The organism is Sphingomonas sp. P3_C6, from assembly GCF_056402595.1.
In genome coordinates this window covers 390,367-445,350 of the sequence record NZ_JBFUHB010000001.1, presented here as the reverse complement: position 1 = coordinate 445,350, position 54,984 = coordinate 390,367, and the positions used below count along the sequence as shown (strand labels likewise).

Here is a 54,984-nt window from a genome sequence, read left to right as displayed (position 1 = left end):
TTGGCATCCGCCTTGATCATGTCACGCACCGCAAGGGCGGCCCGTGCCGGATTGTCCCGGGTGAAACCACGGACCATGCCGATCCGGTCGTCATAATTGCGGGCGCCTTCGAGTGCGTCGATGCTGACCGGGCCGGTTACGTAGCCGCCCTCGCCCTCACCCGAGACCGCGCCGCCGGGAGCGCTGCCATAGTCGCGACCGAGCGCCAGGCGCGGCGCCGCATCCTCGCGCTTCTTCAGCATTGCCTTGGCGAGCGGACGGACGCCGAGGAGAAGCACCAGCAGCGCGATGACGATCGCGGTGACGTTGCGGGCGACGACGGGCAGCCAGCCGGCCTCATACCAGGGCTGCTTGTCGTCGAACTCGGCCGCGCCGGCGAACTTGCGACTGATGACGGTGACCTGATCGTTGCGGCCCTGATTATAGCCGACCGCGGTCTGTACAAGCTGCGTGATCTGCTGGATCTCGAGCTGGCTGCGCGGCTTGCCGGTTTCCGGATCGCGCAGCAGCACGGCGACGGAGAGCCGCTTGATCGCGCCGGGGGCAGCCCGGGTGACCGAGACTTCCTTACCGAGATCATAGGCGCGGCTATACTGGTCGCTCTGCTTCATGGCGTCGGCCACTGCGCCGACCACCGCGCCTGCCGCGGAGGGCGCGCCGGGCGCGGCCGGAGTCGCACCGGGCGTCGGTGTCGGGGCGGGCTGGGGCGCGGTCAGCGTCGATGCCGCCGGCGGGGTGTTGGACAGCGCGCCGGGGATGCCACCGGGCTGGGCGCCGGCGCCGTCCTTCTGGTTGCCGACCCAATTGCCCTGCTCGGCGCGCAGCGCGCCCTGCTTGTCATAGCTTTCGCGGGTCGCCTGGGTCTCGTCGAGATCGACATCGGCCTGCACCTCGACGGTGAAATTGCCGGCGCCGATCAGCGGGGTAAGCAGCTGCACCACCTGGGCGCGGTTCTTTTCCTCGATCCGGCGCTGGAAGGCGATGCGTTCGTCGCTGGCGATGCCGAGCGCGCTCTTGTCGGAGCCCTTGGTGAGCAGACCGCCCATCTGGTCGACGATCGTCACGCCCTCGGGCTTCATGCCCGGGACCGACGAGGCGACGAGATTGACGATGGAGCTGACCTGCGCGTCGCCGAGCGAGCGGCCGGGCTGGAGCTTGACGATGACCGAAGCCGACGGCGCCGCATTGTCGCGGACGAAGACGGACGCCTCCGGCGTGGCGAGATGCACACGGGCCTCGGCCACCGCGTCGATCTCCTGGATCGAACGGGCGAGTTCGGTCTCGCGCGCCTGGCGGAGGCGTTCGCCTTCGACCGCGCGGCTGACGCCCATCGGCAGATTGTCGAGGATCTGGTAGCCACCGGGCGCGCCCTTGGGCAGGCCCTGCCCGGCGAGCAGGATGCGGGCGCGGGAATAATCGTCCTCGTTGACCGTGAGGGCACCAGTGCCCTCGTCGATCCGCGCGGTGATCTTGGCCTGTTCGAGCGCCTGGGTGACCGATCCCTTGTCGATGTCGCTGAGCCCCGAGAACAGGGTCTTCTGGGTCGGCGTGGACAGCATGACCCAGGCGAGCGCGGCGGCGGCGATCAGGCCGACCATCAGCACCATCGGCAGGCTGCGGCGCACCGCCGGCTGGCCGAGCAGATCCTGGATCTGCCGCAGCGGATTGGCGAAGCGTTCCGGCAGGGCGGACGCGGGCGACGGGGTGAGGGCGTTGCTCATGGGTTAGACCGGCATGCTCATGATGTCCTTGTAGGCGGACAGGAGTTTGTTGCGGACTTGCAGGGTCGCCTCGAAGCCGACCGAGGCCTGCTGGCGCGCCAGCATCACCTTGGCGATGTCGATATTTTCACCGCGCTCGTACGCGGCGGAAAGCTCGCCGGCCTTGTTCTGGCCTTCGTTGACGCTCTTCAGCGCCTCTTCCATCGTCGCCGTGAAGCTGGTCGGCTGCGAGGAGCCGACGCCCTGGGTCGAGGACGCGTCCGCCGCCGCGTTGGCACGCGACAGGGCCTGGTTGCGTTCGAGGATCTGCGCGCGAAGCTGCATGACCCGGTCGACGCCCATCGCGCCGCCGACACCACCGACGCCGCTCATGCCGAGACCGCCTGGTTAGGGGCACGGGTGATGTCGTCACCCTGCTCGCGAGCCTTGGCGAGGCGATAGCGCAGCGTGCGCTCCGAGATGCCGAGCCGCCGCGCCGTCTCGATCCGGCTGCCGCCACAAGCGGCGAGCGTCTCGCGGATCGCGGCGAACTCGCTCATCTGGACGATGTTGCCCAGAGTCGCCGGCTGTGTCGCCGGCTGATCGTTGGCCGCCTGCATCCCGGCAGGAGTCGCGGACGGCCGATCGAACACGATATGCTGGGCCTGGATGGTGTCGCCCGCCGCGAACAGCAGCGCGCGCTGGATGACGTTTTCGAGCTCGCGGACATTGCCGGGCCAGTCATGCCCCATCAGCGCCTCGACCGCCGAGGCATCGGGCCAGGGAATGGTCGAGCGGTTGCCCGCATGGCGCAGGATCATGGTCGCGGCGAGCGCGGGAATGTCCTGGCGGCGCTCGGCGAGCGGCTTGGTGGTCAGCGGGAAGACCGAGAGGCGGTAATAGAGGTCGGCGCGGAACCGGCCGGCGGCAACTTCTGCCTGCAGGTCGCGGTTGGCGCAGGCGATGATGCGGACGTCGACCGACACGGGCGTCGAGGCGCCGATCGGCACGACCTCGCGCTCCTGCAGCACGCGGAGCAGCTTGGCCTGGAGCTGGATCGGCATCTCGGCGATCTCGTCGAGCAGCAGGGTGCCGCCATGCGCCGCGCGAAAAAAGCCTTCGCCGCCCGAGGATGCGCCGGTGAAGGCGCCCTTCTGGTGGCCGAACAGCAGCGCCTCGAGCATCGATTCGGGCAGGGCTGCGCAGTTGATCGCGATGAACGGGCCGTCGCGGCGCGCGGAATTGAGGTGGATCGAGCGGGCCAGCACTTCCTTCCCGGTGCCGGTCGGGCCGTTGATCAGCACGGTGATGTCTGCGGCGGCGACACGCTCGGCCAGGGCATAGAGCGCGAGGCTCTCGGGATCGGCGGCGGTCGGCGTCTCCTGCTCCGCCACGAGCGCGCGGACAAAGCCGTTGCCGACCTGCGCGTCCTCGGAACCGAAGGCGATACGGGCCGGGTTGCCGTCCCGCGCCGGGGTGACGTAGCGACCCTCATCGCCAACGATCACGGTGCGGGCCGGTGCGGGCGGCGTCTCGCCATCGGCCACCAGATAGATGTCGCCCGGCTGCGGGCGGCCATCCTCGAACGACCTGATGGTGAAGCCCTGTGCGCGCAGCGAAGACACAAGCGTGTACTTCTGGCGCGACAAAGCCGCGGATGGAACGATGGCTCGCATTTGAAATTCCCCCTTACCCCGGGGTCTGAATGCCCCCGGAATGGTAAACGACCCGTTAAGCATATTGCCGGGCGGCAAATTATTTCCGGGCCTGCTGCCGCCCCTGCGCACTTCCGATGATACCCGCGCGCGAGGAACGCCCGGAAACGGCGATCGATGAGTCATAAACCCTAAAGCTGCCGGCAAGGCTGCCGTTACCTCCTTGTGACGGCTCGGCCCTCCGCTTGGGGGCGGCGGGGATCGTCGGATCAGAGTGGAGATCGGACAAATGACTGTTATCGGAACCAACGTTGCCGCGCTGCGCGCGACCAACGCATCGAACGCGGCGTCGAAGGCGCTGCAGACCAGCATCGAGCGCCTGTCGACCGGCAAGCGCATCAACAGCGCGAAGGACGACGCGGCAGGCTCCGCCATCGCCGCCTCGCTGACGTCGCAGATCAAGGGCCAGACCCAGGCGATCCGCAATGCCAATGACGGCATCTCGCTCGCCCAGACCGCCGACGGCGCGCTGAGCGAAGTCACCAACATCCTGCAGCGCGTCCGCGAGCTGTCGGTCCAGTCCGCTTCGGGCACCTATGGCGACGACGACCGCAAGAACCTGCAGACCGAAGTCACCGAGCTTCAGTCGCAGCTGACCGACATCACGTCGAAGGCCAACTTCAACGGCGTGACGCTGTTCGGCGCGTCGGACACGAGCGTGTCGATCCAGACCGGCTCCGGCTCGGCCGACAAGGTCAGCCTGAAGATCACCGGCCTCGACCTGTCGTCCGTGACCAGCGCGAACATCTCCACCTCGACTGGTGCGACCAACGCACTGGGCACGCTCGACACCGCGCTGAAGGCCGTCAACACGACCCGCGCATCGATTGGCGCCGGCCAGGCGCGCCTGGAATCGGTCGTCAACAACCTGACGAGCAACGTCGCCAACCTGACCGACGCCCGCAGCCGCATCGAAGACGTCGACTTCTCGACCGAAACGACCAACCTCGCCAAGGCCCAGATCCTGAGCCAGGCATCCACCGCGCTGCTCGCCCAGGCGAACCAGACCCAGCAGGGCGTCCTCTCCCTGCTCCGTTAAAACCGAGAACGGCCCTGGCACCGCCCCCCAATAGGGTGTCGGGGCCGACCGGGCTCTTCCCCGCAAGGGCAAGAGCAACCAGGAGCCCCGGCGGTCGCAAGACCGCCGGGGTTTTTGATTCGCGGCAGTGTCGGGCCGATCGGTGCAGGCCGGGAGCCCGCCCGTTGGGTCGCACTCTCCTTTTCGGAGACCACCCCTCCCCGTTCGGGCTGAGCTCGTCGAAGCCCCGCCCTTCTCTTCGTCGGCAACCACCGTCGACGAGCTCGAAGCGAGCGTATGAAAAGAGAATGTTCGCGCAGAAGGCGCAGAGGCACGGGACTTTGGGGCCCGGTGTCAAGTCCGGGACCCAGACGAAAAAAGGCCGTCTCGTTCCCGCTGGATCAGCGAGAAACGAGACGACCATCAAATGTCGCCTATTGGGGCAAGCCCCTCCACCATGTGCTGAAGAAGCACATGGTCCCCCTCCCCGTTCCGGCGAGGAGCCAGCGTATCACCCCCGACGCATCAGCGCCTTTTTCAGCCGGTCGTGCGCCGATTTCTTGATCTGGCAGATGCGCGCGGCACCGACGCCGAGGACCAGCCCGATCTCCTCGAGATTCAGTTCCTCGACATAATAGAGCTGGATCACCTGCGCCTCGCGTTCCGGCAGCGCGGTGATCGCGCCGATCAGCGCCTCGCGCAGATCGGCCTCGGCGAGTCGCTCGAACGCGTCGGGTTCGTCGCTGGCGAACCAGGGCTTGTCGTCCGAATAGACGTCGTCGATCGCCTCGAAACGCACCGGCTCGGCCGTCGCATATTCCATCCGCAGCTTTTCCACGGTGACGCAGAGCTTCTCGGCAAGGGCTGCCTCGGACGGGGCATGGCCCAGTTCCGTGGTGAGCGCCGCGACGGCATTGTTATAGGCGCGCCGCCGGCGCATCGCGCCCCGGGTCAGCGTCGCCTGGCGGCGCAGGGCGTCGATCATCGATCCGCGCACGCGGGTGACGAGATAGTGCTCGAACGTCACCTGGCCGCGATCCTCGAAGGTCGATGCCGCCTCGACCAGGGCGACCAGGCCGATCTGGATCAGGTCCTCGACCTCGATCGCGCTGCTCATGCCGCCGTGAATGTGCCAGGCGAGCCGGCGGACCAGCGGCATATGCTTCCTGGCGAGCATCGTCATGTCCGGCGCCGGCGCGGTACGGCCATAGACCAGGGGCATCACGTCGGAGAATGCGGCGGCGTGCGGCTGCGCGGTCATGCCGGCAACGCTCCGGGCGCGCCGATCACGGCGACGACCTCGACTGATTTGTCCTCGGGTACTTCGAAGAAGCTCATGACTGGTGTATCCGGCAAGATGGTACGGACGAGTTTACGGATGGCGACGCGGATCGCCGGCTGGACGACCAGCGCGAAGGGCTTGGCGTCATCGACCAGGGGTTGGGCGGCGCGCTGAAGCGCGTCGACGATACGGCGCCCGAGATCGGGCTCGATGGTGTGGCGGCGCGACGGGTCCGACCGGACGGCCTGGCCGAGCAGCCCTTCGAGTTGGCCCTCCAGCGTCATCACGCGCAACGGCTCGCGCACGCCGCACAGCTTCTGGATGATCAGGCCACCAAGTTCGGGCCGGATCATCTCGATGATCTCGTCGGCGTCGAGCGTGCGCTGCGCGGCAACCGCGATGGCGGCGGCGATGCGGCGGAATTCCTTCAGCGGCACATTTTCCGCCAGCAGCCCGCGCAGCACCTGGGTGAGCGTGGTCAGCGGCAACGGGCTCGGCGACAGCGACGCGACGAGATTGGCCGCGCGGTCCTTCAGGCCGTCGAGCAGGCTCTGCACGTCGTCCGGGCCGAGCAGCTCGCTGGCATGCGCGCCGAGCTGATGGTTGAGATGGGTCGCGACCACGGTGCCAGGATCGACGACAAGATAGCCGGCGCCGGTCGCCGCATCGGCATCGCCGGCGGCGATCCATACGGCGTCCAGCCCGAAGGTCGGATCCTTCGCCTTCTTGCCCTGAAGCTGGCCATAAGCCTGGCCGGTATCGAGCGCGAGCATCTCGTCGGGCGAAACGCTGTCCTCGCCGACCGTGACGCCACCGACGACGATGCGATAGGTGAAAGGCGGCAGGTTGATGTCGTCGCGCACCCGCACCTGCGGCACGACGAAGCCGAGTTCCTTCGACAGCTGGCGGCGCACGCCGGTGATGCGGGCCATCAACGGGCTGCCGCGGCGCTCGTCGACCAGCGGCACCAGGCCATAGCCGATGTCGAGATTGACCTGCATGCCGTCGGTGACTTCGTCCCAGCCGATCTTCGACTGGTCGACCGGCTCGACCGTGACGGCCTCGATCGGGGCCGGGCGATTGGCGATCTGGCGCAGCTTCCAGGCGGCGAAGCCGGCGGCGGCGGCGGCGGGCAGGATCACCAGATGGGGCATGCCCGGCATCAGGCCGAGCAGCGCGAGAATGATCGCGACCGGGGTCCAGGTGCGGGCCGAGCCGAACTGGCTGCCGATCTGGCCGGCGAGATCCATGCTGGAGGTGACGCGGGTGACGATCGCGGCGGCCGCGATCGACAGCATCAGCGACGGGATCTGCGCGACCAGCGCGTCGCCGATCGCGAGCAGCACATAGTTGTGCGCGGCGTCGGCGATCGTCATGCCGTGGCTGACGGGCCCGAGGATCAGGCCGCCGATGATGTTGGCGGCAAGGATCAGCAGTCCGGCGACGGCGTCGCCCTTCACGAACTTGGACGAACCGTCCATCGACCCGTAGAAATCGGCTTCGGTCGACACCTCGATCCGGCGCGCCTTGGCTTCGTCGGGCGTGATCAGGCCGGCGTTGAGATCGGCGTCGATCGCCATCTGCTTGCCGGGCAGGGCGTCCAGGGTGAAGCGGGCCGAGACTTCGGACACGCGGCCGGCGCCCTTGGTCACCACGATCATGTTGATGATGACCAGGATGGCGAAGACGAACAGGCCGACGACATAGTCGCCGCCGATCAGGAAGGTGCCGAACGCCTCGATGACATGGCCGGCGGCGCTCTCGCCTTCATGGCCGTGCACCAGCACGACCCGGGTGGAGGCGACGTTGAGGCTGAGGCGGAACAGGGTGGCGAACAGCAGGACGGTCGGGAAGGCGGAGAAGTCGAGCGGCTTCTGCGCGTTCAGCGACACCATCAGCACGGCGAGGCTGATCGTGATGTTCATGATGAAGAACAGGTCGAGCAGCGCGGGCGGGATCGGCACGACCATCAGCACGACCAGCAGCAGGATCGCGACCGGCAGCGCCGAGGACCGGATCAGCGGCGCCACGCCGCCACGCTTGAGGGCAACGGCCATGGTCTCAGCCCCCCAGCGTCGCGAGCATCATATACGCCAGCCGGGCCGTATCGGGCGTCGGTCGCATCAGAGTGGCAGTCTGCACGCGGGCTGATCCTCCATTGATCTGGTCGAGCGTGGCCTGCGCCCAGACGGCGGCCTCGCTGGTGCTGCTCTCGCCATTGCCGGGAATGACGGTCGCGCCGGACTCGCCGAGGCGGGTCGAGGCGAGCTGGACCGCGGCATTCGCCGTGCTCCCGGCCGCCCCGGCATCGAGCTTGGCGGCGAACCGGTCATAGATCTGCGAAAGCGTGCGCGGCTGGCCGTTCGACGCGTAGAAGACGTTGCGATTGGCGCGGGCCGCGGCGGGGAACATGGCCGCACCGCTGCGGTTGGGATTGTCCTGCATCGCGCCGAGGAACGAGCGGGCGCCGCCCAGGCCGAGGAAGTGCGCCATATAAAGGTCGGTGCCGGTGGCATCGCGGCCAAGCGCGCTTTCGATCGCGTCCTTGTTGTCCGACGCGTGCTCGGCCGCCATCAGCGACGCGGTCTGCGGATCGTTGCGCAGCGCCAGGATCGCGCGGCGCATGCCCGGATCGGTCACCGTCATGCGGCCCGAGCTGGTGGTGGAGATGCTGTCTGCGGCCCAGCCGAGACCATGTTCGGTGCCGTGCTGCTTCATCACGCGAAGCCAGCTCTGCTCGATGAACTGGTACAGGCCCGATGCGCTCGACGTGCCGGCGCGCGCATCGGCGCGCATGCCGCTTTCGAGCTGCGCCTGACCCATCAGGTAATGGAAATCGATACCGGTCTTCTGGCTCGCCAGCGCGATCGCCGACTGCACCGTGCCGGTCGCTCTATTCCCAGTAAGAGTGGTAATCGGATTGAAGGTCATCGATCCCTGGCTGCGTTACCCATAGTCGGGTCCACAGCAGCAAGGAGCGTGCCATTTATCGCAGATCAGCGCTCGTCATCAGCATTCCGTCGTACTTCCTTGTTCCCCGGCGAAGGCCGGGGCCCAGTTGGGGGACGATCGTGACACGGTATTGCGCGCCGTTTATCCGCCTTTCCAACCGGGGCCCCGGCCTTCGCCGCGGAGCGGAAGAAAGCTAGGCGTAGGCCTTCAGCCCCATGCCCGGCCGGTAACCGGCACCGGCATCGCCGGTCAGACTTTGCAGGCGGCGGCGAACATTTGCCGCCATCAGGTTCACATAGATGCGGCAGGTCTCGTTCAGGCGGTTCGCCTCCTCGGCCAGCTCGCGCAACTCGGGACCGGTCGGGCCGGTGCCCATCTCCGCAATCGCGTTGATGCCACCCAGCTTGGCCTGGGTCGCCCGTTCGAGCGCATCGACATCGTTCGCCTTCAGCGCCGCGATCTCGGCGTGGAGCGATTCGATCACGCCGATCAGCGCGTCGCGCCTGGCGTCATTTGCCGTCATGCGGAGTCCATTCGAGCTTGAGCGCGATCAGCCGGTCGGCGATCTTCGCGGAATTGATCGGAAAGGTGCCATTGCGGATCGCGGCACGGATACGGGACACCCGTTCGTGATCGACCGGCGGCGCCTGCTCGCCGAAACCGAACGCGATGGCGGACAGCTTCAGCTGCTCCGCGGCAGTCCCCTGGGGGGCACCCGCGACCTTGGCGGCCGGCGCGTTGCGCGCGACCGGCGCGACCTGGCGATCGCGCCCCGACACCGGCTTTGAACTGATCGAATCCACCACGCCTGCACCTTTGGGGTTACGCTGACAGGAGGAGTAACGACGGTTTGGGCAGCAACTTAAGGGATTATTCGGTCCAGCCCGGCAGGGTGGCACGACCGGATTCGATCGCGACCGCCTGGACAGGCGCCTTGGCGGTATCGACCTTCACCAGGAAGCGCGCACCGGGCGCCGCATCGGCCATGGCGATGCCCTCGCGGGTGATCGAGAAACCAGGCGAACCGGCCGCGATCGTCACGGGATCGCCGCGCTTGATCACCGCCGCCACCTTGATCGGGGCGACGGCTACCGGCGCCGCGGTGCGCGGGGCGGCCGCGGGCATGATGGCGGTGCGAACGGGCACGTAGATCCGCCATTCCGGTCCGGTACAGGCAACCACCACCGCATCCTGGCCGGCAGTACGCCACGACATGGAAACCATGGGGCAAGCGGCAAGCTTCAGCCGGGCATCGACGGCGCTGCGGGCGCCGCCCGCGTCGCCGATCGCCCTGCCGGTGAAGGCGGCGACGGCGCGATCGATCGCTACCGTGTCCTGAAAGGGACCGGCGGCAAGGGCGGGACCGGCCATCAGGGCCAGCGGCACGAACAGGCAGGCCAAAGGCGAGCGGGGCATCTTCTTCTCCTCGATGCGGCAAAGGTGCGTTGCCGTGCGGCAGATCATTGCCGCTCTCCGGCAAAGCCGATGGTGACGATCACGGTGCGATGGGTACGGCCCGGATTCTCGGGCGCGTTGACGATGGTCATCCGGCCGGCCGGCACGACATGGGCGGCGGCAAGCGCGGCGGCGACGGCACGGGCGCGGTCGGCGGCAAGCACCGCCCCGCTGCCGGTGGCGGGATCGACGTCGCTGGCCGAGCCATCGACGCTGCCGCTGATCTTCAGGGTGACGCGCGGATCGCGCACCGCCTCGCGCGCCCAGGCGATCAGGCCGGCGGGGGCCGAAGGCAGCGCCGCCGAGCCGGGCGCGAAGTTCATCATCGCCGCGGCGGCGACCGGAATCGGATCGGTCGCGACGGCCGGCGGCGTCGCCGAGACGCCGAAACCTTCACGGATGCCGCGGGCGAGCGCCTTGCGATCGAGATGCTGGCTCGACTGGATCAGCACGAAGAAGCCGACCAGCAGCAACGCCAGATCGGCGAGCGTGATCAGCCAGACCGGCCTGCCGGGTAGCGTCTCGGGGAATTCGTCGGTCATGCCAGGTCGGCCACCGGCACCCGCACGCCGAGCGGCGACGCGGTGGCAGCACGCGGCTGTTCGCGGGCGGCGAGCGCGATCAGCGGCGCTTCGAGCCGCAGGCGCTCCATCGCTTCCTCACGGGCGGCACGGCGCAGGCGCACGGCGACGGGCGCCGCGATCAGATTGGCGAGCAGCGCCCCATAGAGGGTGGCGAGCAGGGCGACCGCCATCGATCCGCCGATCGCCGCCGGATCGTCCATCTTCACGAACATGCCGACCAGGCCGATCAGCGTACCGACCATGCCCATGGCGGGCGCGACCTCGGCCATGCCCGACCAGGCATCGGCGGCGGCGACATGGCGGTCGATCCGGGCGCGGCGGTGGTGCCTGACCAGCGCCTCCACCTCGGATACCGGCCGGCCATCGACGATCGCGGCGATCGCGGCGGCGACATCGGGATCGGCGATCACCGAGCGGTCGAGCGCAATCACGCCGTGCCGCCTGGCGATCCGGCCGAGCGCCGCGATCTGGTCGACCAGGGGGGCGGCGTCGAACCGCCGCCGGCCAAGCGTGCGGAGCGCCGAGACGGCCCGCGCCAGATCGCGCATCGGCGTGCGCAGCACGACGGCGAGCAGGGAGCCCCCGCCGACGATCGCGATCGCGAGCGGGTCGAGAAAGGGGCCCATCAGCTGGGCGATATCGGGTGCTGTCGTCATCGCCCTCCTGCGTTGCAAGGGGTGGGCCAAATGACCCGTGCGGCTGGGCACCTCCCGAGACCGGCAGGCTGAGCGGCAGAAGGCCGGCAAGATTGCCGCCCGACCGGCAAGGCCTTGCCGTTTCATCTGCCGCAAGGAGGGGAAAGGGCATTGTCACCCCCTGCCGATCGAAATTGGCACGGCCTTTGCTGAGTTCCCTCGCGCAATCTTGCGCAGGAGAAGGCCAATGGCCAGCGACATGCTTTTCGGGATCCACGGTGCGGCGCTACAGGTGCGTTCGCAGCGTATGGGCCTGCTTGCATCGAACATCGCCAATGCGTCGACCCCCGGCTTCAAGGCCAAGGACATCGATTTCGGCACCGCGCTGTCGGCGATGGAACAGTCGACCGCGAACGGCGGCAACAGCATCGAAAGCGCGGTGCGCTACCGCGTGCCGAGCCAGGCATCGCTGGACGGCAACACGGTCGAGCTGTCGACCGAGCAGACCGCCTTTGCCGAGAACGCCGTCCAGTACCAGACGACCCTGTCTTTCCTGAACGGGCGGATCGGCCAGATCACCCGCGCGCTGAAGGGCGAATAAGATGGCGGACAACGGCCTCAACATCTTCCAGGTCGCCGGGCGCGCCATGTCGGCGCAGCTGATCCGGATGAACACGACCGCATCGAACCTGGCCAATGCCGGGGCGATCTCGGGCAGCGTGGATACCGCCTATCGCACGATCAAGCCGGTGTTCCGCACCGAATATGACAAGGCGACGGGCCTGGCGACGGTCAATGTCGAGCAGATCGTGACCGCCGGCGGCGATCCGACCAAGCTGTATGATCCCTCGCATCCGATGGCCGACAAGGACGGCAACGTCTTCGTCAGCGCCGTCGATGAGACCCGCGAGCTGGTCGACATGATGGAGACCGCCCGCAGCTACCAGAACAATGTGGAGGTGATGCAGACCGCGAAGTCGCTGATCCTCGATACCCTCAAGCTTGGACGCTGATCATGAGCACCGCTTTCGACACCACGCTCAACAATCTGGGCATCAACCGCACCACCAACAGCGCGCCGGTCAAGTCGTCCGGATCGACCTCGCTCGGTCAGGCCGATTTCCTGAAGCTGATGACGGCGCAATTGAAGAACCAGGATCCGTTCTCGCCCGTCGACAACACCCAGATGGTTGCGCAGATGGCGCAATTCTCGTCGCTTGCCGGCATCACCGACATGAACTCGACGCTGAAGGCGATCTCCGACAAGCTCGGGGCGACCAGCGCCAGCGATGCGATGGCCTATGTCGGCCGCACCGTGCTGACCGAAGGCAATGTCGCCTATGGCCGCACCTCGGGCGGGATCGCCGGCGCGGTCGAGCTCGATGCCGCCGCGACCGACGTCAACGTCACGATCGAGGACGCCAGCGGCCAGGTGCTGACCACCCGGCATCTCGGCGCGCAGCCCAAGGGTACGGTCAATTACGACTGGGACGGCAAGACCGACGGCGGCGCCGACGCTGGCCCCGGCCCGTTCAAGGTGACCGTCTCCGCCGCCAGTGGCGGCACGACCGTGGCCAGCCGCGGCCTCGTCTGGTCGCCGGTCGCCGCCGTCTCGATGCCCGGCTCGGGCTCGCCCGTGCTCACGCTTCCCGGCCTCGGCCAGGTTCCCATTTCCGCCGTTCGCCAGATCGGCTGATCCCAATACCCCTGCTGGAGTAGCTTAGCATGTCCTTCTATACGTCCCTCAGCGGCCTTCAGGCGGCCCAGACCGAGATGTCGACCATCTCGCACAACCTCGCCAATGTCGGGACCAACGGCTTCAAGAAGAGCCGCACCGACTTCGCCGACGTGATCGCGTCGAGCATCACGTCCGATCCCGCCAAGGTGGTCGGTTCCGGCACGGTCGTGAAGGGCAACCGCCAGATCTTCACCGAGGGCAATCTGAAGACCACCGGGTCGTCGCTGGACATCGCCATTTCCGGCGACGGCTTCTTCACGGTCAAGACCAACGGCATCAACGCCTCGACCGCCTACACCCGCAACGGCAGCTTCTCGGTCGATCCGAACAGCCATAACGTCGTCGATGAACAGGGTAGCGCGCTGCAGGTCTATCCGGTCGATGCGGAAGGCAATGTCACCGCGACCGGCCAGGACGGCCTGGTCAACCTGACCCTGCCCGAAACCAGCGGCACGCCGGTCGCGACCTCCAGGGTCGGGCTCGACGTCAACCTGTCGGCCAATGCGGTCAAGCCGGGCACTGCGTTCGATCGCACCAACGCCGCGTCGTACAACAACTCGACCGCGACGACGATCTACGACGCGAGCGGCAACGCGATGACGCTGACCAACTATTATGTCCGCAACGACGCCGCGAGCGCCGGCGGGGCGAACAGCTGGTCGGTCTATTCCTATGTCGGCAACCAGCAGCTGAGCGTCAACGGATCGGCCAACCCGGTCACCGTGACCTTCAACGCAGCCGGCACGATGACGTCACCGACGGCACCGATCAGCTATGATGCCTTCACCTCCTCGGCCGGTACCTCGGCGCAGTCGCTGTCCTTCGACCTGGCCGGCACCACCCAGGCGCCGAGCGCCTTCTCGGTCCAGGCGCGCAGCCAGGACGGCAAGTCGGTCGGGCAGCTCGCCGGCGTGACGGTCGACGAATCGGGCATCGTCAGCGCGAATTTCTCGAACGGCGACACCAAGCCGCTGGGCAAGGTGGCGCTCGCCAACTTCGCCAATCCGGCCGGCATGCGCCAGGTGGGCAACAGCTACTGGTCGGCCAGCGGCATCTCCGGCACCGCCACTTTGGGCAGCGCCAACGACAATGGCTATGGCTCGCTGATGTCGGGCACGGTCGAGGGATCGAACGTCGATATCACCGAGGAGCTCGTCTCCCTGATCGCGGCGCAGCGGAACTTCCAGGCGAACGCCAAGGCGCTCGATACCGCGGGCCAGATCTCCGAAACCATCTTCAACATGCGCAGCTGATCAAGAACGGCGACGGGAAAAGCTGAATGGACAAGCTGGTCTATACCGCGGCAACAGGCCTCAAGGCGCACATGGCGTCGCAGGCCGCGATCGCGAACAACATGGCGAACGCCTCCACGATCGGCTTTCGTGCCGACCGGGTGGTGTTCAGCCGGCTGAACGTGTCGGGCTCGGAGTTCGACACACGCTCGCCGGCGTCGGAAGAGGTGGTCGATGCCGATCGCCGTCCCGGCGCGATCATGTCGACCGGCCGCCCGCTCGACGTGGCCGTCACCGGCGACGCCTGGCTGACCGTCCAGGCGCCCGACGGAACTGAAGCCTATACCCGCAGGGGTGATCTCCAGATCGCTCCGACGGGCGTGCTGGAAACCGGCGACGGTTTCCCGGTGATGGGGTCGGGGGGTCCCATCACCGTGCCGCCCGCCGAGTCGGTCAGGATCTCGGCGGACGGCTCCATTTCGATCGTCCCCATCGGTGGCGACGCAAGCAACCCGCAGGTGCTCGACAAGCTCAAGCTCGTCAGCGCCAAGGGGTCGAACACGGTCAAGGGCCTCGACAACCTGCTCCATGTGCGCGGCGGCGGCGTGCTGCCCGAGGACATGGAAGCGCAGGTCCAGTCGGGCGCGCTCGAAGGATCGAACGTCAACATGACCCAGGCGCTGGTCGACATGATCGAGAACCAGCGCAGCTACGAGGTCCAGGCCAATCTGATGAAGTCGGCCAAGGACATGGACGAGAGCGCCGCATCGCTGATGCGGATGCCTTCATAAGGACGACAGGATATGACCAGCGCAGCAATGCACATCGCGCGGACCGGGCTCGACGCCCAGGACATGCGCATGCGGGTGATCTCGAACAACCTCGCGAACGTGAACACCACGGGCTACAAGCGCGACCGGGCCGCGTTCGAAACGCTTGCCTATCAGACGGTCACCGCGCCCGGCGCGCCGAGCACGTCCGAGACCAAATATGCGGTCGGCCTCAACCTCGGCACCGGCGTTCGCATCCAGGGCACTGCCCGGATCGACACCCAGGGCGCGATGCAGACGACGGGCAACGCGCTCGACCTCGCGCTCGATGGCGACGGCTATTTCCAGGTCCAGATGCCGGGGGGCACGCTGGGCTATACCCGCGCAGGCAATTTCACGCGTTCGCCGGAAGGGCTGCTGGTTACCTCCGAAGGCTATCAGGTGATGCCCGGCATCACCGTGCCGCAGGGGGCGACCGCGATCACCGTCGGCACCGACGGTACCGTCTCGGCGACCGTGCCGGGCCAGAACGAATCGAGCGAGCTCGGCCAGATCCAGATCGCGAGCTTCGCCAACTCGGCCGGCCTGCTCGGCAAGGGCGACAATTACCTCGTCGAGACCTCGGCCTCGGGTGCTGCGAATCTCGGCGTCGCCGGCCTCGAGGGGCGCGGCAATATCCGCCAGGGCATGCTCGAAGCGTCCAACGTCAACGTCGTCGAGGAGCTCGTCGACATGATCGAAACGCAGCGTGCCTACGAGGTAAATTCAAAAATGATCTCGGCGACCGACGACATGTTGAAATATGTTAACCAAAATATCTGATGGTTAATTTCATGAAACCGTCAGCCACCCTGATCGCCCTGTCCGCCGTTGCGTCAGTCACCGTCGCGCTTGCGTCGACGCCTGCCGATGCGCGCCTGTTCGGCAAGAAGCAGCCGCCGGTGGATTTCTCCGCCGCGCTGCCGCAGCCGGTGGCACCGGCCCCGGCCAACGGGTCCATCTTCCAGGTCAGCGACGGTTATGCCGCGCTGCACGAGGGATCGCGCGCGCGCCGCATTGGCGACCCGCTGACCATCCTGCTGGTCGAGCGCACCGTCGCTTCCAAATCGGCGAGCTCCAAGCTCGACAGCGGTGGCGGCCTGAGCATCACCCCGCCGACCACCGGCGCCCTGGCGCTGTTCAAGGGCACGGATGCGAGCGCGAGCACCACGCGCAACTTCAGCGGCACCGGTGCGACCGACCAGTCCAACACCCTGTCGGGCGAAGTCAGCGTGACGGTTTCCGCCGTGTATCCCAACGGCACCATGCTGGTGCAGGGCCAGAAGCGCGTGACGCTCAACCGCGGCGACGAGTTCGTCCAGATCAAGGGCCTGATCCGGGTCGCCGACATCGACGCCAACAATCGCGTTCCCTCCACCCGCGTGGCGGATGCGCAGATCGCCTACACCGGCAAGGGCGATGTCGCCCGCGCCAGCCGCCAGGGCTGGCTCGGTCGCTTCTTCTCCGTCGTGAGCCCGTTCTGATGAAAGCGCCCGCCATGTTCCGCTTCGTAGCCCTTTGTTGCGCTGCGCTGGGCCGCCGCACCAGCCCGCTCCCCCACCCGGCCTCCCATCGAGGATACCGTGTGGGAGGCCGGGTGGGGGAGCGGGCTGGTGCGGCTCTTCTCGCGGTGGCTGCGATCTTCCTCGCAGCCACTCCGGCAAATGCCGACAGGGTCAAGGACCTTGGCGGCTTTCAGGGCATCCGCTCGAACCAGCTCACGGGCTATGGCGTCGTGGTCGGCCTGCCCGGCACCGGTGACGACAATCTCGAATATACCATCCAGTCGATGAAGGCGGTCGCGTCGCGCTTCGGCCTTCAGCTGCCGCCCAACGCGAACCCGGGCATGAAGAACGCAGCGGTGGTGATGATCACCGCCGACCTGCCCGCCTTCGCCAAGCCGGGGCAGAAGCTCGACATCACCGTCGCCTCGATGGGCAAGGCAAAGTCGCTCCGCGGTGGCGCGTTGATCCTGTCGCCCCTTCTGGGTGCCGACGGCCAGATCTATGCGATGGCCCAGGGTAACCTGGCCGTCGGGGGCCTTGGCGCCGAGGGCAAGGATGGCTCGCAGATCGTCGTCAACATTCCCTCTGCCGGCCGCATCCCCGAAGGGGCCACGGTCGAACGCGCGGTCCAGACCGGTTTCGAGACCTCGCCGATGCTGACCTACAATCTCACCCGCGCCGATTTCACCACCGCGCAGAATGTCGCCGCTGCGATCAATACGCGGCTCGGCGCCGGTTCGGCCCAGGCGATCGACGCCGTCTCGGTCTCGGTTCGTGCGCCAATCGGCGCCGACGTCCGCTCGACCCTGATGAGCGAGATCGAGAATCTCGACGTCGTCTCGGCCGAGCCGTCCGCCAAGGTGATCGTCAACGCCCGCACCGGCACCGTCGTGATCAATTCCGCGGTGCGCGTCGGCCCGGCCGCGGTCAGCCATGGCAAGCTCACCGTGCGGATCGACGAGCAGCAGCATGTCAGCCAGCCCCAGCCGTTCAGCCAGGGCCAGACCGCCGTCGAGCAGAAGAGCGGCGTCGCGGTCGAGGAGGAGCATCGCCCGATGTTCCTGCTCGAACCCGGCCCGAAGCTCGCCGATGTGGTCAAGGCAGTGAACGCGATCGGCGCGTCGCCGGCCGATCTGGTCGCGATCCTGGAGGCGCTGAAGGAAGCCGGCGCGCTGAAAGCGGAGCTGATCGTCCTGTGACCGACATCCCCGCCCTTCCCGCCGCGCGCCCGACCACCGGCATCGGGGTCGACACGAGCCGCCTGTCCTCGCGCGCCAACCTCGAAAAGGCCGGCAAGCAGTTCGAGTCGGTCTTTGCCGGCATGATGCTGAAGTCGATGCGCCAGGCGCACCTCGCCGAAGAACTCTTTTCTTCCAAGGGGTTGGACACGTTCCGCGAGATGCAGGACCAGCAGGTCGCCCAGTCGATGGCCGATCACGCCCCGCTCGGCATCGGCAAGGCCATGACCGATTTCCTCGCCAAGTCGCAGGCCAATCTCCAGCCGGAAAACACGGCCCCGTCTTCGGATAAGACGCCGTGAGCGATCTCCTCGCCACCGGCGCCAGCGGGGTACGCGCCTATCAGAGCGCGCTGACCACCGTCTCGGAGAACATCGCCAATGCCGGCACCGCCGGCTATGCGCGCCGCAGCGTCAGCCTCAAGGAAGTCAATGCCGGCGCCAGCATCAATTCGACCAGCCGGGTCGCATCGGGCATGGGCGTGGTGGTCGACGGCATCGTCCGCTCGGCCGACGCCTTCCGCGCCGCCGATGTCCGCTCGTCGAGCGCCGACCTGGCGCGGAGCGAGACCGGCATCAACTGGCTCGACCAGATCCAGGGCGCGCTGACCGGCAACAAGCTCGGCGACCGGCTGACCAGCTTCTTCACCTCGGCCCAGGCGATCGCCGCCGATCCGACCGCCAGCGCGCCGCGTTCGGTGTTCCTCGAAGCCGGCACCTCGGCCGCGAACGCCTTTGCCGCGACCGGCAAGGCGCTCGACCAGGTTGCCGCCAATCTCGACGGCACGGCCGAGAATGCCGTGTCGACGCTGACCAGCCTCGCCACCGCCCTCGCCAAGGTCAATGACGGCCTTGGCCGGGTCGCGTCCGGCAGTACCAATTCCGCGCAGTTGCTCGACCAGCGCGACCAGCTGCTCGAACAGATGAGCGCGATCAGCGACGTCTCGGTCTCGATCGACGTCGCCGGCCGCGCTGCCGTCCGCCTGGGCGGCGCGACCGGGCCGACGCTCGTTTCCGGCAGCGACGCCGGCACCGTCACTTATCTCCGCAACGATGCAGGCAGCGTGTCCTTCGCCGTTCACCGCGATGGTGAGATTTCCACGGCCGTTCCGTCGGGCGGGGCGCTCGCCGGCATCGTCGACGGTACCCAGCGGATCGCCGCCGCGCGCGAGCAGCTGAACGGCATCGCGAGCAGCTTCGTCGATGGCGTCAACGCAGTACAGGCACAGGGCCGTGATCTGGACGGCAACCCTGGCGCGCCGCTGTTCGAAACCGGCAACTCACCGTCCGACATCAAGCTCGCCCTCACCGACCCGCGCGGCGTCGCCGCCGCGGCGGTTGGCGGCGGCGTGCGCGACAACAACAATCTTAAGGCCCTGTCCGCGCTGCGCAGCTCCGGCGGGTTCGAAGCCAAGACCACCGGCCTCATTTCCGACAATGCCGCAGCCCTTTCGTCGCGCCAGCAGGTCGCCGAGGCGCAGAGCGCGATTCGCGATGGCGCGGTGGCTGCGCGCGACGCGGTGTCGGGCGTCAATCTGGACGGCGAGGCGGTCGACCTGATGCGCTTCCAGCAAGCCTATCAGGCGTCGAGCCGCGTGATCCAGGTCGCGCGCGAAACGCTCCAGTCCATCCTCGATATTCGTTGAGCAGCACCATGCAGATCAGCACCGCACAACTTTACGACCGCTCGGCAAGCATCATGCAGAAGCTCAGCCAGAAGGCCGACAAGCTGCAGATCCAGGTCTCGTCCGAAACGCGTCTGCTCGCGCCGTCGGACGACGTCGTCGCGTATCAGCGGCTCGCTACGCTCAAGCAGGGCAAGGCCGACGACCTCGCCACCAAAGGCAATCTCGGGCTTGCCCAGTCGTTACTCCAGCAGACCGATTCGACTCTGACTTCCGTCGAGAACAGCCTGCAACACGCCGCCGAGCTGGCGCTACAGGCGGGCAACGGCACGCTGACCGATTCCGCCCGTGCCACCATCTCGACTCAGCTCAAGGGCGTGCTCGACGATCTGGTCAAACTCGCCAACACCAAGGACGCGCGTGGCCAGCCTTTGTTCGGCGCGGCAACCGGCGATACCGCCGTTACGGTCGGCGCCAATGGCGCGGTCGGCTTCACCGGCACCGGCACGCCGCCTGCCATCCCGCTCGGCGACGACCAGTCGATCATCGCGACCGACACCGCCGCGCGCGTGTTCGGCGGCGTTCAGACCGCAAACGGCACGACTGACGCCTTTGCCATCATCTCGAAGCTCGCCGCCGCGATCGACGCGGGCAGGAACGTGTCGAGCGCAGCTGCCGAGGCGACCGATGGCATCAACGCTTCCCTGACTCAGGTCGGCTCCGTGCGCGGTTCGGTCGGTGCGCGCGCCGCCCGGCTCGATCTGGTCGCCGACCAGATGACCGACACCGCCGCCAATCGCGAAATCGACCGTTCCGCGCTTGAAGATACCAATGTCACCGAGACGCTCACCGAGCTCCAGAAGACCATGACGATCCTGTCGGCGACCCAGGCGAGCTTCACCAAGCTCAGCCAGCTGTCGCTGTTCGATTATCTGCGATGATCCTGGGCCAGTTAGTAACCGGTTAGCTACGAAGTCCGGTTAACCATGAATGATCGCGGCCGTTGCCAGAGACGGCAGCGACGAAGAAGGGGAATACGAAGTCCATGTTTCCGGTGATCGGTCTCGTCGTCCTGCTCGTCATGATCTTTGGCGGCTTCGCGATCACCGGGGGTGCACTCGGCCCGGTGATGGAAGCGATTCCGCACGAGATGCTGATCATCGGCGGCGCCGCCGCAGGCGCGCTGATCATCGGCAATTCGGGCAAGGAGCTGAAGGCGCTCGGCGGCAGCTTCGCCAAGATCTTCAAGGGCCCGAAATACAAGAAGCAGGATTATCTCGACACGATCTTCCTCGTGTCGAAGCTGATGAAAATGCTGCGCACCGAGGGGCCGATCGCGCTCGAGCCGCATGTCGAGGATCCCAAATCCTCCGCGCTGTTCGCCGAATATCCACGCCTGCTCGCCGACCACACGCTGATCAACCTGATCGCCGACACGCTGCGCCTCGTCGTCGTCTCGTCGGGGACGCTCGACGTGCATGCGGTGGAGGACGTGATGGACAACATGATCAAGACCCATCACCACGAAGTCGAAGGCCCGCACACGACGCTGTCGAGCCTGGCCGACGCCCTGCCCGCACTCGGCATCGTTGCCGCCGTGCTCGGCGTGGTGAAGACCATGGGCTCGATCGACAAGCCGCCCGCGATCCTGGGCGCGATGATCGGTTCGGCGCTGGTCGGCACCTTCATGGGCGTGCTGCTCGCGTACGGCATCGTCAGCCCGCTTGCGAGCCGGCTGAAGCAGGTCATCGACGCCGATGCCGCGATCTATCATGTGGTGAAGCAGATCATCATCGCCTCGCTCCATGGCCATCCGCAGCCGCTGGTGATCGAAGCGGCACGCTCCGGCATCGCGCATTCGAACCAGCCCGGTTTCGCCGAGGTGTTCGACGGCCTGCGTGGAAGATAAGCCATGGCAGCGCGTGCTCCGCACGGCAGCAACCAGCCGCCGAAGATTATTTACAAGAAGATCTATGTCGAAGGGCATGGCGGCCATCATGGCGGCGCCTGGAAGGTCGCCTATGCCGATTTCGTGACGGCGATGATGGCGTTCTTCCTGCTGATGTGGCTGCTCGGCGCGACCAACGAGAAGCAGCGCAAGGCACTGGCCGATTATTTCGCACCCACCCTCGTCCAGATGAAGCAGAACAGCGCCGGCTCCAACGGCATGTTCGGCGGCTCGTCGATCACCGACAAGGATAATTATCCGCACAAGGCGTCGCAGACCGGCACCAGATCGATGACCATCCCGGTCGAGGCGATCGGCGGCGAACAGGTCGGTACCGGGCAGAAGGGCACACTGAAGAACAAGGCAATGCTCGCCGCCGAGGATCGGCAGAATTTCGAGAAGATGCGCCGCCAGGTGAGTTTCGCCATGTCGAAGAACGCGAAACTGTCCAGGCTGGCGTCCCATGTCCGGTTCGTGCGCACCCAGAACGGCCTGCGCGTCGACCTGATCGACGATGCCGATTATTCGATGTTCGGGCTGGGCACGACTCAGCTAGATCCAGAAGCGTCGAAGCTGATCGGACTGATCGCCGAATCGATCAAGGACATGGCCAACCCGATCATGATCCGCGGCCATACCGACAGCCTCGGCTATGGCGACCCGCTGGCGATGAACAACTGGATGCTGTCGAGCGGCCGGGCCGAGGCAACGCGTCGCCGGTTGGCGAATGGCGGCATTCCCGAGGCTCGCTTCAATCGGATCGAGGGCGTCGCCGACCGCGAACCGATGATCGAGAACAGTCCGACCGACCCACGCAACCGCCGCGTGGCGATCACCCTGCTCTACCGCGCGGCCTCGTTCGGCGAATGACCACCGCCGCACCCAGGCCGGTGCGGCTGGCGATCCTGGCGATCCTGGCGGTCCTTTTCCTGTACGGGCTTTTCTCGGCGCCCGGCGTGATCGGACGTTGGGGTTTTTCGATCGCGGGCATCGGCATACTTCTGCTGTGGACCGCCGTGGCGAGCCTGGGGCTGCCGTTGCTGCGCGCGCGGCCGACGCGCCGGCACCTGGCGATGCTCGCTATCGTGGCGGTCGCGCTGCGCCTCGCCTTTGCCCTGCTTTCTATCCATCGCGGATCTGGCGGCGATCCCAATGCCTATCTGCTACTGGCCAAGGGCCTGCTGATCCGCGACGAATACGGCATCTACGATCATTTTTTCGGCGGTTACTGGCGCGCTTTGTTCCCGCCCTTTTATTCCTTCCTGCTGGCGGGATGGGGCTCGCTCGCCGGCTTCTCGACTGCGTCGGTGTTATTGCTCGGCACGGTGATCGATCTCGGCGCGGCGTCGCTGATCCTGCAGCTTGGCCGGCGGCTTGGCAGTCCGGGCGCCGGCCGCGCCGCCGCCTGGCTCTACATCGTCTGGCCCTCCGTGCTGTTCTCGGCCCCCCTCGCCCAGAAAGAAGGGCTTTGCGCGTTCCTCATCCTCGCGCTGGCGCTTGCCTGGCTCAACCGCGGTCACCGTGCCTGGCGCGATGCGATCAAGATCGGCGTGCCGGCGGCCCTGCTTGCCCTCACCCAGCCCGGCCAGGCACCGCTTGCCGCACTGTTCGGTATCTGCCTGATCGGCCAGGCGGGTTTCTGGCCGATCCTGCTGGCCGGCCTGCGCGCCGCTGCCGTCGCGGTGCTGGTGATGCTGCCCTGGTGGATACGCAACTGGCTGATCTTCAGTGTCTTCATGCCGCTGACTAGTGCCGGCGGGGCGAGCCTTTGGATCGGCAACAACCCGGATGCGACCGGCAACTGGCTGGCCCCGCCCGAGCATCTGCGCGGCCTGCCGGAAGTCGTCTACAGCGAGCGCATCAGCGCGATCGCCATCGACTGGATCAAGGCCAATCCGGGCGCCTTTGTCCGACTGACCGTCACCAAGTTTCTCCGCGCCTGCGGCGTCGGCGCGTTCGGCATCAACCGGCTGATGGCGATGCAGCCGCCGATCCCGGCGGCGATGGCGGCGGCGCTGGTGCCGTTCTCGCATCTTGCCCATGTCGCACTGCTCGGCAGCAGCGCGGTGGCAGCGCGGCTGCGGCGCATGCCCGGCACCGGCACCTTGCTGCTGCTGATCGCCGCGTGCTTCGCCCAGCTCATGCTGTTCGGCGTCTGGTTCGAGTTCAGCGAACGCCACCGGGAGTTCGTCACCCCGTTCCTGTTGCTGCTCGTCTGCGGAATGATCGCGCCGCGGTTGGAAAGCACGGAGCCGCGCCCTAGTTAGGGCCGGTGAGCAAATCCGCCGTTACCGCCCGACTCGCCAACGGCGTCTGCTCGATCCGGGCTGAGGACTGGAATGCGTGCTCCGGCACGACGAACCCCTTCGTGACTCACGATTTCCTGTCGATCCTCGAAGAATCGCAAAGCGCCGTCGCCGAGACGGGCTGGCAACCGATCCCGATCGTCATCGATGGGCCCGATGGCAAACCCGCTGCGATCGCGCCGGCCTATGGCAAGAGCCACAGCCAGGGCGAATATGTCTTCGATCACGCCTGGGCCGATGCATGGGTACGGGCCGGCGGACGCTACTATCCGAAGCTGCAGGTCGCGGTGCCCTTCACGCCCGCACCCGGCCCACGCCTGTTGCTGCGCGACGATAGCCTCGCGCCCGCGCTGATCGCCTCGATCGAGGCAGTGACCGACCAGCATCAGCTCTCCTCGGCGCACGCCACCTTCGTCACGGCGGAGCAATTGCCGCTGTTCGAGGCGGCAGGCTGGCTGATCCGCGCCGGCACCCAGTTCCACTGGCATAATCAGGCCTATGCCGGGTTCGACGATTTCCTGGGGGCCCTGGCCAGCCGCAAGCGCAAGGCGATCCGCAAGGAGCGCGCGGGCGCGGTCGAGGGGCTGACCATCCGCCATGTGACCGGCAGCGCCATCACCGAGGCTGATTGGGATGCCTTCTGGGTCTTCTACCAGGACACGGGATCGCGCAAATGGGGCCGGCCCTATCTGACCCGCGCCTTTTTCTCGCTGCTCGGCGAGCGCATGGCCGACAAGGTGCTGCTGATCCTGGCCGAACGGAACGGCCGGCCGATCGCAGGGGCGCTCAACCTGATTGGCGCCGACACGCTGTACGGCCGCTATTGGGGTTGCACGGAGGAAGTGCCCTTCCTCCATTTCGAACTCTGCTATTACCAGGCGATCGACGCCGCGATCGAGCGTGGGCTGAAGACGGTCGAGGCGGGTGCGCAGGGCGAACACAAGCTCGCGCGCGGCTATGTGCCAGAGCCGACCTGGTCGGCCCATTATATCCCCGATGCCGGCTTCAGGAGGGCGATCGAACACTTTCTTGAACAGGAGCGGCAGGCAGTGGCGTCGGACCGGGAATGGCTGGGGGAGATGACGCCGTTCCGCCGGGGCCCCTGAGCCGTTCAAGCGCCTGACGGCGCGCGCGGATTTCCAGTGCGCGAATCTCTTCCGGGAACAGCGGCACCGGTGGCGGCGTGATGCTGTGGTCGATGCGGAACAGCACGCTCGACCCGTCGCGCCAGACCTCGACCAGCCCGACATTATATTTGGGATCATAGGCCGGCGGCTGGATCAGCCACACATAATCGAACGCGTTGCGCGGGAAGCGCGCCAGCGACAGCGAGATGCTCCGCCACCATTCGCCCCGGCAATATTTCGCGGTGACGATCTGCGACGCGTCATGCGCGAAGTTGCGCGCAGGCGCGTAGCGCGTCGTCAGCAACTGCGCGCCGGCCATCGACCATTGGTCGTTGGTATAGGCGAGTCGGCGCACCAGCCCGATCGCGGGCAGATGCTCCAGCCGGGTCATGAACCAGGGCGGGCGGCAGGCCGAACCGACGAAGCTGACGACCTTCGCACCGATCGGCAGATGGTCCAGCGCCTTCAGCTCGCGCTCATAGGCCTGGTCATATTGCCAGAAGCTCACCGTGGTGGCGCCGATGCGGACGAGGAAAAAGGCTAGCCCGAGCAACGCGACCGCGGCCGCATGCCGGATCGGCACGCCCGGGCGCGGCCTGAGCGCGATCACCGCGATGCCGATCACGAAGGGCGCAAGCCGCATATCGGCATAGGCGGATCCGAACACGATCCGCGGCAGGAGGATGAACACCGCCAGCAGGAAGAGCGCCGACAAACCCAGATTGCGGGAATATTGGATCGTCGGATCGCGAAAGCCCCTGAACAGGATCAGGTAGAGGATCGCCGCCGACGCGATGTCGAACAGCTGCCAGCGATCCTTCAGGACCATGGTGAACCACATGGCCTTGGCGCGCCAGTTGAACCAGTCGCTGGTCTCTCCCCCGACATGATGGCCGCTGCGCCAGATCACCATCAGCACCATCGGCAAAGCCAGCGGGACGCAGCCGAGCCCGGCGCGCACCCAGGCGTTGAACCAACGATGGCCGGCATCGTGCTGGCGCACCATCTCGGCCGAGAAGGCGAGCACGCCGAGCACACCCCAGCCGAAGGTGTGGCAGACCCAGAGCGCGCAGGAGAGCGGCACGAACAGGATCGCGCGCAGCCTGAACCTGCCGAGCCGGCCGAGCCTCAGCCACAGGGCGAACAGGTTGAACGCCAGCGCCATCGACAGCGCGAAGTTCACGAAGCCGAAATGGAAAGGATAGCTATAGGCGATCGGCAGCGCGAACAGCGCGGTCGCGGGGATCCGGCCATGTACCTCGCGCGCGATCCACAGGAACCCCGTCACCGTCAGCGCCGGGATGGTCATGACGATCAGCTTCACCGCCATTTCCAGCCCGACGAGCTTGGCGAGCGGGATGATCAGGATATCGATCCCGAGATTGCCGATCAGCTGCCAGCTGAAATTATACCATTCGGCCAGCCAGGGCGCCTGGTGCATGTCGAGTTGGACACGATAGCGCCCGAGATGCCCGGGCAGGTCTACCAGCGGCGGAATTTCGGGCTTGAGCAGCGGAATGATGGCGACAAATGCCGCCAGCGCCACGAACCAGCGCGTCTGCCACCAGTGCAGCCTTTCGATATCCCCCTGCATGGGTGGGCCTTACCGCGATGAACCCCGCGTAAACAAGCCGGGTTCGACACGGTACAGCGCAAGACCGGCAGGAGCGGCCTCGACGGGATCGAGCCAAGCCGGATGCCGTCCGGCACGAAGCTGGTTCACCATTTGCCGCCCACCGGCCGCGTCGTTGCCCAGTTCGCTGAAACTGTCGGGGCAGAGCGCGACATAGCCGAGCTGCCATCGCCGGGCGACCCCAGCCGCATCCTCGGACGTGCCGAGGAAGAAATGATAAACGGCGAGATTGCCGGCATTGTTGCGGTGATAGGGCGCGCCGACCACGTCGAGCCGGGTCGCCGCCAGCGCATAGGCGCCGAGATCGAGCGGCGCGAGCAACCTGCCCGGCGGCAGCTTGGCAAGCGCGGCGAGCGCCTCGGGCGATGTGCAGTTTCCCGTCGACGGCGCGGCGGCGCGCACCGGCTGGCGCGGCGTGAGCGCATCCGCCGCAAGGGGATAGAGCATGCCCGCCGAGGCGAGCCAGGCGGCGGCAAGCCAGGCCGTACCGCGGCGGCGCGCGGCGGCGATCACCGCGGCAAGCGCGGGGGCAGCGAGAATCGCGCCGGCATAAGCACCGCGTAGCTGGAAGCAGGTCACCCCAAGGGCGGCGAGCTGGACGATGAGCAGCGCCCCCCAGCGATAATCCCGCGTCACGTAGAGCCGCCAGGCAGTCGCGACGATGCCGGCCACCATCACCCCGGCATAGCCGATGGCCACACCCAGCGGCGCGGAGAAGAGCGACTGCGCCTCACCGACCTTGCCCAGCCATAGCCGCGCCAGCATCGGATCGACCATGGCATAGGGCCGCAGGCATTGCGGGGCGACCGCGATCACGCCGGCGCCGATCACGCCCGCGACCAGCAGGGCGAGCATCGCGCGCATCGCTGGCCTGATGAAGTCACGCGCGGCGAGCGCCATCAGCATCGGCGCAAAGGCGGCGATGACCGCGCCGCGCCACGCCGTGGCGGTGAAGCCGTCGCAGGCGGGATAGCCCCATTGGCTCGTCTTGAAGAGGATCGATGCGCCGAGCAACCCGGCGCCGAGCGCGATGCCGAACCCCATCATGCGATCGTCGGCCGCATGTCTGGCGAACAGCCACTCGCCCGCCATGGCGAGGCCCGCGGCGGCCAGCAATGGTGCTGTCTCCATGCCGGTCACCAGGCTTGCCGCCGCGGCCAGCCCGGCGGTGAGACCGAGGCCGAGCGCGGGCGGGCTGGTCAGGGTGCGGACCACCAGCAACAGCAGGACGACCTGCAGGCCGTGGTGATCGATACGCCCGGGCAGGAAGATCGTCGTGGCCGGATAGGCGATCGCGGCGACTACCGCGGCGGTGCGCGCGACGGCGCGCCCGCCGATCGCCCGGGCGATCCGCGCAACCTGGAACAGCGCAGCGGCGAACAACAGGGTCGGCCAGGTCAGCACCGCGACGAGCTCGGCCTGATGCGCACCGAGCCATGGCGTCAGCAAGGCGATGATCGCGCCGGGCACCAGATCGGGCAGGCGCGACCAGTGCATCGCCAGGCCGGGCGCTTCGCCAAGCCGATATTGCGAAAGATCGTTGAAGCGCTGCCCCCCCAGCCAGTCGCGAATCTGCTGAAGACGCATGGCATCGTCGGTGTCGGGCAGGCGTAGCGCCGAAAGCTGGTGCCAGTCGCGAAAGGCCCAGGCGGCGGCGAGCACGCAGGCGAGCAGGATCGCCACCAGCGCGTCGCCATAGACCAGCCGTCGTTCGCTGAATGTCCCCATGACGGAGGACTAGCGAAACCGGGTTAAAACCGGGTTAGGGTAAGCGGGAGGACCGACCCGGCCGTTACCCGACTCGGGTCAGTCGCGATCGCGCCGCCCGAGCAGGCGCAGGCGCAGCGCATTGAGCTTGATGAAGCCCGCGGCGTCACGCTGGTCATAGGCGCCCTGATCGTCCTCGAAGGTCACGACCTTCTCCGAATAGAGCGAATTGGACGACTTGCGGCCGACGACATAGACACCGCCCTTGTAGAGCTTCAGCCGCACGGTGCCGGCGACTTTTTCCTGGCTATGGTCGATCGCCGCCTGCAGCATCTCGCGCTCGGGCGAGAACCAGAAGCCGTTATAGACCAGCTCGGCATAGCGCGGCGCCAGCTCGTCCTTCAGATGCGCGGCACCGCGATCGAGCGTGAGTTGCTCGATGCCTCGATGCGCAAGATAATAGATGGTGCCGCCGGGCGTTTCGTACATGCCGCGCGACTTCATGCCGACGAAGCGGTTCTCGACCAGGTCGAGCCGGCCGATCCCGTGCTTACGGCCGAGATCGTTGAGCTTGGCGAGCAGCGTGGCGGGCGACATCGCCTCGCCATTCACCGCGACGCCGTCACCGCGCTCGAAATCGATCGTGATGAATTCGGGCTGGTCGGGCGCGTCCTCGGGATTGACGGTGCGCGAATAGACATAGTCGGGCACCTCCTCCCACGGATCCTCGAGCACTTTGCCCTCGGACGAGGTATGCAGGATGTTCGCGTCGGTCGAAAAGGGCGCTTCGCCCCGCTTGTCCTTCGACACCTGAATCTGGTGCTGCTCGGCGAACTCGATCAGCTTCGTGCGGCTGGTCAGATCCCATTCGCGCCACGGCGCGATCACCTTGATGTCGGGCGCGAGGGCATAATAGCCGAGCTCGAAGCGGACCTGGTCGTTGCCCTTGCCGGTCGCGCCGTGGCTGACCGCGTCGGCGTTGACCAGCTTCGCAATCTCGATCTGGCGCTTGGCGATCAGCGGCCGCGCGATGGAGGTACCGAGCAGGTACAGGCCTTCGTACATCGCGTTGGCGCGCATCATCGGGAAGACGTAATTACCGACGAACTCCTCGCGCAGATCGTCGATGAAGATATGCTCGGGCTTCACGCCCGCAGCTTCCGCCTTGCGGCGGGCCGGCTCGAGCTCCTCGCCCTGTCCGAGATCGGCGGTGAAGGTCACCACCTCGCACTGATAGGTCTGCTGGAGCCATTTCAGGATCACGCTGGTGTCCAGCCCGCCCGAATAGGCGAGGACGACCCTGTTGATACCGGCTTCGCCGGCGGGGCGATTGATCTTGTCGGTCATGAAAGCGGCTCCGGCAGGGACTGAATCGGCCCGCGCTCTAGGGTTCGTTGCCGGGTTCCGCAACCTCGATGGTCCGGATGAGCCCCGGCAGATAGGCGCCGAGCGTCGCCGCGCGATAGAAATAGCTCGCCATGAACGCCCACCAGATGCCGCTCTGGCCGAACGGCCTGAACAGCAGGTCGGTCGCGATATAGAGCACGGTCGCCAGAATCGCGGCGTTACGCAGCGCCTTGCCCCGAGTCGCGCCGATGAAGATGCCGTCGAGCAACCAGGCGGGCACGCCGATCGCCGGGACGACCGCCGCGAAGGGCAGCAGGGCCACCGCCTGGCTTCGTACATCCTGGTTGGTCGCGAAAAAGGCGATCAGAGCCGGCCCCGCTGCGAAAAAGACCAGCGCGAAACCGATGCCCGCCACCACCGAGAATTCGCCGGTCAGCCGGATCGCCCGGACCAGGGCCGGCCGCGAGCGCGCACCGATCGCCTGGCCGACGCGCGACTCGGCGGTGAAGGCGAAGCCGTCGAGCACGAACGCCGCGACGCTGATGAACTGCATCAGCACATAGTTCGCCGCCAGCGCGGTCGCGCCCAACCGGGCGCCGGCATTGGTAAACCACACGAACAGCGACAACAGCGCGATGGTGCGGACCATGATGTCGGCATTGACCGCGAATAGTCGCCCGAGCGCCCCGCCGCCGAACAGGGCAGGCGAGAGAATCCGCCGCCAGTCGATCCCCCGCCCGACGATCGCCAGCCCGACCGCCAGCGAAATCCATTCGGCACAGGCCGTGCCGAGCCCAACGCCCCGCGCGCCCAGATGGAAATGCCACACGAACAGCAGGTCGAGCGCAATGTTGACCAGATTCATCACGATCTGCAGCGCCAGCGCCGCCCGGGTGCGACCAAGCCCGAACAGCCAGCCATTGATCGCGAACACCGCAAGGCTGGCCGGCGCCCCGAGGAAACGCGCGCTGACATAGCCATGCGCCGCCGCGTCGAGCGCTCCACCGCCCGCCATCGTCTTCAGCGCGAGCGGAATCAGCACGATCTGAAGTGCGAACAGCCCAAGGCCCAGGGCGAAACCGGCCACCAGGCCCCGCAGCAGCATTGCCTCCACCTCGCGCGAGTCGCCCGCTCCTTCGGCCTGGGCGGTCATCCCGGTCATGCCCATGCGCAGGAAGCCGAAGGTCCAGAAGATCATGTTGATCACGACGGTGCCGAGCGCGACCCCGGCCAGCGCAGCCGCATCCCCGGTCCGCCCGATGACCGCGGTATCGACCAGCCCGACGAGCGGCACCGTCGTCTGGCCGAGCATGATCGGCCAGGCCTGGGCGAAGATCGCGCGACGGGTCAGCGGTATATTCATGCGCGTCCGGATAGGCAGGCGCGGGACATCGCGCCAGCCTCCCGCCCTCGCGATCTCGCCTCCAGCTTGCCGAAGCGCGATACGCTCTGGCGGGGCAGCGAGCATTCGACAGACAAAGTCACAGGGCTGGCCGTGCTGGAAGAGCTGATTGCCGATCCTGGGCGTGCAAGCCGGAACCAGTCCGGCATGGCGGAATGACGATCGCCCTTACGCCTCGCGCATCGCCTGCTCGGCCTCGATCATGTAGTCGCGGGTGATCGGCACGGTGTGGCGGTTCTTGGCATATTGCAGCTGATAGTTGCACATGCCGCCATAGCGGAACGCGCAGGACGCGCCCGCCAGATAGAATTGCCACATCCGGTAGAAAGGCTCGTCATACAGGGCGACGATCGCGTCGCGCGCCGCCACCGTCCGGTCGTACCAGTGATCGAGCGTGTAGGAATAATGCAGCCGCAGCACCTCGACATCGGTCAGGATGAAGCGAAGCCCCTCATTGGCGCTGACGATCTCCGACAGGGCGGGGTTGTAGCCGCCGGGGAAGATGTATTTCGCGGTCCACTGATCGGTAACCCCCGGGGCGCCCATGCGGCCGATGGTGTGGAGCAGCATCACGCCGTCATCGGTCAGCAGGTCGCGGCACTGCTTGAAGAAGGTGCGGTAATGCGCCGGGCCGACATGCTCGAACATGCCGACCGAGACGATCCGGTCGAACTTGCCCGTCACGTGGCGGTAGTCGATCAGCTCGAACTTCACCTTGTCGGCAACCCCGGCTTCCTCGGCACGGCGGCGGGCGACCTTCAGCTGTTCCTCCGACAGGGTGACGCCGAGCACCTCGGCCCCGGTCTTCTCGTGCAGGTACAGCGCCATGCCGCCCCAGCCGCAGCCGATGTCGAGTACCTTCATGCCCGGCTTCAGCGCCAGCTTCGCCGCGATATGCGCCTTCTTGTCCGACTGGGCCTGTTCCAGGCTGTTGGCCGGATCAGTGAAATAGGCGCAGCTGTACTGGCGATCGGCGTCGAGGAAGAGATCGTAGAGCCGGTCGCTGAGATCGTAATGATGCGCGACATTCTTCTTCGACCGGCGCGCCATGTTGATTCGGTTGATACGGTGCGTGACGGCCGTGATCGCGCGGGCGGCGCGATTGGCGCTGAGCGCGGAGAGCCCATGCTCCCACAGGTCGTTGGCGGTCATCAGCTGGACGAGGCCCATGATGTCCTCGCCATCGACCGCCATCCGGCCCTGCATATAGGCCTCTCCAGCGCCCAGGCTGGGGTTACGGGTGATGAAATTGGCCGCGCCATTGTCGGTGAAACGGATCGTCACGTTCGGGAAGTCCGGATCGGGATCGGGCTTTCCGAACACCCGGACGGTGCCGTTGGCGTGATGGACGGTGAGCTGCCCGCGCTTGACCCGCGCGGCGAGGAATCGATCGATCAGAGCCATATTGGGCGTCCGTAACAATCAGATGCCCGCATACCAATCGTAATCTACATTGTCTTCCCAATAGCCCCCTTTGCCCTTGCCGATTCCGGCGAGCGAGGCGACCGCATCGATGCGCATGACATATTTGGCGTGCTTGTAGCCGAGCTGGCGCTCGACCCTGAGACGGAGCGGCGCGCCGTGCCCTACATCGAGCACCGCATTGTTCATCGCCCAGGCGAGGATGGTCTGGGGATGGAAGGCATCGATCACATCGATCGATTCGTAATAATTCTTGCCCCTGAACAGGTCGGCGCAGGTGAACACGATATAGCGCGCGTCGGAGCGCAGGCCCGCCGCCTTCAGGACGGTCCCGAGCATCGGCCCGTGCCACTTGCCGATCGCACTCCACCCCTCGACGCAATCATGTCGGGTGATCTGGACGCGGGTCGGCATCGACCTGATCTGTGCCAGCGACAGGCTGAGCGGGCGAGTCACCAGTCCGCCGACCTGTAGCCGCCAACCGTCGAAGCGGTCGGCCAGCATCGCGTTATAGTCGGGCGTATTGGGGTTGCGCGTGCCGTTGGTGCGGAAGCGCGGCGACATCTGATCGTCCCTGAATTCGGGCGCGAGCGCGCTCCTGTCCATCAGCGCACGCTGGAGCCCCTCCTGCATCTTCTCGCCCGAGAACAGGATCTTGCGAAAACCCGGGTCGTTCGCGACCTTGTCGCACCCGCTGAGCAGGCCTGCCCCGCCGACCGCCGCGCTGGTGATCAGCGCGCGCCGCGTGATGATCCGGCTCATGCCTCCTCCTCCGGTACGGTCCAGCGCCCGGTGATCATCGACCGCACCTCGTTCCAGGCGCCCGCGATGATGACGAGCGCGAGATGCACGATGGTGAAGCCGGCCAGCGCGCCCGCCACGATGAAATGGATCGACCGCGCCGATTGCCGCCCGCCGAACAGGTCGAGCAGCCACGGCCACGCGGCGTTCATGCCCGGCGACATTGTGAGCCCGGTCAGGATCATCAGCGGGATCAGCCCGAAGATCACCACCACATAGGACAGTTTCTGGAAGATGTTGAACGCGTGCGGATTTTCCGGATCGTGGAAGCGCAGCGCGATATGGTCGCGCAGATCGTGGAGCAGGTTTCGCGGCGTCAGCTCGGCCCTGCGCACCCGCAGGTCGCGCTGGAAATGGCGGTTGATCAGGCTCGCGAGCATGAACAACAACAGGCCGAAGCCAAGCACCAGCGCGAACAGCAGGTGCCAGCGCCGGGCGATGGCGAGATTGTAGCTGGCCGGGATGGTCAGCCAGCCGGGCCATTGCGGCAGGGTCAGCCAGGCATGGTCGTAATTGGCGCCGTAATTGCCCCAGTAGAGATGCGGATGCGCGTTGAAGATCATCAGCCCGCTGCCGAGCAGGATGAAGAACGTCGCCGCGTTGACCCAATGCCACAGCCGGGTCGCGAGCCTGTGCCGGTAGATCACCCGTGCCGGCCTTTCGACCATCGCATCGGCGGTTGCGCTCATCTCGGTCATTGCCGTTGCATATCCTGTCCGGGCGGGTTGTAGAACCGCAATCGCAGCGCGGGGACCATGCCGGAATGCCTGACCAGCATTTCTACGAACCGACCCATGGCCATGACCATTTCCCGGCGGCGGCAAATCTGCCATGCTTGGGCGATGCTGCCGTCATTGATCGTCATCGATGATTTCCTGCGCGATCCGCTGACGTTCCGGGCGCAGGCACTTGCGCTCGATTACGACCCGGCGTTCAAAAAAGGCAATTATCCCGGGCTGCTCTCCACCCGGCCGCTGCCGATCACTGGCCTCGACGATGCTGTTTCGTCCCGAACCGGCGTTCGGTTACAACCGGCCGCCGGCACGACCCACCAGCATTGCCGCCTGACGCTGAAAGGCGACAAGGGCGCGAGCGGCGTCCATATCGACCCCTGCTTCTATTCGGGCATCCTCTATCTCTCGCTGCCCGAGCATTGTCGCGGCGGCACCGAGTTCTTCAGCCACCGCCCGACCGGCCTGGAACGCGTGCCGCAAACCGAGGCAGCGCTGTTCGCGACGGGCTATAGCGACATCAACCGGCTGATCGAGGAAGTGGTCAACCAGGACACGCTGAAGCCGGCGCGCTGGGAAAAGACCATGACCGTGCCGATGCGCTTCAACCGGCTGATCCTGTTCAGCCCGTGGATGTTCCACAATTCGGGCGCTGCGTTCGGCGACCGGCCGGAGAATGGCCGGCTGGTGCATCTGATGTTCTTTGCGGCCGCGCCCGCGGCTCAGGCGTAGGCACGCCAGAAGAACACTGCGGTCGTCACTGCGGTGACCAGCAGGGTCCAGATCCGGATCGCGAGCGGCGGCAGGACCCGACCGAGCCGCGCGCCGAAATAGCCGCCGACGACCGCGCCGATCAGCATGGGGATGCAGAAGATCCAGCGCACCATGCCCGCGATCACGAAGATCAACGTCGCCGCCGCATTGGCGGTCGCGACCAACACGGTGCGCGGCGCGGCCATCTGGTGCGGCTGCTGATGGGCGAGCAGACCGAAGGCCGCCGTCATCATCAGCCCGGCGCCACCGCCGAAATAGCCGCAATAGATGCCGAGCAGGATCTGGGTGATCACCAGCGTCTTCGGGCCGATCGTGACCCGTTCGTGCAGTGCCGCCGAGGCGCGCTTGCCGAAGGCGAGGACGATCGTGGCGAGCAGCAGCAGCCAGGGCACGACGATGTCGAACAGCCGCGCCGGAGTCGCCACCAGCAACAGGCTGCCGGCGAGCCCGCTGGCGAAGGTGATCGCGGCAAGCACCCGGATGCTGAACCCGGCCAGCGGCGCAAGATCGCGGCGATAGGCCCAGGCGCTCGCGGCCAGGCCGGGCTGCAACGCGACATTGCTGGTCGCATTGGCGACGGGCGAGGGCAGGCCGAGCGCGATCAGCGTCGGCATGGTCGCGAAGGTGCCGCCACCGGCAAGGGCGTTCATCGCACCGCCGAGCGCCCCCGCGCCCGCCGCGAAAGCCACCCCGGAAAGATCAGCCAAGCGCCGCCAGCTTTTCCTCGGCCTGGCGGTCCAGCTCGGCGCGGCTCTTCTTTTCGGACGCAGTCTTGAGCTGGCCGCAGGCGGCGTCGATGTCGCGGCCGCGCGGGGTGCGGACGGGCGCCGAGATGCCGGCCTCGAAGATGATCGACGAGAAGCTGCGGATCCGCTCCGGCGTCGAGCAGTCATAGGGCGCGCCGGGCCAGGGGTTGAACGGGATCAGGTTCACCTTGGCGGGCAGGCGATAGTGGCGGATCAGGCGGACCAGCTCATGCGCATCCGCGTCGCTGTCGTTCTTGTCCTTGAGCATCACATATTCGAAGGTGATGCGCCGGGCATTGTTCGCGCCGGGATAATCGGCGCACGCCTGGAGCAGTTCCTCGATGCCGTATTTGCGGTTGATCGGGACGATCTCGTCGCGGACTTCCTTGGTGACGGCATGGAGCGACACGGCGAGGTTCACGCCGATCTCCGCCCCCGCGCGCGCCATCATCGGCACCACGCCCGAGGTCGAGAGGGTGATGCGGCGCTTCGACAAGGCAAGCCCGTCGCCGTCCATCACCAGCTTCAGCGCATCGCGGACGGCATCGAAATTATACAGCGGCTCGCCCATGCCCATCATCACGATATTGGTGAGCATCCGGCCCTCGGGCTGGCTCGGCCATTCGCCCAGGCCGTCGCGCGCCAGCATGACCTGGCCGACGATCTCACCGGCGGTCAGGTTGCGCACCAGGCGCATCGTGCCGGTGTGGCAGAAGCGGCAGTTGAGCGTGCAGCCCACCTGACTCGACACGCAGAGCGTTCCCCGGTCGGCATCGGGGATGAACACCATCTCATAATCCTGCCCGTCGGGCGAGCGCAGCAGCCATTTGCGCGTCCCATCGGTCGACACCTGCGCCTCGACCACCTCGGGACGACCGATCACGAAGCGCTCGGCGAACCAGGGATGCTGGGTCTTGGAGATGTCGGTCATCGCGGTGAACTCGGTCACGCCGCGATTATACATCCAGTGCCAGAGCTGCTTGGCGCGCAGCTTCGCCTGTTTCGGCTCCATACCCGCCTCTTCGAGCGCAGCGCGGATTCCCTCTCTGGGCAGGCCGATCAGATCGACTTTGCCATCCTCGCGCAGGGTCGGCGCGCGCGGGACGGGCACGGGATCGATGTGCCCCGGGATGGGCATGGAAAAATTCGGGGTATCAAGCATGGCTGCGCACATAGGCCAGTTACGCGCATTTTTCCAGCGGGCGGGATTCGGGCACTGCAGCGGCACGCGGGATCATGGTCCGGCGAGCGATAGCCCGTCAGTGATCGCGATTGAATCGAGCAGCCGCTGCGATGGCTGCGATGCTAAAAATGTCATGAGGGTTGCTGACACTTTCGCCCATCATCGTACAACTTGCCGTACAATGATGGGCGGGGATTGCGCGGGAAAAGGTTAGCGCGGTCTCGTCCACAAATCCGGGTCGCGGGGCACTGGCGAATAGAGCGTCTCGCGCCCGATCGCGTCCCTTGCCGCGCGCAAGATCATGGCGATCTTGGCGCCCGCCGATGTGGTGACCCGGTGGTCCCAGGCATGTTCGCCGCGTTCCGCAACCGCGCGTCCGATCGCGCCATAGATGCCCGCCGCCGCCAGAACCGCCCAGGCCGATCGCAGGGGAAGGGCGGGTGTTCCGGCCCGCGCGCTCGCCTCGAACGCCGCTGCCCGCGCCGCCAGCCGCTTCGCCAGCACCGCGAGCCGTGGGCGGAAGGGCGGCTTCATGTGCTGGCCGGGCGGAATGTCCATCTCGACCAGCCAGTCCACCGGCAGATAGCAGCGCCCGACCCGGTCATCCTCCTCGATATCGCGCGCGATATTGGCGAGCTGGAACGCCATGCCGAGATCGCAGGCCCGGTCGAGCGTCGCGTCGTCGTCGGGCGATACGCCCATCGCGACCGCCATCATGCAGCCGACCGCACCCGCGACATGATAGCAATATCTGTAGAGGTCGTCCTCGCTGCGCGGCCGCCATTCCTCCGCATCGAGCGCAAAGCCGGCGATCAGGTCGCGCGCGAACCGCGCCGGCATGCGGGTCTCGGCCGCGACGATGCGCAACGCATCGAAGGCGGGGTCGCCGATCCACTCGCCTGCCAGCGCCGCCTCGGTCATCGCCGAGACCCGGGCGAGCCGCGCCGGCGCATCGTCGACGATCGTCATGCCATGGCCATGGTCCTGGCCGTCGGCGATGTCGTCGCATTTCCGGCACCAGGCATAGAGCAGCCAGGCCCGTTCGCGGGTCTTCTTGTCGAACAACCGGCTCGCCGCCGCGAAGCTCTTCGATCCGCGCGCGATCGATTCAGCCGCCGTCGCGACGATCGCGTCGCGGGTGGGGAGAGGCGGGTCGATCATGCCGAAGACGGGCTCACAGATCCTTGGCGCGCATCTTGGTGATCGTCTCGATCGGCACATGCGCCGCCATCTTCGCCAGCAGGCCGTCGAGCGTGTCGTCGACGGTCAGCACGCCCTGATGCTGCGGTCGCAGGAAACCGACCTCGCCCATCCTGGCGTAGAAGGCGATCAGATGGTCATAATAGCCGGCGACGTTGAGCAGCCCGACCGGCTTGGCATGATAGCCGATCTGCGCCCAGCTAAGCGCTTCCCACAATTCGTCCATCGTGCCGGTGCCGCCGGGCAGGTTGATGAAGCCGTCGGACAGGTCGGTGAAGGCCTGTTTGCGCTGATGCATCGTGTCGACGACATGAAGCTCGGTCAGCCCGCGATGCGCGACCTCGGCACTGACCAGCGCGGTCGGGATGATCCCGATCACCTCGCCGCCAGCTTGGAGCGCCCCGTCGGCGACGGCGCCCATCAGCCCGAGCCGGCCGCCGCCATAGACGACGCCGATCCCGCGTTCCGCCAGGGTGCGCCCGACCGCGCGGGCGGAATCGATATAGACCGGGTCACTCGGGCTTGCCGACCCGCAATAGACGGCAAGGCGTTTCATAGTTTCTCCACGGAACGGCGAGGGGGACCATCCGAAGGATGGTGGAGGGGGGGACCCGCAAACGCTGTGCTTGGGGATATCCCCCTCCACCATTCGCTGAAGAAACGAATGGTCCCCCTCCCCGTGCCGGGGAGGACACGCATCGTCATCATCGAGGTCCTTCCAACATCAACGCCGCCGTAGCCTTGGCGCTCCCCACAACCCCCGGAATCCCGGCGCCCGGGTGCGTGCCCGCCCCAACGAAATACAGGTTCGGGATATCGTCGTCGCGATTGTGTACCCGGAACCAGGCGCTCTGGGTCAGGATCGGCTCCAGGCTGAAGGCGCTGCCGAGATGCGCGTTCAGGTCCACTGCGAAGTCGCTCGGCGCATAATGGAATTTGGTGACGATCCGCTCATGGATGTCCGGGATCAGCCGTCGCCCGATCTCGTCGAGGATGCGCTTCTCCAGGATCGGCCCGATCTCCGCCCAATCGACCGGGAACTTGCCGAGATGCGGCACCGGCGCCAGTGCGTAGAAGGTCGAATGCCCCTCCGGCGCCAGGCTCGGATCGGTCACGGTCGGGTGGTGCAGATAGAGCGAGAAATCCTCGGGCAGCACGCCGCTCTCGTACAGGTCGGTGAGCAGTCCTTTGTAGCGCGGGCCGAACAGGATCATGTGGTGCGGGATGCCCGGCCAGGTGCCCTTGATCCCGAAATGCACGACGAACAGCGAGGGGGAGTAGCGCTTGCGTTCCAGCTTGGTCTTGGTCCGCTGCGCGCTGCGGGACGTCTTCAGCAGGTCGCGGTAGATGTGCATGACGTCGCCGTTGCACGCGACCATATCGGCCTTGCCCTCCCAGCCCGACGCGGTGACCACGCCGGTCGCCTTGTCGCCGAGCGTCTCGATGCTCGTCACCGGATCGTTAAGGCGCAGCACGCCGCCCAGCCGCTCGAAATGCGTGACCATGCCGGCGATCAGCCTGTTGGTGCCGCCCTTGGCGAACCATACGCCGCCATCGCGCTCCAGCTTGTGGATCAGCGCGTAGATCGCGCTGGTCGTCATCGGGTTGCCGCCGACGAGCAGCGTATGGAAACTCAGCGCCTGGCGAAGATGCTCGTCCTTCACGAAGCTCGACACGATCGAATAGACCGATCGCCACGCCTGATATTTCGCCAGCGCCGGTGCCGCCTTGATCATCGACGCGAAGTCGAGGAACGCGACATGGCCGAGCTTCTCATATCCCTCGTGGAACACGCCCGCAGAATATTCGAGGAACTTGCGGTATCCGGCGACGTCCTCCGGATTCAGTTTGGCGATCTCCGCCATCAGGATCGTGTCGTCGTTGGTATAGTCGAAGCTGGTCCCGTCGGGCCAGTTGAGCCGGTAGAAGGGCAGCACCGGCTCCAGGGTCACGTCGTCGGCCATGCTACGCCCGGTCAGCGCCCATAATTCCTGCAGGCAGGGCGGATCGGTGATGACCGTCGGCCCGGCATCGAAGGTGAACCCGTCCTTCTCCCAGACATAGGCGCGGCCGCCGGGCTTGTCGCGCGCCTCGACGATGGTCGTGTCCACGCCCGCCGATTGCAGCCTGATGCCCAGCGCCAGCCCGCCGAACCCAGCGCCTATGATGATCGCGCTGCGGTTCATGTCGTGCTCCGGTGGAGGGTCGGGCGGATGGAGGCGCCGGTAATGGCTTCCAGCGCGCGGCCCACAGCTACGGGTGGTTTGCCCATCAGGACGCGGGCCTTGTCGGATAGGGTCGAACGTCCAGCATAGAAACGGCCTATAAGACGGGGATCGAGCCGGTAGAAGCGTTCGAGGATTCGATAACGTTCCGCCGGCTCGGCTGCCTTGAACAGCATCTTGTCGAGCATGCGGTAGAAACCGCGCTTGCGCCATGTCGATCGCGCCAGGCCATAGGTCAGGTCGTGCAGCGCCTTGCCCGACAGGTCGCTCGCCCGGGCGATCAGCGATGCGGTACGCACCGCGTCGGGCAGGGAATAGCCGGTGGTCGGGTGAAACAGCCCGGCCCGCATGCCCGCCTTGGCGACCTTGTTGCCCCCGCTGCGCCAATATTCCTCGAAATCGCCGCCCATCGCGACCGGCAGCACGCCCGTTTCCTCGCGCACCAGCCCATCGACCTGCCAGCCGCGCGCACCGACATAGGCGTCGATCCGCCCGGCCAGCGTCGCCTGGTCGAGCGCGGGCGAGTCGCTGTAATAGGTATCCTCGACGAACATCCGGGTCGCGGCGAAGGGCAGGCAATAGACGAAACGATATCCGTCGATCTGCTCGACCGTGGCGTCCATCACCATCGGATGCGCCGCACCATGCGGCTCGTCGAGGCTGAACTCCCGCCCCAGGAATTTCTGCCAGCCAAGCTCGAGCAGGTCGAGATCGCCCGCCCCCCGCGCATCGATCACGCCCCGTGCCTGGAGCCGGTCGCCATCGGCCAGCACCACCGCGGTCGGGCTCGCACCGAGCACCTTGCGGCCGGTCATCAGGGCGCCTTCGGGCAGGGCGGCGCGCACCACCGTGTCGAGCCGTTCGGATTCGATCGAATAATAGGCGGCGTCCAGCGTCCGCCGATGGCCCGGAAAGGCGATGTCATAGTGTTTCCAGCCATGGCCGATCAGCGGTGCGACGATCCACCGGTCGCCCTCTTCGACGTCGCTGGCAAAAAATGACCAGACATGGTTGCCGCCGACCCGGTCCGATCCCTCGACCAGCCTGACGTCGAGCCCGGGGTGCTTCCTCTTCAGCGCCAGCGTCACCAGCCCGCCGGCCAGCCCGGCGCCGACGATCGCGATATCGCAGGAGAGAGGGGCCGGCATGGGGTTTGCCTAGCCGAATAGCCCCATCATGCAAATCGCGCACTTGGCCCTCAGGCACGGCCAGGACAGTGGTCTAGCCGGCCCATCACCGTGTAAGGGGGTGGGGATGACCGTCACGATCGCCATTCTTCTCTCCGCCGTCGCGATGACGGCGATCGTCGGCGTGCGCTACCTGATCGTCAGCGGGCTGTTCGCCGCCGCCACCCGCGCGAAGCATCCCGGCCTCTATGCCGGGCTCGACCCGCAGATCAGGCGCGAGATCTGGTGGAGCCTCGCGTCCGCGGCGATCTATGGCGCGCCCGCGGGGATCATCGCCTGGGGCTGGCAGAATCGTGGCTGGACGCGAATCTACGGCGACATCCATGCCTTTCCGCTCTGGTACCTGCCGGTCTCGGTGCTGCTCTATCTGATCGCGCACGATAGCTGGTTCTACTGGACCCATCGCTGGATGCATCTGCCCCGGCCGTTCCGCATCGCCCATGCGGTCCACCATGCCAGCCGCCCGCCCACCGCCTGGGCGGCGATGGCGTTCCACCCGATCGAGGCGATCAGCGGGGCTGTTGCCATTCCGCTACTGGTCTTCGTGATTCCGATCCATCCCTATGCGCTTGGAGTGGTGCTGACCGTCATGACGGTTATGGGGGTAACCAACCATATGGGGTGGGAGGTTTTTCCTGCGTTCATGTGGCGGGGGCCAATGGGGGCTTGGCTCATCACCGCGAGCCATCATCAGCGCCACCATGAGCATTATGGGGGAAATTATGGGCTCTATTTCCGATTCTGGGACCGGCTCTGCGGTACCGATCGCGGTATCGGCGATTTCGCCCGGGAGCATGAACGGGCGCGTCGCAAGGCGGCTGGGCGGCCGGCTGGGGCTCGGACTCGTCGCGATGGCGCTGCTGCCGGGGGCGATGCCGGTCGCTGATCTGTCGCTCGACGTGGCGAAGCTTCGCTCGACGCGCGGCATGATTCGCGTCTGCCTGACGGCGGATCCGAAGAATTTCCCCAAATGCACCGACGACAGGCATGCCGTTACCCGGTCAGTCCCCGCGACCCACAACGAGATCGCTTTCGACGGCCTGCCGCGCGGCGATTATGCCATCGCGGTGATCCATGACGAGAATGGCAACGGCAAGCTCGATACGTTCGCCGGAATCCCGAAAGAGGGCTTCGGCTTCTCGCGCAACCCGGTCATCACCTTCGGTCCGCCCAGCTTCAAGGCGGCCCGTTTCACCGTGTCGGGTGATGCCGATGCGCAACAGGTGAAGATGCTTTACCTGCTCTAGGCTCGCCGCGGCGGACCCAAAGCGACACAGGCGGCGTTTGCGCCGCAAGACTTGTTCCCTGGAGTATGCCTGTGACCGCACAAAACCGTATCGCCCTGCTCGTGGCTTCCCTGCTCTGCTTCACCGCGACATCCGCCTTTGCTCAGGAGATACCGGCGGTATCGGCGCAGGGCCCGGCGCAAGGGGACGCGCCCGATTCCGATCGCAACAGCTTCACCATCGGCGGCGGTGCTGCCTTCATGCCGAGCTATGAGGGCTCGAACGACTATATCGTCGCCCCCGCCGTCGCGGCGCGCGGCAAGGTTGCCGGCTTCGCCTTCTCGACCCGCGCCACCCAGCTCTATGTCGATCTCATCCCGAACCCCTCGGGCCCGTCCTTCGATTTCCAGCTCGGCCCGATCGTCGGCCTCAACTTCAACCGCACCGGCCGGGTGACCGATCCGCAGGTCAAGGCGCTCGGCAATCGCAAGATCGCGCTCGAGGCCGGCGGCTATGTCGGCATCGCCAAGACCGGCGTCATCACCAGCGACTATGACAGTCTCGCGCTCAAGGTCGCCTATGTCCATGATGTCGGCACGGTCTACCGCAGCTATGTGATCACCCCGTCGATCGAATATACCACCCCGCTCAGCCGCAAGGCGTTCGTCGGCCTGTCGGTCTCGGCCGACTATGCCGGCACCGGCTATTCGCGGGCTTATTTCGATGTCGATGCGGCGGGATCGCTGCGCAGCGGCCTGCCGGTGTTCAGCGGCCGCAAGGGGTGGAAGGACATCAGCGTCGGCACCGTCCTCGGCCATTCGCTCACCGGCGATCTGACCCACGGCCTCGGCATCTATGCGATGGGCTCCTACACCCGTCTCCAGGGCGATTTCGCCGACAGCCCGGTGGTCAGCATCGCCGGCAGCCGCAATCAATGGCTCGGCGCGATCGGGCTCGGCTATACGTTCTGACGGTCGCGTTCCGGCCGGTTTTGCGACGGGCGGAACCGCGTCGGGCCGGCGCGGCCGTTAACGGTTGTTGATGTCTCCCCCGCACATCGGCTACCCGGAGACCGAAACCGGTCGGAATCGACATATCCGGTCATGCAAATGACGGGAAACGGTGGCTGAATCCGTCCTGTCGTACGGGACACCATCTCAAGGAGAGGTCGCTTTGACCGAAGACCAGCAGCTGATCGAGGGTGGCGACTCGTCCCTCCAGCCGGAAACCACCCCCGCCAGCCTGCGGAACGAGCGCCGCGAATTCTTCAGGGCAGCGCTCGGTGCGGCCGCCGCGACTGCGGCTGGCGCAGGCGCGCTGTCGATCGCGACATCGGCCTCGGCGGCGACCATCGTCGACAACGACATGGGCAATTTCCTGCTCCAGCTCGAATATCTCGTCGCTCAATATTACAGCTTCGCCACCTCCGGCGCCGGCCTCCCCGCAGCGCAGCTCACCGGGGTAGGCACCGCCGGCGCCGCGACCGGCGCGCGCCAGGTGACCTTCTCCGATCCGCTGGTCGGCCAGTTTGCGCGCGAAGCGGCGCAGGACATGGCATCGCACGTCGCCTACCTGCGCTCCACGCTCGGCAGCGACGGCGCGACGGCGCAACCGGCGATCGATCTCGGCGTCACAGCGACCAGCGCCTTTTCGCGGCTCGCGGCTGCCGCGGGCGTCGTATCGTCGGGCGGCACGTTCGACGTCTATGCCAGCGACGAGAATTTCCTGCTCGGCGCCTTCATCATCCAGGACGTCGTCGTCACCGGCTATGCCGGCGCGATCGCCTCGATCGCCGACAGGACCTTTGCCGGCCAGGTCCTCGGCCTGCTGTCGTCTCACGCGCAGCACACCGCGCTGGTCCGCTCGCAGCTTTACGCAAAGGGTGTCGCCATCCCGGCGCTGCGCACCAATGCCGACAAGATCTCCGACACCCGCGACTCGCTCGACGGTGTCGGCTCGGCGCCGTCGAACGATCTCGATCATGGCATCTCGCCTACCATGGTCGGCAGCAACATCGTGTCGCACGTCGTGCCCACCAATCCGGAAGGCCTCGTGCTCGGCCGTTCGACCGGCCAGGTGCTCAACGTCCTCTATCTGAACAGCGCTCAGGTAACCTCGGGCGGCTTCTATACCGCCGGCGTCAACGGCGCGGTGAAGCAAAGCACCGCGAACTGATCGCGACCCTACTCCCCCAAGGGAAGATTTCACGATGATCGATACCGATACCCCGATCCTGGCACCCGACGCGCAAGACGGCCGTCCCGGCCAGCGCCGCCGTTTCCTTCAGCTCGCCGGCACCGCCACGATCGCCTTTGGCCTCTCGGCCTGCGGCGGCAGCGGCGACGGCGGTGGGTCGCCCACCCCGACGCCAAGTGGCACGCCCACACCGTCCCCCACCTCGACCTCGACGGTCGCGCTGGACGTGGATACCCTCAACTTCGCGCTCCAGCTGCAATATCTCTCGGCGCAATATTTCGCGCTGGGCACGACGGGCAGCGGCATCGCCGCCGCGTTGCTGACGGGCACCGGTACCCAGGGCACGGTCACGGGTGGCGCGCAGATCACCTTCGCCGATGCGATCTTCGGCCAATATGCACGGGAGATCGCGGCGAACGAGCTCGCGCTGGTCGGCCTGCTTCGCTCGGCGGTCGGCTCAGCCGCTATCGCCTCGCAGCCGGCGATCGACCTGTCCAGCGCGGTCACCGGCGGCTTTACCCGCCTCGCGCGTGCCGGGGGCTATATCGGTCCGGCCGATACCTTCGACGCTTTCGCCAGCGAACAGAATTTCCTGCTCGGCGCGTTCATCCTGCAGGACGTCATGGTCAGCGCCTATATCGGCCTCGCCCCGGCGCTCCAAAACCTGGTGTACATCAACGCGGCGGCCAACATCCTGGCGACCAAGTCGTTCAACGCCGCGCTGATCCGCCAGCAGCTCTATAATCGCGGCGCGGCACTTCGCACGGCGACCGACCAGTTCAGCGCCGCACGCGATGCGCTCGACGGCGCAAGCGACATCGATCAGGGCGTCAGCGGCAACGCGACCGTCTCGAACGTCGTTGCGAGCAACGTCGACGGCATCGTCTTCGGCCGCACCCCGGCACAGGTGCTCAACGTGCTCTACACCAACCATGCGGCGGTGACGGGCGGCGGCTTCTACCCGAACGGCGTGACCAGCACCTATTTCAAGGTGAGCGGCGCGAACTGAGCCCTTCGGTTTACGATAATCGAAAAGGCCGTGCGACCCTGGGTCGCGCGGCCTTTTCTTTATGGTCCGACGCGCCTAGACCGGCTCATCCCCGGGGGGGCGCTAATGCGCGCCTGAGAGGGGGGCTGCAGCCCCCGACCCGCCGAACCTGATCCGGTTGAGACCGGCGGAGGGAGGGAGCGGTCTTCATCCGAAAACCGTCCTCGCTCCGTTTACGTTGGAGCGAACACCCATGGCAGACATCCCCGCCCGCACCGAAATCGGCGTCACGACTGGGCCAATTCGCGGCTCGCGGAAAATCCATGTCGGCGAATGGCGGGTCGCGATGCGCGAGATCATGCTCGAGCCGTCGAGCGGCGAGGCGCCTCTGCGCGTCTACGACACCTCGGGCCCCTATACCGATCCCAAGGCGATCATCGACATCAATGCCGGCCTGCCGTCGCTCCGCCGCGACTGGATCGTCGGCCGCGGTGACGTCGAAAGCTATGACGCGCGCGAGATCAAGCCGGAGGATAACGGCCTGTCCGGCCCGGACCGCTCCGCCGGCGTGCCGCAATTCCCGAACGTCGTGAAGCGCCCGTTGCGCGCCAAGGCCGGCCATAATGTCAGCCAGATGCACTATGCCCGCAAAGGCATCATCACGCCCGAGATGGAATATGTCGCGATCCGCGAGAATATGGGCCGGGCCGCCGCCAAGGAGCAGCTGATCCGCGACGGCCAGTCCTGGGGCGCCTCGATCCCCGATCACGTCACACCCGAATTCGTCCGGGACGAGGTTGCGCGCGGCCGCGCGATCATCCCCACCAACATCAATCACCCAGAATCGGAGCCGATGGCGATCGGCCGCAACTTCCTCGTCAAGATCAACGCCAATATCGGCAACAGCGCCGTCGCCTCGAACGTCGCGGCGGAAGTCGACAAGATGGTCTGGTCGATCCGCTGGGGTGCCGACACGGTGATGGACCTGTCGACCGGCCGCAACATCCACGACACGCGCGAATGGATCCTGCGCAACAGCCCCGTGCCGATCGGCACCGTGCCGATCTACCAGGCGCTGGAAAAGGTCGGCGGCGTCGCCGAGGACCTGACCTGGGACATTTTCCGCGACACGCTGATCGAGCAGGCCGAACAGGGCGTCGACTATTTCACCATCCACGCCGGCGTGCGCCTGGCCTATGTCCCGATGACGGCGAAGCGCGTGACGGGCATCGTCAGCCGCGGCGGTTCGATCATGGCGAAATGGTGCCTCGCGCACCACAAGGAGAGCTTCCTCTACGAGCGCTTCGACGAGATCACCGAGATCATGAAGGCCTATGACATCGCCTATTCGCTCGGCGACGGCCTGCGCCCCGGCAGCATCGCCGACGCCAATGACGAAGCGCAGTTCAGCGAACTCTACACGCTCGGCGAACTCACCCACCGCGCCTGGAAGGAAGACGTCCAGGTCATGATCGAAGGCCCCGGCCATGTGCCGATGCACAAGATCAAGGAGAATATGGACAAGCAGCTCGAGGTCTGCGGCGAAGCGCCCTTCTACACGCTTGGCCCGCTCACCACCGATATCGCGCCGGGCTACGATCACATCACCAGCGGCATCGGCGCCGCGATGATCGGCTGGTACGGCACGGCGATGCTTTGCTACGTCACCCCCAAGGAGCATCTCGGCCTGCCCGACCGCGACGATGTGAAGGTCGGTGTCGTCACCTACAAGCTCGCCGCCCATGCCGCCGATCTCGCCAAGGGCCACCCGGCCGCGAAGCTGCGCGACGACGCGCTGAGCCGCGCCCGTTTCGAATTCCGCTGGCGCGACCAGTTCAATCTGTCGCTCGATCCCGACACGGCGGAGCAGTACCACGACCAGACGCTCCCAGCAGAAGGCGCCAAGACCGCGCATTTCTGCTCGATGTGTGGCCCGAAATTCTGCTCGATGAAGATCACGCAGGAGGTGCGCGACTTCGCGGCAAAGCAGAATAGCGGCGTGGACAGCTTCCTTGCCGCGACGCCTGCCCAGCAGGGTGATGAAGCGCGTGCACGTTTCGCGAATGCCGATGCGGAAAAGGGCATGGACGAGATGAGCGAGAAGTTCCGCCAGACCGGCAGCGAGATCTACCTGCCGGCAGCCGAATAAGACCGTTCTATGCTCCTCTCCCTGCGGAGCAGGGAGAGGATGGCTATTCGCTCGTCGAATGCCAGTACTGTAATAGCTGGTCTGTGAGCTGCGCGTTTGAGGGGCATCAGCGCAAATATACGCCTTCAAGTCCGATTGGGAGAAGGTCTATATTGCGAATCCGTGGCTTGATAGCGCTTCATTTACCAAGCGAACAAAATCAACAGGGTCGTTGAAGTAGTTTCTATAAGCACTTCTGACTTGGCTGGGATTGTCCGCCCGCACGTAAACGGCATTGAGACTATCTGAATTGCTCTCAAGTTCGGATGCCTTTTCAATGGCGTCCGTGGGGCTGGAGAATGTAAGAATCTCAAGTCCAAGAGAACCTTCTGGCTCTCTATAGACATTTAGCACGTTGTGGCGTTTGATCTTATCGAATCCACCGGCAACCTTTAGCGCATGTAGTCGCTGAAGAATTCCAAGCTTCTTTTCCAATTTTATGAACTGATCACAAAGTTCCTCTGTTTCCAGCTCAACTAGCGCATTTGCTATCCCTTCATGGAATCTGGCGAGTATCTCGCTAGCTAGCGAAAAGAACTTCACTCTATCGGTATCATCAAGATCAAATTTAGTTTTTTGACCGTCTACGATATCAGAGATTTCTAAGGCTGTCGCCCATGCGTGTTGTACACGAGTTCTGTATTGTACCTCAACCAATAGGCCGTGCCACGGCTCCGATTCTTTGCTGCCGCGCCTGTGCGCTCGTGGAAAATGCGCATAAACATCATGTATGCCACGGTATCCGCTGGCCTTCGGATGGTGGATATAGTTGTATTTGGAAGGGTCGTGACGTAATTTATGAACAACATGCTCCATCGATTTGGAGGAGTGTACATAATCACGAAAACGGGTGAGGTCTTCAAGCGTTTCAAATATAAGGCGGCATCCCGCAAAATCTTGCATGCTCGTTACATCTGACATCAGCGGGCGACCATCCGGATGCTGCCGAGTAATCTTATCTATAACGGTGCTTCTACGCTTTAGTCTTTGAGCAAATTCTATATTGCCGACGTACTTTTCGATTCTGCGCTTAAAAAAAATCTGAAACGTATTGATTACATACCCATGCGCCGCGCGCCATTGATCCACGAGTTGCAAATCGTTGTCAGAGCCCTTCCCATCGGCGATGGCTTTCCCTGCTCTGTTGACTTCTCGTTTCGATTGAGGTGGCGGAGGATATGTCGACATATAAGGCATTTAGAGAGAGAATCCTTGTCGATTGTCTGCGCTTCGGTACTTTGCTTTATATAGGCCCAATTAGCCATAATCCAAATCCGTGCCCTGAATTTCAGAGACGCAGTACCAAAAACATGCCGCCGGCTGATCGCTTCTAGCCAATCTCACGGCATGCAGGCGTTCAAACAGAAGCGCGACAAGAGGATGTCGCGGGCGGCAATTTTGAGAGTGCGTCAATTTCAGGGAGACGGCACTGAATTGACACGCCCTCTCGGTCTTGCCCATTCATTCCGCTATCGTTACAAAACCTCTCGCCGAGGCGCTCAACCAAGTATAACCTCCCAAAAACACAGGGGGCATGGCGATGATTCTCGGACTTTCGGTACCCGCGTTCACACAACTCCACACGCTCATCAGCCTGATCGGCATAGCGACAGGCCTGGTCTTTCTCGCGGGCCTGCTCCGCCGGCGATGGCTGAACGGCTGGAACCTCGGCTTCCTGATCTTCACCATCCTCACCAGCGTCACCGGCTTCTTCTTCCCGATCAAGGTCATTGGCCCGCCGCATATCGTCGGCGCGATCTCGCTGGTCGATCTCGCGGTGGCGCTGGTTGCCCTGTACGGCTTTAAGCGCTCGGGCATCTGGCGCGCCGTCTATACGGTCACTGCGGTTATCGCGCTCTACCTCAACGTCTTTGTCGGGGTCGTACAGGCGTTCCAGAAGATCCCCTTCCTCAACGCCTTCGCACCGACCGGCAGCGAGCCCCCCTTTGCGATCGCGCAAGGCATCACGCTCATCGCCTTTATCGCGGCGGGCTTTTTCGCGGTGCGGAACCCCGCACCGCGCTGACGGCGGCGAAGACTTCGGGCAGTTCCGGATAGGGTGTCGGTTTAGGGAACGGGACGTCGCGGCTCAGCGCCGCCGCTTCCAGTCAAGCGACACCCCGATCCGCTGCCCCCAGCTTCCGTCCCAATCCGTCCGCAGCCCATGCGCCTGAAGCTGGGTGACGATGTCCTGGCCGATCGCGAGCGCGGCATCCTCGCCTTCCTCGCAGGCGCCATAGTTCAGATACAGGCCATCCCCCTCGACGGCTGAATCCGTGTCCTGCACATGATAAAAGGCATAGCCGCGCGTCGGCCCGCCCGTTTTGTGCACCGCCTCGATCTCGTCCCAGATCTCGCTCGATCCGCAGGTGCCGCAACAGGCGAAGTTCTGGCGCGCGATCACGCCCGTCTTTTCCAGCGCCTGGAAGGCATCGTCCAGCCGGTCGCAATCGGTCCGCGCCGGCCAGCGGCGCTGCGCATCCTTATGCTCGGCCAGCGCCTCACGCAGCAGGCGCTGCGCTTCGCGGCGCAGCACCGCCGGCTCGAAATCCTCCTCGAACGCGGCGACCGCATGGGTCAGGATCGCGTCTTCGTCATAAAAGGCGCTGGCGACATCGCGCCGGATCGAATCGCCCAGCTCGAGCAGTTTCTCGTCCGGTTCGGTATCAATGGTGATCGGCATACGTACGGTCGCCGCCTCGACTTTGCGGCGCCCGAACAGGCGATCGAACAGGGATTTCATACGGCCCTTCCCAAGCTCACGGACATCCGGCGGCATAGCCGGCGCCGGTGACGATATTCCAGTACCAATAATGATGGCACCACGCCGCAATTTCCAGAGGACGAGTGTCGCAACGGCCATTCGCCGGCTCTCCCGGCTTTAAGCGGGGTCCGCCCGGTCGCGCCGATCCCCGTCCTCGTCTTCGCCGTCCTCGCCTTCGCTGTCCTCCTCTTCGACATTCCGTTTGCCGACCTGTTCGATCACATCCTGTTTCCGCGGGTCGAACAACACCGAGAATGCCAGCCCCAGGGCAAGGGCCGCGCCGGCCATCCGCCCCTTGCCGCGCGTCGATCTCTTGGTTGCGGCGACCAGGCGAGGCAGCAGGATGGCGAGGATCACGATCAGCCCGGCCGCGACAACCCATTCCATGAGCGTGCTCAGGCCAGCAGCGTGAAGGCGCTGCCGGCGATGCCGGCAAGGACCAGCAACGTGATCGCCAGCGGAAGGCGGTTGCTGCCCCGCAACGCCGCGACGTACCGGGAGATCAGCGCGTCGTCGCGGCGACCGGTGGCCGCCCATGCGATCAGCACGATCCACAGGATGAACGACATCAGCGTCAGGGGGCTGAGCTTGCAGATCAGGCGCCGCTCCGGATGCCGGCGGATCAGGGCGATGAGGGCAGGCGCGGCAAGATAGGCGCCCAGGCCCGCCAGAAGGGCCAGGAGCGGAAGAGCGCCATGGGGCATGATCATGTCTTTCGGCCTTATTCGGGCCTGAACGGGTTCAGGAAAAGCGTCTCGACCGGCATGTCGAAAAAGGCGGCGAGCTTGTACGCCAGCGGCAGCGACGGATCATATTTGTCGGCCTCGACCGCGTTGATGGTCTGGCGCGACACGTCCATCCGGTCGGCGAGTTCCCCCTGGCTCAGGCCCCGGGCGGTCCGCTCTTCGCGCAACCGGTTCTTCATGGCGTTTCCGCCCGATGGTGAATCCACCATCCCAGCCGCCACACCACATAGCCCCCGAATTGCAGAAGCCAGACAAGCGCGGCGCCGGCGAATACCGGGCTCCGCGCACCGCCCATTGCGAGCGCCAGCAGCAACCCCAGCCCGCCACCGAAACCGCCGCCCCAATACCAGCCGAGCAGGCGACTATCCCGCTCCATATGATCGAGCCTGCGCCACCGCGGTAACGCCGCGACGAACGCCCCGGCCAGCACGGTAACGGCAATCATGACGGCCACGGGACTTGAAGCGCCGATCCCGAACAGGCCGAACAGCCCTCCTGCCACCGCCGCCGCGATGATCGACAGGGCCGTGGTCGACCAGATTGCCTTGCGTCGTTCTCCGACATGCATCGTCTTTCTCCCAATGTGTAAAAGATATTTGACAGCTGGGGATGATGTCAAACTCTTTTTACAACTTGGGGCGGCATTCCTCCGGGGGGTTGAGGGCTTTCCCATATTTGACTCGGCCGTTCTGCGCCGCGCATCGCGCCGGCAACAACGGACGTGCGCCACGGGCAACGGGCCGGTCTCGTGGCGTGGTGCGACGGCGGGCGTCGTTGTCCGCTGGCTCATGCTTCGGTCGCGCTCGATACCGGTACCGGCACTGCGCAATCTCGAGTGCCTGCGCCTCGCCCGCGCCTGTCACCCGGTACACCAGCCGATGCTAGCGCCCGATGCGCCGTGACTACCGCGTCGCCTCCGTCCCCAGGCCCGCCAGCTTCGTCCGGTACTCGGCCACCACTGCCGCATCGGCATCCGCCCCGTGCTGCGCGAGGAAAGCGATCAGCGCGGCGCGATATTGCGCGCGGAATCGGGCGTTGCCGGGCGACGCCGCCAGTTTTGCCGCCGCCGTCTCCACCGGCTCCCGGTCGTCGGCAACCTGGCGCTTGCGGCCATAGCGCGACTGGTCGACCATGATGGCGATGTTGCGCGGATAGCCGGGCACATATTTGACCGCGAAGCGCTCGCCCTCGGGCGGGATCAGGATTTCGTTGCGCCAGGGATAGATGGACGCAGACATGGTGTCGAAGCTGGTCTCCACATCATGCCCGTCGGCCGTTCGCACCACGGCCTCATAATACCAGATCGGGCTGTCGTTCAGCGTCGAGCTCGTCTCCTCCGCATGCACGATCACCGCGCTGCCCGTGACGCCCGCCGCGTTGACGAAGGCAGCATTCGCCGCCGAGGCGAAGAACGGGCTTATCGCGCCGAGGACCAGCCCCGGCACGCCGAGGAACAGCCATCCGCCCCGTCCGGTCAGCCTGGCCAGCAGCCACCCGATCGCCAACAGGGTCAGCGGGTAGAGCGGCAGCGCGAGAAGGGAATGCTGGGTGAGGAAATAGAAGACCGCGGAAAGGGCACCCATTTACGTCTCCACCTCCGCCGCTACGGGGTGGTCAGCCTATGAATGTCGCACCCATGGCCGTCAATCGACCGGTTACCGGCCGGACGCCGGGGCGTGTACCGGCGGCGTCCGTCGTCCGCGCGGGTCGCCTGCTTCAGCCGGGGGCGCCCTCGCTCATCCCGAACGATCGTGCCTGACGCACGCCGCGCAGGCCATAGCCCGGCGGGCGCGTTGCCGGCCCCGCACCACTCGTCGCTGGCGCCATGAACACGCTCTCCAGCGCGGCGCGATTGATTCCGTCGGGGGCAGAGCTGCACGGGAATTTCGTGCGCAGACCCTGCACCGTGGCCGCCTGCGCCAATGCCCGCTCCTTCAGCCGCTGGCCGACCGATTTGCGCACCGGCAGCCCGGCGACGATCTTGATCCAGCTGTTCCAGCTGATGCCGAGCCGGCGCATCACCTCCGCCTGCGACCCGACCAGCGGCTCCAGATCCTCCACCAGTTCGCGATTGACGATGCACATTTCCGGTCGTCGCTGCATGATCTGCTTCCTCGAAGAGCACTGTCGATCCGGCCCGGGCGAACGCCCCGGCCCGGACAGTCCAGTCCAAACATCATCACCGACCGGCAGGTAGCGTTGCCGCATCCGCCGGAAGACACGATGCCCTGTCGGGGAGACGACTCTCCCCGCGGCAACCCTCTCCAAGAACATACCGCAATGAAGGCGGTTTATCCACAGATCGTCGCTGACGGAATCCCGGCTATATCTCGGGCAAATACCAGCCTGCTAAGGCATCGAGCCCGATATATACTATAGGATACAGATAATGGTGGCGATCCGCGGTGTTATTTTCTGTAGCGTGGTCGTTCGATGCCCGGTCCGCTGCAGCAGTGGACCGAACGTCATGGTGATATCAGATCAGCCATGACGTTTCTCATCAAAACGGCGCTATTTTGGCTGATGGTACGTGAAATTCATGCCTAAAGACCAAAATTGCGCAGGATTCTGGCGCAGTGCGGACCCAAGGCTTTAAAAAGAGATTCGGGTGCGGCGGGGATTCCCCACGATCACGTTCAGGGTCGATCGGTCGGAATGCCGCCGGGACCCACTACCCTGATTCAATTGTCGCCAGATCCGCTCCATCACCCACGCAGAACGGCGCCACGACATTGCAAAATCCCGGATATCGGTTCTTGTTATGTCGAGGCTATCCGGACGCATTATCCCAGCAACGGACGGGGGGAACCAAGATGCCGCGCACCAGAATCACCGATCATTTCTTCCTGGATGAATTCCTCGTGTCGGATACCGCGGAAAAATTCGGTATCGCCAACACCCCGACCGACGAACACCTTGTAAATATCGAGAAATATCTTGCGCCGGGACTCGAAAAGGCGCGCGGGTTTCTCGATGGCCGGGCGATCGTCATCACCTCGGCGTACCGCAATCCGAAGATCAACAAGATCGTCGGCGGTACGCCTACCTCGGCACATCCCAAGGGCTATGCCGCCGATATCCGCGTGGCGGGGCTCACCCATTTCCAGGTCGCCCGCGCGCTCGCCGGGAGCAAGCTGAAGTTCGATCAACTCATCCTGGAGATCAGCCGCAATATCGTGCACCTCTCCTTCGATACGCGCCTGCGTGGGCAGGTGAAGACCCAGGCCAAGGGGCCGGGCACCGAGATCGTCGACGGCCTGCCCTGACGGGGCATCGACACTCTCGGCTTCGCCCTCCTGAACGGCCAGGCCTGATCGGAGTCAGAGCCAGCCGGGCGAGTGGACCAGCTCCAGTTTCATCCCGTCCGGATCCTCGAAGAACACCGCGTAATAATCGCCCGAATATTCGGGGTAATGCGCCGGCGGATCGAGCACCTTGATCCCGCGTTCCACCAGCACGGCGTGCAGGCCATCGACATCGGCGCGGCTCGCGGCCCGCCAGGCGAGATGCTGAAGTCCCGGTGCATAGCGCTCGTGCCGATAGCCGGCGAGTGCCGGGTCGCAGGCCCGAAGTCCCAGCGAGGCACCGCGTCCATCGGGCCCCTTGTCCCATTCGCATCCCTCGGGCTTATCCTTGACGCAACGATAGCC

General features: G+C 65.8%; 59 protein-coding genes and 1 riboswitch (2 of these 60 cut by a window edge). Of the genes, 25 read left to right on the top strand and 34 right to left on the bottom strand.

Going from position 1 to position 54,984, the window contains the following annotated elements:
- The 3 genes in view from fliF to AC1DT7_RS02205 are tightly spaced (at most 3 nt apart) and all read right to left on the bottom strand, a layout consistent with a single transcriptional unit that may run on beyond the window.
- Window positions 1-1,721, bottom strand: partial view of a flagellar basal-body MS-ring/collar protein FliF gene (gene fliF, locus AC1DT7_RS02215; protein ID WP_478033906.1) — the 5' portion only. The gene continues 7 nt to the left of window position 1, outside the view; 1,721 of the gene's 1,728 nt are visible here — the first part of the coding sequence; its start codon is at window positions 1,719-1,721; the stop codon falls past the left edge of the window.
- Between the two features lie 3 nt (window positions 1,722-1,724).
- On the bottom strand, window positions 1,725-2,093 hold the full coding sequence (gene fliE, locus AC1DT7_RS02210; RefSeq protein ID WP_478033905.1) for a flagellar hook-basal body complex protein FliE: 369 nt from the start codon (window positions 2,091-2,093) through the stop codon (window positions 1,725-1,727).
- Window positions 2,090-3,376 (bottom strand): sigma-54 interaction domain-containing protein, encoded by a 1,287-nt coding sequence (locus AC1DT7_RS02205; protein ID WP_478033904.1) that lies wholly within the window; start codon window positions 3,374-3,376, stop codon window positions 2,090-2,092. Before AC1DT7_RS02205 ends, fliE begins: the two co-directional genes overlap by 4 nt.
- A 268-nt stretch (window positions 3,377-3,644) precedes the next feature.
- Between AC1DT7_RS02205 and AC1DT7_RS02200 the strand changes: the two genes are divergently transcribed.
- Window positions 3,645-4,454, top strand: a complete 810-nt coding sequence (locus AC1DT7_RS02200; RefSeq protein ID WP_478033902.1) for a flagellin N-terminal helical domain-containing protein — start codon at window positions 3,645-3,647, stop codon at window positions 4,452-4,454.
- Between the two features lie 490 nt (window positions 4,455-4,944).
- On the opposite strand, the gene AC1DT7_RS02195 is transcribed toward AC1DT7_RS02200, so the two are convergent.
- The 8 genes from AC1DT7_RS02195 to AC1DT7_RS02160 form a co-directional block, all read right to left on the bottom strand.
- The gene (locus AC1DT7_RS02195) at window positions 4,945-5,694 is read right to left on the bottom strand and encodes a FliA/WhiG family RNA polymerase sigma factor (RefSeq protein WP_478033901.1); all 750 of its coding nucleotides are present in this window, start codon (window positions 5,692-5,694) and stop codon (window positions 4,945-4,947) included.
- Entirely contained in the window at window positions 5,691-7,772 is a 2,082-nt protein-coding gene (flhA, locus tag AC1DT7_RS02190) for a flagellar biosynthesis protein FlhA (RefSeq protein WP_478033900.1), read from the bottom strand. The genes AC1DT7_RS02195 and flhA overlap by 4 nt, the downstream gene beginning before the upstream one ends.
- A 4-nt stretch (window positions 7,773-7,776) precedes the next feature.
- Window positions 7,777-8,646 (bottom strand): lytic transglycosylase domain-containing protein, encoded by an 870-nt coding sequence (locus AC1DT7_RS02185; protein ID WP_478033899.1) that lies wholly within the window; start codon window positions 8,644-8,646, stop codon window positions 7,777-7,779.
- A 214-nt stretch (window positions 8,647-8,860) separates the two neighbouring features.
- Window positions 8,861-9,190, bottom strand: coding sequence for a flagellar protein FlgN (locus tag AC1DT7_RS02180; RefSeq protein WP_478033898.1), 330 nt, complete (start codon window positions 9,188-9,190; stop codon window positions 8,861-8,863).
- Window positions 9,177-9,473: a flagellar biosynthesis anti-sigma factor FlgM gene (gene flgM, locus AC1DT7_RS02175; protein ID WP_478033896.1), complete on the bottom strand. Its 297-nt coding sequence runs from the start codon at window positions 9,471-9,473 to the stop codon at window positions 9,177-9,179. Before flgM ends, AC1DT7_RS02180 begins: the two co-directional genes overlap by 14 nt.
- A gap of 64 nt (window positions 9,474-9,537) precedes the next feature.
- Window positions 9,538-10,083, bottom strand: a complete 546-nt coding sequence (locus AC1DT7_RS02170; protein ID WP_478034239.1) for a flagella basal body P-ring formation protein FlgA — start codon at window positions 10,081-10,083, stop codon at window positions 9,538-9,540.
- Window positions 10,084-10,127: 44 nt separating this feature from the next.
- Window positions 10,128-10,664, bottom strand: coding sequence for a flagellar motor protein MotB (locus AC1DT7_RS02165; RefSeq protein ID WP_478033895.1), 537 nt, complete (start codon window positions 10,662-10,664; stop codon window positions 10,128-10,130).
- Window positions 10,661-11,362, bottom strand: a complete 702-nt coding sequence (locus AC1DT7_RS02160) for a motility protein A (RefSeq protein WP_478033894.1) — start codon at window positions 11,360-11,362, stop codon at window positions 10,661-10,663. The genes AC1DT7_RS02165 and AC1DT7_RS02160 overlap by 4 nt, the downstream gene beginning before the upstream one ends.
- A 226-nt stretch (window positions 11,363-11,588) precedes the next feature.
- Here AC1DT7_RS02160 and flgB point away from each other — a divergent pair, with 226 nt between their 5' ends.
- The 15 genes from flgB to AC1DT7_RS02085 all read left to right on the top strand — a co-directional run bounded on the left by flgB (window position 11,589) and on the right by AC1DT7_RS02085 (window position 24,847).
- The gene (flgB, locus tag AC1DT7_RS02155) at window positions 11,589-11,942 is read left to right on the top strand and encodes a flagellar basal body rod protein FlgB (RefSeq protein ID WP_478033893.1); all 354 of its coding nucleotides are present in this window, start codon (window positions 11,589-11,591) and stop codon (window positions 11,940-11,942) included.
- Between the two features lies 1 nt (window position 11,943).
- On the top strand, window positions 11,944-12,354 hold the full coding sequence (gene flgC, locus AC1DT7_RS02150; RefSeq protein WP_478033892.1) for a flagellar basal body rod protein FlgC: 411 nt from the start codon (window positions 11,944-11,946) through the stop codon (window positions 12,352-12,354).
- Window positions 12,355-12,356: 2 nt separating this feature from the next.
- Window positions 12,357-13,037 (top strand): flagellar hook assembly protein FlgD, encoded by a 681-nt coding sequence (locus AC1DT7_RS02145; RefSeq protein WP_478033891.1) that lies wholly within the window; start codon window positions 12,357-12,359, stop codon window positions 13,035-13,037.
- 29 nt (window positions 13,038-13,066) lie between these two features.
- Window positions 13,067-14,332: a flagellar hook protein FlgE gene (locus AC1DT7_RS02140; protein WP_478033890.1), complete on the top strand. Its 1,266-nt coding sequence runs from the start codon at window positions 13,067-13,069 to the stop codon at window positions 14,330-14,332.
- A gap of 26 nt (window positions 14,333-14,358) precedes the next feature.
- Window positions 14,359-15,102 carry a flagellar basal-body rod protein FlgF gene (gene flgF, locus AC1DT7_RS02135; RefSeq protein ID WP_478033889.1) on the top strand — a complete coding sequence of 248 codons (744 nt, stop codon included), beginning with the start codon at window positions 14,359-14,361 and terminating at the stop codon, window positions 15,100-15,102.
- A 12-nt stretch (window positions 15,103-15,114) separates the two neighbouring features.
- A complete protein-coding gene (gene flgG / locus AC1DT7_RS02130) occupies window positions 15,115-15,903 on the top strand; it encodes a flagellar basal-body rod protein FlgG (protein WP_478033888.1) in 789 nt (262 codons plus the stop codon).
- 11 nt (window positions 15,904-15,914) lie between these two features.
- Window positions 15,915-16,604, top strand: coding sequence for a flagellar basal body L-ring protein FlgH (locus tag AC1DT7_RS02125; protein ID WP_478033886.1), 690 nt, complete (start codon window positions 15,915-15,917; stop codon window positions 16,602-16,604).
- A 113-nt stretch (window positions 16,605-16,717) separates the two neighbouring features.
- Window positions 16,718-17,824 (top strand): flagellar basal body P-ring protein FlgI, encoded by a 1,107-nt coding sequence (locus AC1DT7_RS02120; RefSeq protein WP_478033885.1) that lies wholly within the window; start codon window positions 16,718-16,720, stop codon window positions 17,822-17,824.
- On the top strand, window positions 17,821-18,165 hold the full coding sequence (locus AC1DT7_RS02115) for a rod-binding protein (protein ID WP_478033884.1): 345 nt from the start codon (window positions 17,821-17,823) through the stop codon (window positions 18,163-18,165). The genes AC1DT7_RS02120 and AC1DT7_RS02115 overlap by 4 nt, the downstream gene beginning before the upstream one ends.
- Complete coding sequence (gene flgK, locus AC1DT7_RS02110; RefSeq protein WP_478033883.1) at window positions 18,162-19,508, top strand: flagellar hook-associated protein FlgK; 1,347 nt, start codon at window positions 18,162-18,164, stop codon at window positions 19,506-19,508. Before AC1DT7_RS02115 ends, flgK begins: the two co-directional genes overlap by 4 nt.
- 8 nt (window positions 19,509-19,516) lie before the next feature.
- Window positions 19,517-20,428: a flagellin N-terminal helical domain-containing protein gene (locus AC1DT7_RS02105; protein WP_478033882.1), complete on the top strand. Its 912-nt coding sequence runs from the start codon at window positions 19,517-19,519 to the stop codon at window positions 20,426-20,428.
- Window positions 20,429-20,532: 104 nt separating this feature from the next.
- Entirely contained in the window at window positions 20,533-21,396 is an 864-nt protein-coding gene (motA, locus tag AC1DT7_RS02100) for a flagellar motor stator protein MotA (RefSeq protein ID WP_301083632.1), read from the top strand.
- Between the two features lie 3 nt (window positions 21,397-21,399).
- The gene (locus AC1DT7_RS02095) at window positions 21,400-22,305 is read left to right on the top strand and encodes a flagellar motor protein MotB (protein WP_478033881.1); all 906 of its coding nucleotides are present in this window, start codon (window positions 21,400-21,402) and stop codon (window positions 22,303-22,305) included.
- Entirely contained in the window at window positions 22,302-23,702 is a 1,401-nt protein-coding gene (locus AC1DT7_RS02090) for a glycosyltransferase (protein WP_478033880.1), read from the top strand. The genes AC1DT7_RS02095 and AC1DT7_RS02090 overlap by 4 nt, the downstream gene beginning before the upstream one ends.
- A gap of 5 nt (window positions 23,703-23,707) precedes the next feature.
- The gene (locus tag AC1DT7_RS02085) at window positions 23,708-24,847 is read left to right on the top strand and encodes a GNAT family N-acetyltransferase (protein WP_478033879.1); all 1,140 of its coding nucleotides are present in this window, start codon (window positions 23,708-23,710) and stop codon (window positions 24,845-24,847) included.
- On the opposite strand, the gene AC1DT7_RS02080 is transcribed toward AC1DT7_RS02085, so the two are convergent.
- The 8 genes from AC1DT7_RS02080 to AC1DT7_RS02045 all read right to left on the bottom strand — a co-directional run bounded on the left by AC1DT7_RS02080 (window position 24,747) and on the right by AC1DT7_RS02045 (window position 34,045).
- Window positions 24,747-26,462 (bottom strand): hypothetical protein, encoded by a 1,716-nt coding sequence (locus tag AC1DT7_RS02080; protein ID WP_478033878.1) that lies wholly within the window; start codon window positions 26,460-26,462, stop codon window positions 24,747-24,749. The genes AC1DT7_RS02085 and AC1DT7_RS02080 overlap by 101 nt on opposite strands.
- A 9-nt stretch (window positions 26,463-26,471) precedes the next feature.
- Entirely contained in the window at window positions 26,472-28,229 is a 1,758-nt protein-coding gene (locus AC1DT7_RS02075; protein ID WP_478033877.1) for a hypothetical protein, read from the bottom strand.
- A gap of 78 nt (window positions 28,230-28,307) precedes the next feature.
- On the bottom strand, window positions 28,308-29,555 hold the full coding sequence (locus AC1DT7_RS02070; protein WP_478033875.1) for an argininosuccinate synthase: 1,248 nt from the start codon (window positions 29,553-29,555) through the stop codon (window positions 28,308-28,310).
- 37 nt (window positions 29,556-29,592) lie between these two features.
- Window positions 29,593-30,918, bottom strand: coding sequence for an MATE family efflux transporter (locus AC1DT7_RS02065; RefSeq protein WP_478033874.1), 1,326 nt, complete (start codon window positions 30,916-30,918; stop codon window positions 29,593-29,595).
- A 207-nt stretch (window positions 30,919-31,125) separates the two neighbouring features.
- Window positions 31,126-32,361: a class I SAM-dependent methyltransferase gene (locus tag AC1DT7_RS02060; RefSeq protein ID WP_478033873.1), complete on the bottom strand. Its 1,236-nt coding sequence runs from the start codon at window positions 32,359-32,361 to the stop codon at window positions 31,126-31,128.
- Between the two features lie 18 nt (window positions 32,362-32,379).
- Entirely contained in the window at window positions 32,380-33,141 is a 762-nt protein-coding gene (locus AC1DT7_RS02055) for a molybdopterin-dependent oxidoreductase (RefSeq protein WP_478033872.1), read from the bottom strand.
- Entirely contained in the window at window positions 33,138-33,878 is a 741-nt protein-coding gene (locus AC1DT7_RS02050; protein ID WP_478033870.1) for a cytochrome b/b6 domain-containing protein, read from the bottom strand. The genes AC1DT7_RS02055 and AC1DT7_RS02050 overlap by 4 nt, the downstream gene beginning before the upstream one ends.
- Window positions 33,875-34,045 (bottom strand): hypothetical protein, encoded by a 171-nt coding sequence (locus AC1DT7_RS02045; protein ID WP_478033869.1) that lies wholly within the window; start codon window positions 34,043-34,045, stop codon window positions 33,875-33,877. Before AC1DT7_RS02045 ends, AC1DT7_RS02050 begins: the two co-directional genes overlap by 4 nt.
- Between AC1DT7_RS02045 and AC1DT7_RS02040 the strand changes: the two genes are divergently transcribed.
- Window positions 34,035-34,643 (top strand): DUF6445 family protein, encoded by a 609-nt coding sequence (locus tag AC1DT7_RS02040; RefSeq protein WP_478033868.1) that lies wholly within the window; start codon window positions 34,035-34,037, stop codon window positions 34,641-34,643. The genes AC1DT7_RS02045 and AC1DT7_RS02040 overlap by 11 nt on opposite strands.
- Here AC1DT7_RS02040 and AC1DT7_RS02035 read toward each other — a convergent pair.
- From AC1DT7_RS02035 to crtY, 6 genes are all read right to left on the bottom strand, one after another.
- Window positions 34,634-35,392, bottom strand: a complete 759-nt coding sequence (locus tag AC1DT7_RS02035; RefSeq protein ID WP_478033866.1) for a sulfite exporter TauE/SafE family protein — start codon at window positions 35,390-35,392, stop codon at window positions 34,634-34,636. The genes AC1DT7_RS02040 and AC1DT7_RS02035 overlap by 10 nt on opposite strands.
- Window positions 35,385-36,569, bottom strand: coding sequence for a dual-specificity RNA methyltransferase RlmN (rlmN, locus tag AC1DT7_RS02030; RefSeq protein WP_478033865.1), 1,185 nt, complete (start codon window positions 36,567-36,569; stop codon window positions 35,385-35,387). The genes AC1DT7_RS02035 and rlmN overlap by 8 nt, the downstream gene beginning before the upstream one ends.
- 255 nt (window positions 36,570-36,824) lie before the next feature.
- On the bottom strand, window positions 36,825-37,775 hold the full coding sequence (locus tag AC1DT7_RS02025) for a phytoene/squalene synthase family protein (RefSeq protein ID WP_478033864.1): 951 nt from the start codon (window positions 37,773-37,775) through the stop codon (window positions 36,825-36,827).
- A gap of 13 nt (window positions 37,776-37,788) precedes the next feature.
- On the bottom strand, window positions 37,789-38,370 hold the full coding sequence (locus AC1DT7_RS02020; protein ID WP_478033863.1) for an LOG family protein: 582 nt from the start codon (window positions 38,368-38,370) through the stop codon (window positions 37,789-37,791).
- Between the two features lie 148 nt (window positions 38,371-38,518).
- Entirely contained in the window at window positions 38,519-40,000 is a 1,482-nt protein-coding gene (locus tag AC1DT7_RS02015) for a phytoene desaturase (protein WP_478033862.1), read from the bottom strand.
- Window positions 39,997-41,187, bottom strand: a complete 1,191-nt coding sequence (gene crtY, locus AC1DT7_RS02010; RefSeq protein WP_478033861.1) for a lycopene beta-cyclase CrtY — start codon at window positions 41,185-41,187, stop codon at window positions 39,997-39,999. The genes AC1DT7_RS02015 and crtY overlap by 4 nt, the downstream gene beginning before the upstream one ends.
- A 106-nt stretch (window positions 41,188-41,293) precedes the next feature.
- Between crtY and AC1DT7_RS02005 the strand changes: the two genes are divergently transcribed.
- The 6 genes from AC1DT7_RS02005 (at window position 41,294) to thiC (ending at window position 47,785) form a co-directional block, all read left to right on the top strand.
- Window positions 41,294-42,112 (top strand): sterol desaturase family protein, encoded by an 819-nt coding sequence (locus AC1DT7_RS02005; RefSeq protein ID WP_478033860.1) that lies wholly within the window; start codon window positions 41,294-41,296, stop codon window positions 42,110-42,112.
- Window positions 42,078-42,473: a DUF2141 domain-containing protein gene (locus tag AC1DT7_RS02000; protein WP_478033859.1), complete on the top strand. Its 396-nt coding sequence runs from the start codon at window positions 42,078-42,080 to the stop codon at window positions 42,471-42,473. The genes AC1DT7_RS02005 and AC1DT7_RS02000 overlap by 35 nt, the downstream gene beginning before the upstream one ends.
- A 71-nt stretch (window positions 42,474-42,544) precedes the next feature.
- The gene (locus AC1DT7_RS01995) at window positions 42,545-43,423 is read left to right on the top strand and encodes a MipA/OmpV family protein (protein WP_478033858.1); all 879 of its coding nucleotides are present in this window, start codon (window positions 42,545-42,547) and stop codon (window positions 43,421-43,423) included.
- A gap of 202 nt (window positions 43,424-43,625) precedes the next feature.
- A complete protein-coding gene (locus AC1DT7_RS01990; RefSeq protein WP_478033856.1) occupies window positions 43,626-44,627 on the top strand; it encodes a ferritin-like domain-containing protein in 1,002 nt (333 codons plus the stop codon).
- 34 nt (window positions 44,628-44,661) lie between these two features.
- On the top strand, window positions 44,662-45,657 hold the full coding sequence (locus AC1DT7_RS01985) for a ferritin-like domain-containing protein (protein ID WP_478033855.1): 996 nt from the start codon (window positions 44,662-44,664) through the stop codon (window positions 45,655-45,657).
- 83 nt (window positions 45,658-45,740) lie between these two features.
- Window positions 45,741-45,849, top strand: a riboswitch (TPP riboswitch).
- Between the two features lie 40 nt (window positions 45,850-45,889).
- Window positions 45,890-47,785 carry a phosphomethylpyrimidine synthase ThiC gene (gene thiC, locus AC1DT7_RS01980; protein ID WP_478033854.1) on the top strand — a complete coding sequence of 632 codons (1,896 nt, stop codon included), beginning with the start codon at window positions 45,890-45,892 and terminating at the stop codon, window positions 47,783-47,785.
- 147 nt (window positions 47,786-47,932) lie between these two features.
- Here the strand turns inward: thiC and AC1DT7_RS01975 are convergent, their stop codons facing one another.
- Window positions 47,933-49,021, bottom strand: a complete 1,089-nt coding sequence (locus AC1DT7_RS01975) for a hypothetical protein (protein ID WP_478033852.1) — start codon at window positions 49,019-49,021, stop codon at window positions 47,933-47,935.
- Between the two features lie 343 nt (window positions 49,022-49,364).
- Between AC1DT7_RS01975 and AC1DT7_RS01970 the strand changes: the two genes are divergently transcribed.
- Window positions 49,365-49,850 carry a hypothetical protein gene (locus AC1DT7_RS01970; protein ID WP_478033851.1) on the top strand — a complete coding sequence of 162 codons (486 nt, stop codon included), beginning with the start codon at window positions 49,365-49,367 and terminating at the stop codon, window positions 49,848-49,850.
- Between the two features lie 63 nt (window positions 49,851-49,913).
- Here the strand turns inward: AC1DT7_RS01970 and AC1DT7_RS01965 are convergent, their stop codons facing one another.
- From AC1DT7_RS01965 to AC1DT7_RS01935, 7 genes are all read right to left on the bottom strand, one after another.
- Window positions 49,914-50,567 (bottom strand): DUF6891 domain-containing protein, encoded by a 654-nt coding sequence (locus AC1DT7_RS01965; protein WP_478033850.1) that lies wholly within the window; start codon window positions 50,565-50,567, stop codon window positions 49,914-49,916.
- Window positions 50,568-50,705: 138 nt separating this feature from the next.
- Entirely contained in the window at window positions 50,706-50,975 is a 270-nt protein-coding gene (locus AC1DT7_RS01960) for a hypothetical protein (protein ID WP_478033849.1), read from the bottom strand.
- An 8-nt stretch (window positions 50,976-50,983) separates the two neighbouring features.
- A complete protein-coding gene (locus tag AC1DT7_RS01955) occupies window positions 50,984-51,298 on the bottom strand; it encodes a hypothetical protein (RefSeq protein WP_478033848.1) in 315 nt (104 codons plus the stop codon).
- A gap of 11 nt (window positions 51,299-51,309) precedes the next feature.
- The gene (locus AC1DT7_RS01950; protein ID WP_478033847.1) at window positions 51,310-51,513 is read right to left on the bottom strand and encodes a helix-turn-helix transcriptional regulator; all 204 of its coding nucleotides are present in this window, start codon (window positions 51,511-51,513) and stop codon (window positions 51,310-51,312) included.
- Window positions 51,510-51,902: a hypothetical protein gene (locus AC1DT7_RS01945; RefSeq protein WP_478033846.1), complete on the bottom strand. Its 393-nt coding sequence runs from the start codon at window positions 51,900-51,902 to the stop codon at window positions 51,510-51,512. Before AC1DT7_RS01945 ends, AC1DT7_RS01950 begins: the two co-directional genes overlap by 4 nt.
- Before the next feature lie 334 nt (window positions 51,903-52,236).
- Window positions 52,237-52,917: a hypothetical protein gene (locus AC1DT7_RS01940; protein ID WP_478033844.1), complete on the bottom strand. Its 681-nt coding sequence runs from the start codon at window positions 52,915-52,917 to the stop codon at window positions 52,237-52,239.
- A gap of 133 nt (window positions 52,918-53,050) precedes the next feature.
- Window positions 53,051-53,437 (bottom strand): hypothetical protein, encoded by a 387-nt coding sequence (locus AC1DT7_RS01935; RefSeq protein WP_478033843.1) that lies wholly within the window; start codon window positions 53,435-53,437, stop codon window positions 53,051-53,053.
- A 710-nt stretch (window positions 53,438-54,147) separates the two neighbouring features.
- On the opposite strand from AC1DT7_RS01935, the gene AC1DT7_RS01930 reads away from it, so the two are divergent.
- The gene (locus AC1DT7_RS01930; RefSeq protein ID WP_478033842.1) at window positions 54,148-54,600 is read left to right on the top strand and encodes a D-Ala-D-Ala carboxypeptidase family metallohydrolase; all 453 of its coding nucleotides are present in this window, start codon (window positions 54,148-54,150) and stop codon (window positions 54,598-54,600) included.
- Window positions 54,601-54,654: 54 nt separating this feature from the next.
- Here AC1DT7_RS01930 and AC1DT7_RS01925 read toward each other — a convergent pair whose 3' ends face one another.
- Window positions 54,655-54,984: the 3' portion of a VOC family protein gene (locus tag AC1DT7_RS01925; RefSeq protein ID WP_478033841.1), read on the bottom strand. 99 nt of this gene lie beyond the right edge of the window; the window shows 330 of its 429 coding nt (coding positions 100-429); its start codon lies beyond the right edge, outside the window; its stop codon occupies window positions 54,655-54,657.

What these genes read in the sequence shown, in the direction of transcription:
- AC1DT7_RS02000 (WP_478033859.1), top strand. Translation starts at nt 42,078, where the DNA reads ATGGCGCTGCTGCCGGGGGCGATGCCGGTCGCTGATCTGTCGCTCGAC.
- AC1DT7_RS01970 (WP_478033851.1), top strand. Translation starts at nt 49,365, where the DNA reads ATGATTCTCGGACTTTCGGTACCCGCGTTCACACAACTCCACACGCTC.
- AC1DT7_RS02170 (WP_478034239.1), bottom strand. Translation starts at nt 10,083, where the DNA reads ATGCCCCGCTCGCCTTTGGCCTGCCTGTTCGTGCCGCTGGCCCTGATG.
- AC1DT7_RS02205 (WP_478033904.1), bottom strand. Translation starts at nt 3,376, where the DNA reads ATGCGAGCCATCGTTCCATCCGCGGCTTTGTCGCGCCAGAAGTACACG.
- AC1DT7_RS02160 (WP_478033894.1), bottom strand. Translation starts at nt 11,362, where the DNA reads ATGACGACAGCACCCGATATCGCCCAGCTGATGGGCCCCTTTCTCGAC.
- motA (WP_301083632.1), top strand. Translation starts at nt 20,533, where the DNA reads ATGTTTCCGGTGATCGGTCTCGTCGTCCTGCTCGTCATGATCTTTGGC.
- AC1DT7_RS02045 (WP_478033869.1), bottom strand. Translation starts at nt 34,045, where the DNA reads ATGACGATCAATGACGGCAGCATCGCCCAAGCATGGCAGATTTGCCGC.
- AC1DT7_RS01945 (WP_478033846.1), bottom strand. Translation starts at nt 51,902, where the DNA reads ATGCATGTCGGAGAACGACGCAAGGCAATCTGGTCGACCACGGCCCTG.
- flgG (WP_478033888.1), top strand. Translation starts at nt 15,115, where the DNA reads ATGACCAGCGCAGCAATGCACATCGCGCGGACCGGGCTCGACGCCCAG.
- AC1DT7_RS02145 (WP_478033891.1), top strand. Translation starts at nt 12,357, where the DNA reads ATGAGCACCGCTTTCGACACCACGCTCAACAATCTGGGCATCAACCGC.
- AC1DT7_RS02055 (WP_478033872.1), bottom strand. Translation starts at nt 33,141, where the DNA reads ATGAGCCGGATCATCACGCGGCGCGCGCTGATCACCAGCGCGGCGGTC.
- flgF (WP_478033889.1), top strand. Translation starts at nt 14,359, where the DNA reads ATGGACAAGCTGGTCTATACCGCGGCAACAGGCCTCAAGGCGCACATG.
- AC1DT7_RS02165 (WP_478033895.1), bottom strand. Translation starts at nt 10,664, where the DNA reads ATGACCGACGAATTCCCCGAGACGCTACCCGGCAGGCCGGTCTGGCTG.
- AC1DT7_RS02065 (WP_478033874.1), bottom strand. Translation starts at nt 30,918, where the DNA reads ATGAATATACCGCTGACCCGTCGCGCGATCTTCGCCCAGGCCTGGCCG.
- flgB (WP_478033893.1), top strand. Translation starts at nt 11,589, where the DNA reads ATGGCCAGCGACATGCTTTTCGGGATCCACGGTGCGGCGCTACAGGTG.
- AC1DT7_RS01985 (WP_478033855.1), top strand. Translation starts at nt 44,662, where the DNA reads ATGATCGATACCGATACCCCGATCCTGGCACCCGACGCGCAAGACGGC.
- AC1DT7_RS02060 (WP_478033873.1), bottom strand. Translation starts at nt 32,361, where the DNA reads ATGGCTCTGATCGATCGATTCCTCGCCGCGCGGGTCAAGCGCGGGCAG.
- AC1DT7_RS02080 (WP_478033878.1), bottom strand. Translation starts at nt 26,462, where the DNA reads ATGCAGGGGGATATCGAAAGGCTGCACTGGTGGCAGACGCGCTGGTTC.
- AC1DT7_RS02180 (WP_478033898.1), bottom strand. Translation starts at nt 9,190, where the DNA reads ATGACGGCAAATGACGCCAGGCGCGACGCGCTGATCGGCGTGATCGAA.
- AC1DT7_RS02015 (WP_478033862.1), bottom strand. Translation starts at nt 40,000, where the DNA reads ATGAACCGCAGCGCGATCATCATAGGCGCTGGGTTCGGCGGGCTGGCG.
- AC1DT7_RS01930 (WP_478033842.1), top strand. Translation starts at nt 54,148, where the DNA reads ATGCCGCGCACCAGAATCACCGATCATTTCTTCCTGGATGAATTCCTC.
- AC1DT7_RS02020 (WP_478033863.1), bottom strand. Translation starts at nt 38,370, where the DNA reads ATGAAACGCCTTGCCGTCTATTGCGGGTCGGCAAGCCCGAGTGACCCG.
- AC1DT7_RS02070 (WP_478033875.1), bottom strand. Translation starts at nt 29,555, where the DNA reads ATGACCGACAAGATCAATCGCCCCGCCGGCGAAGCCGGTATCAACAGG.
- AC1DT7_RS02140 (WP_478033890.1), top strand. Translation starts at nt 13,067, where the DNA reads ATGTCCTTCTATACGTCCCTCAGCGGCCTTCAGGCGGCCCAGACCGAG.
- AC1DT7_RS02095 (WP_478033881.1), top strand. Translation starts at nt 21,400, where the DNA reads ATGGCAGCGCGTGCTCCGCACGGCAGCAACCAGCCGCCGAAGATTATT.
- AC1DT7_RS02125 (WP_478033886.1), top strand. Translation starts at nt 15,915, where the DNA reads ATGAAACCGTCAGCCACCCTGATCGCCCTGTCCGCCGTTGCGTCAGTC.
- AC1DT7_RS02050 (WP_478033870.1), bottom strand. Translation starts at nt 33,878, where the DNA reads ATGACCGAGATGAGCGCAACCGCCGATGCGATGGTCGAAAGGCCGGCA.
- AC1DT7_RS02200 (WP_478033902.1), top strand. Translation starts at nt 3,645, where the DNA reads ATGACTGTTATCGGAACCAACGTTGCCGCGCTGCGCGCGACCAACGCA.
- AC1DT7_RS01950 (WP_478033847.1), bottom strand. Translation starts at nt 51,513, where the DNA reads ATGAAGAACCGGTTGCGCGAAGAGCGGACCGCCCGGGGCCTGAGCCAG.
- AC1DT7_RS01965 (WP_478033850.1), bottom strand. Translation starts at nt 50,567, where the DNA reads ATGAAATCCCTGTTCGATCGCCTGTTCGGGCGCCGCAAAGTCGAGGCG.
- AC1DT7_RS02185 (WP_478033899.1), bottom strand. Translation starts at nt 8,646, where the DNA reads ATGACCTTCAATCCGATTACCACTCTTACTGGGAATAGAGCGACCGGC.
- AC1DT7_RS02195 (WP_478033901.1), bottom strand. Translation starts at nt 5,694, where the DNA reads ATGACCGCGCAGCCGCACGCCGCCGCATTCTCCGACGTGATGCCCCTG.
- AC1DT7_RS01960 (WP_478033849.1), bottom strand. Translation starts at nt 50,975, where the DNA reads ATGGAATGGGTTGTCGCGGCCGGGCTGATCGTGATCCTCGCCATCCTG.
- AC1DT7_RS01955 (WP_478033848.1), bottom strand. Translation starts at nt 51,298, where the DNA reads ATGATCATGCCCCATGGCGCTCTTCCGCTCCTGGCCCTTCTGGCGGGC.
- AC1DT7_RS02105 (WP_478033882.1), top strand. Translation starts at nt 19,517, where the DNA reads ATGCAGATCAGCACCGCACAACTTTACGACCGCTCGGCAAGCATCATG.
- crtY (WP_478033861.1), bottom strand. Translation starts at nt 41,187, where the DNA reads ATGCCGGCCCCTCTCTCCTGCGATATCGCGATCGTCGGCGCCGGGCTG.
- AC1DT7_RS02025 (WP_478033864.1), bottom strand. Translation starts at nt 37,775, where the DNA reads ATGATCGACCCGCCTCTCCCCACCCGCGACGCGATCGTCGCGACGGCG.
- AC1DT7_RS01935 (WP_478033843.1), bottom strand. Translation starts at nt 53,437, where the DNA reads ATGCAGCGACGACCGGAAATGTGCATCGTCAATCGCGAACTGGTGGAG.
- AC1DT7_RS02075 (WP_478033877.1), bottom strand. Translation starts at nt 28,229, where the DNA reads ATGGGGACATTCAGCGAACGACGGCTGGTCTATGGCGACGCGCTGGTG.
- AC1DT7_RS01940 (WP_478033844.1), bottom strand. Translation starts at nt 52,917, where the DNA reads ATGGGTGCCCTTTCCGCGGTCTTCTATTTCCTCACCCAGCATTCCCTT.
- flhA (WP_478033900.1), bottom strand. Translation starts at nt 7,772, where the DNA reads ATGGCCGTTGCCCTCAAGCGTGGCGGCGTGGCGCCGCTGATCCGGTCC.
- flgC (WP_478033892.1), top strand. Translation starts at nt 11,944, where the DNA reads ATGGCGGACAACGGCCTCAACATCTTCCAGGTCGCCGGGCGCGCCATG.
- AC1DT7_RS01975 (WP_478033852.1), bottom strand. Translation starts at nt 49,021, where the DNA reads ATGCCTTATATGTCGACATATCCTCCGCCACCTCAATCGAAACGAGAA.
- AC1DT7_RS02005 (WP_478033860.1), top strand. Translation starts at nt 41,294, where the DNA reads ATGACCGTCACGATCGCCATTCTTCTCTCCGCCGTCGCGATGACGGCG.
- fliE (WP_478033905.1), bottom strand. Translation starts at nt 2,093, where the DNA reads ATGAGCGGCGTCGGTGGTGTCGGCGGCGCGATGGGCGTCGACCGGGTC.
- thiC (WP_478033854.1), top strand. Translation starts at nt 45,890, where the DNA reads ATGGCAGACATCCCCGCCCGCACCGAAATCGGCGTCACGACTGGGCCA.
- AC1DT7_RS02090 (WP_478033880.1), top strand. Translation starts at nt 22,302, where the DNA reads ATGACCACCGCCGCACCCAGGCCGGTGCGGCTGGCGATCCTGGCGATC.
- rlmN (WP_478033865.1), bottom strand. Translation starts at nt 36,569, where the DNA reads ATGCCCATCCCGGGGCACATCGATCCCGTGCCCGTCCCGCGCGCGCCG.